The sequence below is a fragment of the Acinetobacter sp. YH12045 genome, assembly GCF_013419925.1.
Taxonomy (GTDB): domain Bacteria; phylum Pseudomonadota; class Gammaproteobacteria; order Pseudomonadales; family Moraxellaceae; genus Acinetobacter; species Acinetobacter amyesii.
Window position 1 is genome coordinate 173,014 of record NZ_VOZE01000002.1, and the last position, 57,671, is coordinate 230,684.

Genomic DNA, 57,671 nt, shown 5'->3' on the forward strand with positions numbered 1-57,671 from the left:
TTGCTTGCACCCAATTCATCGAATTTACAACCGTGGACATTCTATGTCGTTCAGAACCCTGCAAAGAAAAAACAATTGGTGAAAGCTTGCTTAGGGCAATTGGCAGCGAAAACCGCTGCGGAATTGATCGTCTGTGTCGCGCGTACCGACCGTGTAGATGAAATGGCAAAACGGAATATTTCGGAATTTCCATTTCCTGAAGCACCTGCAGCGGTGCAGAAGTATTACAAGTTTATTCCTTATAACTATAAAACAGGTTACTTAAACGCACTAGGTAACTTTAAGAAAGTAGCTTTCAAAGTTGCACGTACACTGGATAAACAATTGCCTGTAACAGCTTTTAATGAAGCAGATGCCAAACTTTGGGCGAGCAAAACCACAGCATTGGCTTGTGAAAACTTAGTTTTGGCTTTACGTGCCTATGGTTTTGACAGTTGTATGATGGAAGGTTTTGATGAACCTTTGGTGAAGAAGATTTTAGGATTAAATGCCCAGCAATACCCAGTGATGGTGATTGGTGCAGGTGAACGTGCTAAAGATGGTGTATTCTTCCCTCAGTATCGTTTTGATCGTGAGCTGTTTATTCAGAAAATATAATTTGCTTTCAAAAGAATAGTCACAACCACAATTAGCTACGTGACTTTAGTTTATAACGCGTAGGTATTACGTTACTTTGAGGGGATCAAAGTAACCAAAATCCCTTGTTAGACAGAAGATTCATCCTTGAATCTCTGTCTAACGGGTGACATCCATGTCACCCTTCGTGTATCTACTTTTTTCTATAACTTAAAAATTTAAAAGCATCATTAAAATTGAATATCCACCATTTGAATAAACTCAAATGCCGGCTCTTCATAAGGATGACTTGCTTTTAAAGCCCTCGCTACCGCACTTGCCTTTTCTTCAGGCACGATGGTTTCCACTCGCCATTCAGGGATAGACTCTAGCTGCTCCAACTCACCAATAAATGGATTTGCACCTTTTACAGGTTTAAATTGCCCCTTCCCTAAAACTTGCCAAGCACAGTGTTCATAGTTTCCTATACCACCTGCTCCTGCTTCAAATACGGCCAGTTTAGTCGACTCTAGGTGAGACTCAGGTACATAATAAATCAGTTTTAACATTGGTTATTCCAGACGCTATTGTGCAGTTACATTATTTAAAGCACTGTAAATCATTTTCAATGCAACATTATTCGATGCATTCGGATAGGTTGCATATAAACCTAGTTTCGGTAATTCCACATCTGTTTGAATGACTTTGACCGAATCATTTAAAAATTTGAGTAAATATTCGGGCACAAAACTCAGGCCCATGCCCATATTAATCAAATTTAAATGCTGCATGACATTTGTTACCCACAGCATATGATCATGTTGATGCTGATCAAAAGGAATCAAGGCATTTAAGGTATCGTAAAACACAGGAGAAGCATTTTGCTCACACATAATAATGGTGTGATTTTTTAATTCTTGAAGTTTTAAGATTCGATCTGATGGATGCAGATGCGCTGCACCGACTAGATAGATCTGCTCACTTAAAACCTGAATATTCGTAAAGTCATCATGACTTAAGTGATAACGAGTAAAGCTAATATCCAATTCAGTATTTTTTAGTTTTTGAATCTGCTCTGTACACGTCAAGCTATGTAAATGAATTTTTAAATCTGGGATATGTTGTTTTAATTGCGCCAAAATACTCGGCATAATTTTCAATTCTGCGACATTTAAAAAGCCAATATGTATTTGATTATTTTTGGCTTGCGCCACGTGGCGAGCTGCAGCTACAGCTTGTTTGGCATTTTCAAGCGCTTGCTCGGCATATTTCAGAAAAGCCTGCCCTTCATCGGTCAGCAAGACTTTTCGGGCAGAACGTTCAAATAATTGCACCCCAACCTCTTGCTCTAAGTCTTTAATTTGCTGACTGAGCGATGGTTGTGCTGTAAATAGTTTTTCCGCTGCCTTAGTGAAACTCTGTTCTTTCGCCACCGTCACAAAATAACGTAAATGTCGTAATTCCATTCGCTTCACTCCACACACTCACTACATCACCCGTGTCATGCAGTCAAAATACCAATAGATCTATAGTTTATATGAATATCCATTCTACTCGGAAAATCATTTGCCTAGACTGCGGACTATTCCAAGTTTGCGCTTCACATACACATGGAGTTTTGTATGACACAGCAATTCGATACCGATGTTCTGATTATTGGCACAGGGCCTGCGGGTTCTACTTTAGGTTTGGCCTTGGCAAATTACGGCATTCAGGTTCAGCTTTTTACCCAATTTAATTGGTTAGCTAATAGTCCGCGTGCCCATATTACCAACCAACGTGCGATGGAAGTGTTACGTGACTTAGGTATCGAAGAACAAGTTCTCGACATTGCCACACCTTGGGAACAAATGGGTGAAAGCCTCATCACCACAAGTCTTGTCGGTGAAGAAATTGCCCGCATGAGTGCTTGGGGCACGGGCGATGAACGTCATGGCGATTATATTAAAGGCAGTCCTTGTCCATTGGTCGATCTCATTCAGCCGAAAATGGAAGCTTTGTTGGTAAAAAATGCGGCTGAACGTGGTGCGATTTATAATTTTAATACTGAATATTTGTCCCATGTGCAAGATGAGCATGGTGTAACAGCAACCTTTTTAAATCGTATTACAAATACTGAATTCAGCTTACGTGCCAAATATTTGGTCGGTATGGATGGGGCAAAATCCAAAGTCCTTGAACAGCTTGATTTACCCCTTGAAGGGGTGATGTCTCGCGCAGGTACAGTCTATGTCACGTTTAAAGCTGATCTTTCCAAATATGTGCAACACCGCCCTGCCATTTTGCAATGGATTGTCAATCCTGAAGCCAGCTTTGGTGATCTGGGCATGGGCTTACTCCGTGCCATTACACCGTGGAATGAATGGATCATGGGTTGGGGCTTTGATATTTCCAAAGGCGAACCACAAGTCACCGAAGAACAAGTTCGTGCTCGACTCAATACCTTTGTCGGTGCTGAAGTAGAAAATGTCGAAATTCAAAAATTGTCTTATTGGTATGTGAACCAAACATGGGCAACTGAATACTCGAAAGGTCGTGTATTCTGCGGCGGTGATGCGGTACATCGTCATCCACCATCAAGTGGCTTAGGTTCAAATACCTGTATGCAAGATGCTTTTAACCTCGGTTGGAAATTGGCATATGCCATTAAAGGTTGGGCTACTCCTACTCTACTTGATTCTTATACATTAGAGCGTGCGCCTGTTGGCAAGCAAATTGTGGCGCGTGCCAATCAATCTCGCTTTGACTATAAGCATCTCAAAGAGGTATTTGGTTTTGACCAAGGCATCACAACTCAAGCTCAAATGATGCAACGTATTTTTGCAGAAGATGAACAAGCTGCAGAAATACGTCAAAAGCTATATCAAGCCTTAGAAATTAAAAACTTTGAGTTTAATGCCCAAGGTGTAGAGCTGAATCAGCGTTATACGTCCAATGCAGTGATGGTTGAATCTGAACCTGAGATCTTTGCCAAAGATCAACAGCTTTACTTGCAAGCAACCACACGTCCAGGTGCTAAAGTACCGCATACTTGGTTAATTGATGCCAAAGGCAACAAGCAATCAACCTTAGATATTACAGGGCATGGTCGTTTCACCCTACTGACAGGTCTTTCAGGCAAAGGTTGGAAATATGCTGCTGAATCGTTGAATCTACCTTATTTAGATGTGATTCAAATTGGTTCCCGTGAATACCGTGATGTGTATGGCACATGGAATGCGAAATCTGAAATCCATGAATCAGGCGCTGTCTTAGTTCGTCCAGATGGTTATGTCGCTTGGCGATACCAAGACAGTACTAATGCTGCTTTTGATTATGAAAATACGTTGAAGGCTGTCTTAAAGCAGATTCAGTTAATGATTTAAATAGAATCATTAACAGTCAATCATCAAATCAAATTTTAATATTTGATCACGGAACCTGCGACATGGATGTCGCCCGTTAGACTCTGTCGGACTAAATGTTAAGTTGGTATTGTCTCTAAATTTACCACGTACAGTGCTCAAAATTGCCTACCTCTGACACCTGCTTCAAATACGGCAAGTTTGGTAGATTCAAGATGCTATTCAGGTATGAAGTAGATAAGCTTGAGCATTGCATTTGATATATGAAAATTTACCTAATGCTAAGTTATATTAAACCCATTAAGAATATATAAAGATTAACAATGACTAAAACCTTTGAACAACAATGGAATGATCACTTTCCAAATAAAGTTCCAATTCCATACGTATTTAAATTTTATTTTTCAGAATATTGGTTCCATATACACAGTTTGCCAAAGTCTAAACAATATGCAGACACAACAGAAGAAGTGCTACTTTTATTAGATCATCAAAATCAGATCATTACAGATTGCTTAGGCTTAGATACCTCGGTTTACCTTGTGACTGGTAATTATATTACGCCACATTATTCTCAGCCAGAGCCAAATTATTTCCACCCTGAGTATGATAGAAGAAAAATCATTTCCTACAATTTAATAGAATCTCCTTCTATAAATCTACATCAGATAGATCCTGATTACTTTGATGATGGTGATAAAAATGATGACTGTTTTATACCTTTATACACTCAAGTAATATGGCGGCCTAAAAAACATGATGATTTATTATTAAAAATTGCAAATGAAGAAATTGAAGCCTTTCTCATTTCATTTGATAAAAAAATTATTGTTGCACCTTATGATGGTGGTATTGATTTTATTATTCAAGATGAAATTCTTAAACAGGACTTAAAAGTAAAGTATAAAGACTGGCTATCTCCCAGAGATGATGGTTTATAAAAAACCGCCTCACGGCGGTTTCTATATTTCAAATATTACATCTGCAACGCATAACCCAAAACTAAAAACACCAACTGCAAACACACCACTCCACCAAAAAGCTTCCAGCCCTTTTTACGCAGCGCAGACTTATCAACTGCCGCATATGCTACTGTTTTAATCATGTCATCACCTCATCATGAGTGTTGATACTGAACTCGTTTAGTTATCCATCTTTCTTTTATCTTGCTGTCTTTTATCTTGCTTAGTTATTGTGCATAAATTACACACTAGCATGTTTCCACAAATATAAAAGCAAAATCTAAACCAAGTTCAGTGGGAGAAATAAAAATTTAAAACCAACAAAAAACCACCCGCAGGTGGTTAAAAATTCGGATGAAATTATAGTTGTAAAATCATATATTAACAATATTTATTATATCAATTGGTAAATTAAAGCACTCAAGATTCATTCCGTAGTGATCTTTTTCATCTCCCCATTCATACCGCGCTTGAAATAAACCACTTTGTTTTTAACACTTGGATCATTACATCGTGAAATTTCTATTTTACATTCAATGCCCAAATCACTAATCTCATCAATAAGATCATAAATTGCTAACTGACGGATGCTAGATCCAATAAACCGAACCTCATCATGAGCTTCAACCTCATACAAAAGATCAAAACTTAAAAGATTTTCTTCCAATCTACGCCTTAAAACAGGAGCATCTTTTGAATGAGTTTTTAAATTTACAAAAGATTCTATTTCCATATCAAATTCCTTTAATAAACCAGCTTAATTTTATTCAATGCCATAAAAAAAGCCACCCGAAGGCGGCTCTTTTCGATGATTCATCTATCTAAGATTAACCAATAAATTTACGTGCATTACGGAACATACGTAACCAAGCACCGTCTTGATCCCAATCTTCTGGTTTCCAAGAATGCTGAATCGCACGGAAGTTACGTTCAGGGTGCGGCATCATAATCGTTGCACGGCCGTCTTTAGACGTTACACCTGAAATCGCTTCTGGCGAACCATTCGGGTTCATTGGGTAATGCTGCGTTGGGTTGCCTTGGCTATCTACATAACGCAAGATCACTTGATCGCCTGCATTCAATGCTGCAATGTTCTCTGCACTTGCAACTACACGGCCTTCACCATGCGCTACAGCGATAGGAAGAATCGAACCTTCCATGCCTTCTAACAATACAGAGTTTGATTTTTCAACACGTACGTTTACAGCACGCGCTTCAAACATCTCTGAAGTATTGCGGTGGAAACGAGGCCAAGCTTCTGCACCCGGAATTAATGGTGCAAGCTGAGACAGCATTTGACAGCCGTTACAGATACCTAGAGAGAATGTTTCATCACGGTTGAAGAATTTCTCAAATTGGTCACGAAGTTTTGGATTAAACAATACAGATTTAGCCCAACCACCGCCTGCGCCCAATACGTCACCGTAAGAGAAACCGCCACATGCTACTAGACCTTCAAAGTCATCAAGACTGATACGGCCAGCAAGCAAGTCACTCATGTGTACGTCTACAGTGTTGAAACCGACTTTATCGAATGCAGCAGCCATTTCTACATGACCGTTTACACCTTGTTCACGAAGAATCACCATGTTTGGACGGCGTTCATTGATGTACGGTGCTTCGATTGGCTCGTTCAAATCAAATGTTGGTTTTGCAATTAAACCCGCATGAGATTTGTCAGCAATTAGCGCATATTCTTGATCCGCAGTTTCTACGTTGTCACGTAAACGCTGGATTTGATGTGACACTTCGGTCCATGCTTGCTGTAATTCAGTACGGTCTAAGCTCAAACCATTCACAGTTAAAGTATCTGTATCGTTTACAGTACCTACTACTGCAATTGCATCTTTAAGGCTAGACGCTGCAACTTCAGCTTCTAATGCAGCCCAATCCGCTTTACTGATTTGAAGCACTGCACCAATTTCTTCTGCAAACAAGCTTGCAGTAGATTGATCTTCAAGTGCTACACCTAGGCGTGAAGCGAACATCATTTCTGCAACAGTTGCCAATAGACCGCCATCACCGATGTCATGGTAAGCCTTGATTAGACCACGGTTGTTCCAGTCTTGAACCAACGCAAAGAATGCTTTGAAGTCATCAAAACTGTCTACATCAGGTGTTACAGAACCAATTGCTTTATAAACCTGAGCAAGGATCGAACCGCCAAGGCGGAATTGACCTTTAGAAAGATCGATACGTACAAGTACAGACTCGATATTTTTAAGTTCAGGTGTTAATGTTTTACGAACATCTGTTACAGGTGCAAATGCTGTGATCACGCCTGTCATAGGAGATGTTACAGATTTATCAACACCGTCATCATTCCAAGTTGTACGCATAGACAATGAGTCTTTACCTACAGGAATTGCGATACCTAAAGCAGGACACATTTCCATACCGATGGCTTTAACGCCTTCGAATAGCGCTTGGTCTTCACCCGGTTGACCTGCTGCAGCCATCCAGTTTGCAGACAATTTAATGTCACTGATCTGGTCGATTTTTGCAGACATGATGTTTGAAATTGATTCTGCTACAGATAAACGTGCAGAAGCAGCAGGATTCAACAACGCAACTGGTGGACGCTCACCCATTGCCATCGCTTCACCTGTATAACCAACAAGGCTAGTCGTTGTTACTGCAGCATCCGCTACAGGCACTTGCCACTTACCGACGAACTGATCACGTGCAACCATACCTGTAATCGAACGGTCACCAATGGTGATGAGGAACGATTTAGATGCAACAGTTGGATTCTTAAGAACGCGGTAAATCGCATCTTTCAAATCTGTTACTGTTTCAGCAGTGAAGTCATCGCCTTTACGTTCAATGGTTTCGTATGAACGGCTCATGCGTGGTGTACCGCCAAGCATCACTTGCATTGGCATATCCACAGCTTTGTTTTCAAACAATGGATCTTCAACGGTTAAATGGCGCGCTTCAGTCGCTTCACCTAGTACGGCGAATGGACAGCGTTCACGTGCACATAGTGATTCAAAGAGTTCTAAAGATGATGGACGGATCGCCAAAACATAACGTTCTTGCGCTTCATTCGACCAGATCTCCATCGGAGACATGCCTTTTTCAAGCGATGGAATTTTACGCAGATCAAGTACCGCACCTAACTCGTGATCGTTCACAAGTTCAGGCATTGCATTTGAGATACCGCCCGCGCCTACGTCATGTACAGACACGATTGGGTTATGATCTTCCATGCGCCAGCAAGCATCAATCACTTCTTGGCAACGGCGTTCCATTTCTGGGTTTTCACGTTGTACAGAAGCGAAGTCTAGGTTTTCACCCAACTTACCGCTGTCTACAGAAGATGCTGCACCGCCGCCTAAACCAATCAGCATTGCAGGACCACCTAGTACGATCAGTAAATCGCCTGGTTGAATCGCATCTTTTTCTACATGGTCAGGACGGATGTTACCGTAACCACCGGCAATCATAATTGGCTTATGGAAGCCTTTTACATCACCATTGACATTTTGTTCAAATGTACGGAAGTAACCGTTTAACGCAGGACGACCAAATTCGTTGTTAAAGGCTGCACCGCCCAATGGGCCTTCAATCATAATTTGAAGTGGAGATGCCATACGAGATGGTTTGCCGTAGTTTTCTTCCCAAGGCTGTTCAAAGCCTGGAATATTCAAGTTAGATACGGTAAAACCTGTTAAACCAGCTTTTGGCTTACCACCACGACCTGTTGCGCCTTCGTCACGGATTTCACCGCCCGAACCTGTTGCTGCACCAGCAAATGGTGCAATCGCTGTCGGATGGTTATGGGTTTCCACTTTCATCAGGATGTGCGCGGCTTGGCTCTTATACTTATAAACATGGTGACCTGTTTCAGCATCTTGCTTTGGATAGAAGCGTTGTGTGTCAAAACCCACAATTACAGAAGCGTTATCTTTATATGCCGACAATACATCTGTAGGTGATTCTTTATAGGTGTTTTTAATCATTTGGAACAATGACAATGGTTGAACTTCACCATCAATTGTCCATTCTGAACCAAAGATTTTATGACGGCAGTGTTCAGAGTTTGCTTGAGCAAACATCATCAATTCGATGTCATGCGGGTTGCGACCCATTTTTGTGAATGCATCGGTTAAATAATCGATTTCTTCATCAGAAAGCGCAAAACCAAACTCAGAGTTAGCTTTCACCAACGCTTCTTTACCTTGACCCAAAATATCAATTGAGTTTAAAGGCTTAGGTTCAGTTTCAGAGAAAAGTGCCGCAGCATCTTCAATAGCATTGAAAACACTTTCGGTCATGCGGTCATGTAATGCTAGTTTTACTTCATCAGAAACAGCAGTTACGCCCTTCAAAGTAAACAAAACACCGCGTTCAAGGCGATGAACCGGTGTATTACAGTTGGCAAAAATGTCTGTTGCCTTAGACGACCATGGAGAGATGGTTCCAACACGTGGCGTCACTAAAATTTGGACTTCGTCACTTGCTGCTTGGTGCAATTCAAAAGATTGACCATCGTTGAGAAGCTGTAAAGCGGATTGCTGTTGTTGCTCGTTGAGCGCTTGGTCAAAAAGGTAAACCCATTGACTTTCAATTGATTGAACAGAACTAATTGACGTTAAACGTGATAATAGTTGAGTTTTCTTAAATGAAGAATGTGCAGGTGCACCGGCAACGATAAACATGCTGATTTTGGCTCCACGGGATGATCGAAAAGACCATGCCACAATGTGACTTGAGAGAGCGCATATTCTACTGTGTATTAGTTAAATCAGCTAGATGTGAAAGTGAAATTGTAGTGCTTATATCGGGAAGTTTAGGCAATAATGCTTTTATTTTTAAATAATAAAATTGAATTTAGTCGCACAGATTAACACAAAATTATCTGATTTTTTCATTTCATCCTAAGAATAATATTCAAACTAGAAAAATGTTTTATTTTTCAACAACAACTCACTTTTTAATCAAGCGTTCAAATCATATTTGAAAATTAATTTCAGGTCTAAATGTGTGAGATTTAAACCTGAAATTCATAAAGACTAAAATCAATTCACATTTGAAATTGAAACATTTTATTTATTCAAATCTGACAATAGATGTTGAATTACATTAAGGGCTAAGTTCAGTGAGTTTACATCTACACCATCAATCGTATCGCAAGCCTTGTGGTAGCACGGTGCAAATTCGAGTTCATCACCTTTCATTTGCTCATTAAATAAAATTAGTGAAGTAACGGGAACTTTCCCTAAAAATGGCAAAGTATCGCTTGCTGTTAAAGTCGTTACATCATCTTTAATCTGCATATTATTGGTTTTAAAATATTGACGCATACTTTGTTCTAATGCAGCATCCTGCGGGTGCTTAGGTAATTGACTCATGCTGTCTAAGATTGGCTGATAATCACTTTGTGCAAGTCCATTGGTTTTAAACTGTGCCGCCATTTCTCCAATTGATGAATGGTCACCATCGGCAATCATGATATTCGGATTCTTTGTTCCCACCATATCAACATTGATATAGGCTTGAATGCCTTGAAGCTGTTTCTCACTGAGTGATTTCACAAAAGCTTGTGAACCTGCAATACCAACCTCTTCCGAATCCCAAAAGGCAAGATATAGTGTGTGTTTAGGTTTTACCTTTTGCTTCGCATAGTCTTGTAATAATGCTAACAATACTGCAACGCCTGAAGCATTATCATTAATCCCCGGCCCCATTTTCACCGAATCATAGTGCGCGCCGACAATCACAGCGGTATCTTTGGATTGCCCTTCAATCTCAATCACAATATTTTGCCCAACGGTCTTTTCTCGATTTTCAAATGGCAACATTTGCGCGTGCAAGCCTGCTTTCTTGGCTTGTTCAAGAATATATTGTGCAGAAGCCAATCCACCTGCTGTACCTACTGCACGATTGCCACCATTTTGTTCCGCAATTTCTTCAAATGTTTGTAAATGATGCATCATGCTATTTTCAGATGCAGCAACATTTTGGTTTGGCTGCACTTTCGTTATATTTTTTTCTGTATTGAAACTTGTACAACCTGACAAAAAAAATGTCACGCCCAAACTTAGTGCAGTCAACGTAGGAAGAAATTGTTTTCTATACATTTAAATTATTCTCATTGAAAATTAAAAAATGGGATAAAAGGTAAAATTTGCCCATCTATACTAACAGCCCATTTTTAAATTTCTGTTTTGTTTTGCATTTCATTAAGGCAAATCACTCATACATCTTTTAAGACAAGTTGTGTCGCCCCAGACTAGTGCTTTTCTGCTAAGTTTGGCATTATTCAATTCAAGTAATAATTGAATAATGATAAATGACTCAAATGCGTTGGCTTGAACTTCTTTCTACAGTTCGTATTGGTAGCAATAAACACAGTTCTGAACAGGCACGTAGCCCCTTCCACAAAGACTACGACCGCATTATTTTTTCGCAAAGCTTTCGACAATTAAACCGCAAGACCCAAGTCCATCCCCTCACCCAACACGATGGTATTCATACTCGCCTGACTCACTCTTTAGAAGTGTCTTGTATTGGACGTTCATTGGGGATGCTGGCGGCTGAAAAAATTAAAGATGAACTCCCGATGTGGATTTCACCTGCCGATGTCGGTGCAATTATTCAAGCTGCGTGCTTGGCACACGATATTGGTAATCCACCTTTTGGCCATGCAGGCGAATATGCCATTCGCGAATGGTTTGATGATGCATCACATACAGACTTTTTAAAAGATTTAAGCCCAGAAGAAGAAGCCGATGTTCGTCAGTTTGAAGGTAATGCACAAGGCTTACGTTTACTGACTAAAATTGACTATCACCCGAATGATGGTGGTATGCGCCTAACTTACGCAACCTTAGGGGCTTACTTAAAGTACCCATGGCTATCCAAAACTATTGCATCACAAGGAAATACGCCTGCCAGTCAGCGTGCCAAGTTTGGCTGTTACCAAGCCGAAAAAGACATCTTGCAGCAAATTGCAGAACAGCTCGGCTTAATTCAACTCGGTGAATATCATTATTGCCGTCATCCTCTGACTTATTTATTAGAAGCAGCGGATGATATGTGCTATGCCCTGATTGATTTGGAAGATGGCATTATTCTCAATATGTTGAGTTATAACGAAGTTGAGCCAATTTTCCTTGACCTGATTGGTGATTATGGTATTCCTGCCGAACTTGCAATGACGGATACCACATGGCAGCAGAAAATTGCCGCTTTGCGTGGCCGTGTGATGAAGCGTTTGGTTGAAGAAGTAACGACAGCTTTTGCACGTCATCATAATGAAATTTTGTCTGGCCAACTTAAAGGCAGTTTATTGCAATATTGCAGTGAAGATATTGAAATCGGGATTAACCGTGCCAAAGAACTGGCTCGTGATAAAATCTTTGAACATCCGCATAAGGCAGGTTTGGAAATTATTGCACACCAAAGTTTGCAAAATATTTTGGATGCCTTTATTCCACTGACCACGCCCAATAAAACTTTGAGCTTTAAAGAGCAACGATTGATGTCTATTTTACATCGTTCAGGAGCACATTTTGGTATGTCGCATTATGACAATATTATGCAAGTACTCGATATCATCTCTAAGTTTTCAGACCATCAGGCTTATAACCTTGCACAAGAACTTCAAGGCAATAAAGTTGGTTTCTTTTAAAGCTGAAAAAATGTGAAGGCTAGTAATTCGCTGGCCTTCACGCTAATCTCACAACAAACTTGGACATGTGGGAAATGCCCACAGTGAACTTAAATATAGTCTGAACTTAAATAAAGTGAATAAATGACATGATCGGATGTTTAATTGGCGAAGTGCTAGCATTGGAAGCACCAACAGTATTACTCAATGTAAATGGTGTGGGCTATGAAATTGACACCCCACTTTCAACATTTTGCCAACTACAAAAAGGTCAAAAAGTTACGCTTTGGACACATCTTGCAGTTCGTGAAGATGCACAACTGCTGTATGGATTTAGCAATGCTCAAGAAAAACTGATTTTTCGCACACTATTAAAAGTCAACGGCGTAGGCCCTAAAATGGCACTGGGCATTTTATCAACATTAAGTGTTGAAATGCTGATTCACACGGTTGAACATGAAGATGTAAACACCTTAGTCAAAGTTCCGGGTGTGGGTAAAAAGACCGCTGAACGCCTCATGATTGAGCTTCGTGATCGCTTTAAAGCCATGGCTTCAGGGACTGCACCAACGAATTCAACTGTTGAACAAATTCAATTTACAGGCAACTCTGCCGTTGCCGAAGCTGAGGCGGCATTGCAATCATTAGGTTACAAGCCAATTGAAGCACAAAAGCTAATTAATGCCGTCAAAGCTGATTATACTGAAGCCAGCGACATTATCCGTGCAGCACTTAAGTCGATGAATAAATAATTTTTAGTTTCTAATGAGCACTGCATCCTTTGCCTTTTAGAGCTATAGATAGTATGTGAATCACGCAGGCGACAAGGATGTCGCCGTTAAACTGTGCTACAAGGACGTAGCATCAGTTTAACAAATGGGTTTTGTCACTTTTGCCCAGTCAAAAGTGAGAATCGCCTATACAATGGCATTTAAAGTTCAATCGCTTTTTGAGGCTGTGATTCTTCCACAACGATATAGAGATTAGTTAAATAATTATGCAAGACCGTCTTATCAGTGGTTCAGAAAAACCCGAAGACCACTTCGACCGTGCCATTCGCCCAACTTCCCTTGATGACTACATCGGGCAGCCTGTCGTCCGTGAACAAATGGAAATCTTTATTGGTGCTGCACGTGGCCGTGAAGAAGCGCTGGATCACACCTTAATTTTTGGCCCTCCGGGTTTAGGTAAAACCACACTAGCCAATATTATTGCCCGTGAAATGGGTGGCAACTTAAAATCGACATCAGGCCCAGTCCTTGAGCGTGCAGGCGATTTGGCTGCAATGCTGACCAACCTTGAAGAAGGTGATGTTTTATTTATTGATGAGATCCATCGTCTTTCACCTGTCATCGAGGAAATTCTCTATCCAGCGATGGAGGATTACCAACTGGATATCATGATTGGTGAAGGCCCTGCTGCCCGTTCGATCAAACTGGATTTACCACCTTTTACCCTTGTGGCAGCGACGACTCGTGCAGGCCTACTGACCTCTCCTTTACGTGACCGTTTCGGTATCGTACAACGTTTAGAGTTTTATTCTGTCAAAGACTTAACGCATATTGTGACTCGTTCAGCCAACTTAATGGATGTACCGATTACTGAAGATGGCGCACTGGAAGTTGCACGTCGTGCACGTGGTACGCCACGTATTGCCAACCGTTTATTACGCCGTGTTCGAGATTATGCCCAAGTCAAAGGTACAGGCGAAGTGACCCAAGAAATGGCGCAACGTGCTTTAGATATGTTGAATGTGGATAAAGATGGTTTAGACACTTTAGACCGTCGTTATCTTTCAATGTTATTAGAACGTTTTGACGGCGGCCCTGCAGGTGTTGAAGCTTTGGCTGCAGCTATGGCAGAAGACTCAGGGACGCTAGAAGATGTGATCGAGCCTTACCTCATTCAGCAAGGTTATGTCATGCGTACTGCACGTGGACGTATTGCCACCAATATGGCTTATTTACAGTTTGGGATGACACCACCAGAGCCGAAAGATAAATAGACGATTATTCACTGAACGACTTCAGGGAGTTAAATTCTCCCTGAATGTTTATTTAAATTTTTAAATAAATTCAATCCACTACAAACAGCAAACTAAAATGATAAATCTTGAGAATAGAATAATTAACAAAATTAATAGCGAATACATTCAAAACCTTCCATTAGACAGTGCCATTGAAAACATTCCCAGAGAACAACCCATCAGTTCATTTAGCCCTAAACAAATGAGTGATTTTGAAAGCTTATTCCACACCGAATACAATTATTTTATCACTGTCGAATGTGAAAACATTCTTAGCAAAGAAACCATAGAAGTAAGTGAAGATAATATCTTAACTATTAAACAATCGCCTTCTGCATATCGTATAAAAAACCTGAGCTTCAACTATACTTCTGCCCTCATTTTTATTGGGACGTACTATCACGACGACGTACAAGCTTTGGTCAAGGAAAACTTTAAGCCAGCAAAAATTAATACATTTTATTTCAGCCTCTCATTCTTTGCTTTAGTCATACTCGTTTATGTGTTTTTCTGGATAGATCTAGCTAATAAACTTTTACTTATGTTAGTTATTGGCCTTGGCTTTTGCTGCTTAACGTATATGTATGAATCTTTAAAGGCATTACTCCCAAAGCAACAGAAAAAGAAAATGGAAGAAACTCACTTTCATATTGCGGGATATTTAGCAGCTCATCTACAGGATTTTGTCGATGCAAAATTTAAATTAGATGAACAAACAAATTAAAAGTAGTCTCTTTTTTAACCAATAATGACAACTACGAAAGTTAAAGATTTACGTGAGTTGAAACCTTGTGCCATTGGACTGATGACTCACGGTGCTAAACTGCCCGTCATTGAAGCACTTGACGAATCATTGAATTATCGCCATTTTTAAATGCTCTAATTCTATGCTGAAGTGCAGAACAATATTTTTCAGATTTTATAAAGACGGAACACTCTCATGGCGAATAAATTCGAATTCAACATTCGTGTATATATTGAAGATACAGATGCAGGTGGCATTGTTTACCACGCAAATCATATTCGCTTTATGGAACGTACCCGCACAGAATGGCTGCGCGCTTCAGGTGTAGACCATTATTGGCATCAAAAAGATTACAACTTTGTCGTTCATAAAATTAATGTGAAATATTCACGTCCTATATTAATGGATGACCTGATTACTGTTACAGCAAGTGTAGTTTCGTGTAAGGCTACGTCATTTGTGTTGCAACAAAATATTTATCGTGGTGATATTATGCTGGCATCAGGTGAGGTAGAATTGGCATGTATCAGTGCAGAGATGAAACCCCGTCGCCTTCCTGATGAAATACGTGAACTGATTCTGAAAGAATTGGAACAAGATTAAAAAAATTATTTGGCACATGTAGTAACTATGGCAACTCAACTAGAATCAACACTCAAAGTTTCAGACCTCATCTTACAAGCAAGTCCTGTCGTACAACTGGTAATGCTCCTGCTGCTCTTAGCTTCGTTATTCAGTTGGTATCTGATTGCCAAGTTACACATGACTTATAAAAAAGCGCAGGCCGATGATGAACATTTCCAAAAAATCTTTTGGTCTGGCGCCGAACTCAACACTTTATACAACAATGCTCAGCTCAACTCGAAACGTGTTGGCCTTGAAGATGTCTTCTATCAAGGTTTAGGCGAGTTTTTCAAACTTAAAAAACGTAATGCCAGCGCAGAACAATCAATTGAAGGTACAGAACGTATTCTTCGCGTAGGTTTAAGCCGTGACCAAGGACATTTAGAAAATGGTTTAGGCGCGCTTGCGAGTATTGGATCGGTTGCACCCTATGTTGGTTTATTCGGTACCGTTTGGGGCATTATGAACGCCTTTATTGGTTTAGCAGATGTTGACCAAGTCACCCTTGCTACGGTTGCTCCAGGTATTGCAGAAGCATTGATTGCAACGGCCATTGGTCTATTTGCTGCAATTCCTGCGGTATTAGCCTTTAACCATTTTACAGCCAAAGGCGAAGCCGTTTATAACGATCGTGCGCTTTTTGCCGAAGAAATGGTTGCGTTATTACAACGTCAGTCTGTAGGTTCAACTCAGGACAATGACTAATGGCTATTCAACGTTCTGGACGCTTTGAGCGCATCAAAAAACCATTAAAAAGTGACATGAACGTCGTACCTTATATTGATGTCATGTTAGTTCTTTTGGTGATTTTCATGGTCACTGCACCTATGATCACCACAGGTGTCAAAGTCGATTTACCACAGGCAAATGGCACGCCTATGCAAGCGGAAGATCGCCCTGCGATTGTTACACTTGAGGCGGATGGAACGATCAAACTCGAAGATAAAAATCATCAGAATGATGTACTCACACTTGATGAACTAAAATCTGTTTTAACTGCTTCACAAAATGAAGCGAACGAACAGAAAAAGCAAATGAGTGTCCTGATTAACGGCAGTGAATCTCGTCCTTATGGTGAAGTCATGAAACTCATGTCTGCCCTTCAAGATGCAGGTTTAACACAAGTAGGTTTACTGACTGAGCCATTAAAATAATTTATGAAAGATTTCAACAAGCCGCCTTTTAAACAAAAAGCCGTTGCGATTGGTTTCACACTAGGTGTTCATATCGTCGCTGTGGTTGGCTTACTTTATCTTGGCATGAGTAAACCACCTGAGCCCCCTAAAAAAATAACCACTATTTTGGTAAAACCGGAAGATTTAAAACCTGTAACACATGAAGTCACTGAGTTTGATGAAACCGCGCATGAAAATGTAGCTGAACAAATCACGCAGACAGCAGAACCTAGCGTTGAACCAGCACCCGAAATTCCAACGGCTGCACCACCTAAACCAGCAGAACCACCTAAGGCAGATCCACAGGTTGCTGCTCAACAGGCACTCGCTGCGGCAAAAGCACAGCAGCTTGCTGAACAAAAAGCTGCGGACAATGCAAAGCGTGCTCAAGAACAAGCTAAAGCGGCTGAAGCTGCAAAACTAAAAGCACAACAAGAAGCCAAAGCGGATGCGGCTAAGGCAAAAGCAGATGCTACGGCGAAAGCCAATGCTGAAGCAGCAAAACGTAAAGCAGATGCTGATGCCAAAACCAAGGCTGAAAAAATCCGTGCCGATGCTTTAAGAAAAGCAGAAGCTGACAAAGCCAAAGCTGCAGCAACGGCAAAAGCCAATGCAGATGCAAAAGCCAAGGCCAATGCGGATGCTGCAAAACGTAAAGCAGATGCAGACGCGAAAGCTAAAGCCAATGCGGAAGCTGCAAAACGTAAAGCAGATGCTGATGCGAAAGCCAAGGCCAATGCAGAAGCTGCAAAACGTAAAGCAGATGCTGATGCAAAAGCTAAGGCCAATGCAGAAGCTGCAAAACGTAAAGCAGACGCCGATGCAAAAGCTAAAGCCAATGCGGAAGCTGCAAAACGTAAAGCAGATGCTGATGCCAAAGCTAAGGCCAATGCGGAAGCTGCAAAACGTAAAGCAGATGCTGATGCGAAAGCCAAGGCCAATGCAGAAGCTGCAAAACGTAAAGCAGATGCCGATGCAAAAGCCAAGGCAGATGCAAAGGCTAAAGCCGATGCCGAAGCACGCGAACGTGCAGCCGAAGAAGCCAAAGCTTCATCAGCTAAAAAAGCAGCTGAAGAAGCCGCACAGAAAAAGGCTAAAGCGAAGAAGATTGCATCTACTGCAAAGAAAGATTTTGAAAATAAAATCCGTCGTGCATGGGACACACCTTCTGACTCTGCGGGTAAATCGGCAACTGCTCGGGTGACATTATCAGAAAGTGGTTCAGTCCGATCAGTTATTGTGAACTCTAGTGACCCTGATATGAAAGCCAGTATTGAAGCCGCGGTTCGTGCTGCAGCACCGTACCCAATGCCAAGCGACCCTGATGCTAGACGTGAAGCACAAAGCTTTACCTCTACATTTAGATCTTCAAATTAAGTTTGATAAATCCCTGCATTGATTGCGGGGATTTTTTTATATTTCTTCTGAATATGGCAAACTTTGGAAAATTTATTGATTAGATGGGTTCATTCACTGATTTTTTGAATGAAACAAATTCTATTTGGTCGACACTTTTCATAAAATGACATATATATAAGTTTTACTAGCTCAGCCTAATTAAGAGCTACTTATTTCTTCTAAACATTTGATTCAAAAATTAAATTTCAACTATATAGAATTATCATTTCCAATTCAAAATGTGATGTTGTCTGCACCAATTTTAAGATAAACTTCAGTGAACTCGAATAAAATCTCTGCATTTTTCACAGTGTTATAACAGTTCAGTCATATTTTCATGCTTTTAATAATCCAAAATCATGCCATTATGTGACACAACCTAATACAGACAATAACTCACATTTTTAGAGTAGTTAGCGAATGATGGAAATGACGCGTAAACATCTTCTTTGCTTAGCAATTATGACCGCTTTGAGTCCAGTTTTAATCACTCAAACACATGCACAGCTTCATCTTGAAATCACCAAGGCGCCTGAAGAGGCACCTAAAATTGCGATCGTGCCTTTTAGTAATGACTCAAATATTTATCCTGTGGTTGAAAATGACTTGAACCGCTCAGGTAAATTTACCAGTGCCTCTAAAAACTTACCTGCAACTGCAACAATAAATTCACCTAATGCAGAAGCATGGAAAGCTTCGGGCGTACCCTATGTTGTGACAGGTACATCAAAAACAACTGCAGATGGCTCTTATGAAATTCATTACCAACTGTATGATGTTGAAAAAAAACAATACCTGTTAAATGAACTACTCACTGTACCTGCTTCACGTTACCGTCAAGCAGCGCATATGATCAGTGATGCGATCTATCAAGCTTTAACTGGCATTCCTGGTGACTTCAGCGGACGTATTGCCTATGTATTGCGTAATGCAGCAACTCCAGATCAACGCTATACCCTACAAATTGCCGACACAGATGGGGAGCAGCCACGCACCATTTTGACTTCACGTGATCCAATCCTTTCCCCTGCTTGGACACCTGATGCTAAAAAGCTAGCTTATGTTTCTTTTGAAACCAAACGCCCTGCAATTTACATTCAAGACTTAGCAACTGGTAGCCGTGAAAAAGTTGCAAGTTTCCGTGGTTTAAATGGTGCTCCAAGCTTCTCACCTGATGGTAAATCGATGTTGTTTACCGCTTCAATGCATGGCAATCCTGAAATCTATCAAATGGATTTACAGACTCGCCAATTAAAACGCATGACCAATGACACAGCGATTGATACAGAAGCTCGTTATGCCCCTGACGGTAAATCATTTATTTTTACCTCTGACCGTGGTGGCTCTCCACAAATTTATACCTACAACTTAAGTGCTGAAAGTGTAAAACGTTTAACTTTCCGTGGTGCATTTAATGCCCGTGGCACTTTAAGTGCTGATGGTAAAAAATTAGCTTTGGTGCATCGTCCTAGCGGTAGTAACTATAAAGTTGCGGTTCAAGACATTGGTTCTGGTGTAACCAATATTTTAACACCAACAAGTTTAGATGAATCCCCAAGCTTCTCTCCAAATGGTCAAATGGTGGTGTATGCAACACGTGAAGCAAACCGTGGTTTGCTCTCGATCATGTCTTTAGATGGTCGTTTCCGCATGAACTTACCAAGTGAACAAGGTGAAGTTCGTGAGCCAGCTTGGGCACCGAAATAAACACTGCATGATTTATTCAACAATAACTTTTTAATGAAACATCATAAATAACCGTCATGGAGATCAATATGAAAGCAATGAAACTGATTGCGCTACCTGTTTTAGCTACAGCATTAGTAATGACTGGTTGTGCCAGCCGTAAACCTGCAGCAGACGTACAAGCAGGACAAAACCCAAATAGCTCAACCACTGTAAACACTTCTGGTTTAAGTGAAGATGCAGCACTCAATGCACAAAACCTAGCGGGTGCATCATCTAAAGGTGTAACTGAAGCGAATAAAGCATTTTTAGCGAAGCGCGTAGTACACTTTGACTACGACAGTACAGAGCTTAGCAATGAAGACTTACAAACCCTTCAAGCTCATGCACAGTTTCTTGTTGCTAATGCAAACTCACGCGTGGCTTTAACAGGTCATACCGATGAACGTGGTACTCGTGAATACAACATGGCACTTGGTGAACGTCGTGCCAAAGCTGTTGAAAGCTTCCTGATTACAACAGGCGTAAGCCCTAACCAGCTTGAAGCAGTCAGCTATGGTAAAGAAATGCCAATCAATGCGGGTCATGATGAAAATGCATGGAAAGAAAACCGCCGCGTAGAAATTAACTACGAAGCTGTACCTCCGCTACTTAAATAAGACTTGAAAAAGTCTGAGCTAAAAAAAAGCACTCATTAATGAGTGCTTTTTTGATTTAACCCGTATCATTTAATTTATATCGTTTCATTTTCATCGTTCTGTTGCAGCGTTCTTTGCTTTAACTCAATTTAGCCCCTTAACTCAGGATAAATTCGATTAGCGGCTTTAGAACTTTAAGAAAATATCCAATTAAAAATGCAAATGAACGACTTTTAAAACGATATCCTTAGCTTTACCAACTAGAAAATTAGCTTAACAATCCAAATCATTACGCTTCTGCTTCTGGATGTTCAGCATTTTCTTTCTCTGTTTGCATCGACTCAATGAGATCATGTTTATTGAACTTTTTATACTCTGCTTTTGCTTCGTAACTGCTCCATGCAGCTTTAACGGTATCCGCAGAAATATCGTCTAAATTCAATCCCTCAGTTGCAGTCGGAGTCGCATCAAATTTTTGTGTGGTCATTGTTGTGCTCCCTGTCTTTCGATTTATACATTAGATTCAACATAGCATGTTATTCAGGACTTGCAAGGGTAAAATCACGACAAATAGTCTAGTTTAATTTTTCTTTTCCTTCGTTCTCATCTAAAATGTTGCACAATCACATTTTTATCATTTTTGATAAATTAATATTTGGAGTTTTCCGGTTATGTCAAATCTCACCCTTTCCCAATTTCTACAACAACAAAGTGGTAATCTTACTCCTGCATTAGCACAAGTTATTGAAACAATTGGTAATACATGCAAAGACATCGACCTTCTTTTACAAAAAGGTGCTTTGGCTGGTGTATTGGGTAGCGCGCAACACGAAAACGTTCAAGGTGAAGAACAAAAGAAACTTGATGTCATTTCAAATGATTACCTCATCGATGCATTGAAAGTTCATCCACATGTCGGTGGTTTGGCTTCTGAAGAATTAGATGAATTCACTCCAGCTCAAGAAAATGGCGATTATCTTGTCTTGTTTGACCCATTAGATGGTTCAAGCAACATCGATATCAATATGTGTGTGGGCACAATTTTCTCAATTCTTCCTGCAAAAAATGCGGTAACGCAAGCTGAAGATTTCATGCAAGCGGGAGTTAACCAAGCGGCTGCAGGTTATGTACTGTATGGCCCATCAACAATGATGGCTCTAACTGTCGGTGCTGGCGTAGTCTTCTTTACTTTTGATCCAGAAAGCAAAGAATTCTTATTAACTAAAGATGCGATTGCGGTTGCAGCAGACACTAAAGAATATGCAATTAATGCATCGAACCAACGTCACTGGGAAGAACCTGTAAAACGTTATATCGACGAACTTCTTGCAGGTAAAACTGGCCCGCGTGAAAAAGACTTCAATATGCGTTGGGTCGCATGTATGGTGGGTGATATTCATCGTATTCTTTGCCGTAGCGGTATCTTCATGTATCCATACAACTTCAAAGATCCGAAAAAAGCAGGCCGTCTACGTTTAATGTACGAAGCAAACCCAATGAGTATGTTGATGGAACAAGCTGGCGGTGCTTCTACAACAGGCCGTGTCCGCATTCTAGACATCCAACCAACAGAACTTCATCAACGTGTTCCTGTGATTATTGGTTCTAAAAACGAAGTTGACCTAGTTACGTCATACCATAATTAATTTCTTATAACGAAAGTCAGTATTTTTGCTGACTTTCGTGGATATCTCCCTCATGGCTCTGATTTATCTCGAATCAAAAGACAACCCTAAAATTAAACACCTCCGTGGCTTAATCGAACAAAATGCCTACCGTAAAAAACAAGGTCAAACTGTTTTGGAAGGCACACACTTGGTGTTGTCATGGTTAGACTCAAAACGTCCAATCAAATCAATTTTCACCACTGAACAAGCGATTAACCATGCCGATTTCGACCGCATTGCGGAACAATATCAAGGTGCGGTGTTCATTCTAAGTGAATCTTTATATAAAGATATCAGTACACTTGGAACATCTATTGCTTGCTTAGCAATTGTGGATTTACCAAGTTCAAGTGAAGCGCTTAACTTCAGTGAAGACACCTTAATTTTAGACAATATTCAAGACCCCGGTAATGTAGGCACCCTACTCCGTTCTGCTGCCGCGGCGGGTATTGAGCAAGTTGTTTGTACCAAAGGCTCTGCATCGCTCTGGTCACCGCGTGTATTACGCGCAGGTATGGGCGCACATTTTTCATTAAATACCTTTGAAAATATTGCCCTTGAAGATATTTTGACGAAATTCAAAATTCCAGTGTATGCAACAAGCTCACATCAGTCTGAAAACCTATATAGCAAAAATTTACGCAAACAATGTGTGTGGATTTTAGGCAATGAAGGTCAAGGTGTTTCTGAGTATGCATTACAACATGCCGAAGCCGTTGCGATTCCTCAACCGGGTGGTCAAGAATCACTAAACGTAGCCATTGCTGGCTCGATCTGTTTTTTTGAAATGGTACGTCAGCGTCAGTAAAATCGTTATTTTATTGTATTTAGCGCTTAAGCCTGAAAAAAATAGACTACACTAGAAAAAATAATAATTCTTTTTGTCAACCTAACTGTTATTTCCATCGTTATTTGTATATGAATATGGAAATAATGGTGGGTATCCGATGACAGGATTTTCCATCTCTATGGATTTAGCACCCAAAAAGTCCGAGACGCAAGACAGCAGTGTTTTAAAAAGCACGGCTGAGTCTCGCCTGAAAAACTTCATGCATGAAGTGACGGGGCGTGCTTTAGTAATGATGGAAAGTGCAACGCACGGTCAACATGGCATTGCCATGGACTTGGTGCAAGAAGCCTTTATTTCCTTACATAAAGCTTATGCTGAAAAGTCCACAGAGGAATGGTATCCCCTGTTTTACACCATTTTAAATAACAAGCTGCAAGACTGGCGTCGAAAAGAAGCACGTCGTTCGCAGCCGTTTTCCCTATTTAGAAAAGTCAGCCTAGATGACGACGATGTCGAAATACAGGATGTTGTAGATGAATCTACACCAAACCCTTTCGACTTTCTGGATCAGGCTGTCACTGCAGAGGAAATACAAGATGCTATCGCAGAACTTCCAGTCCGCCAGCAACAAGCATTTATGTTGCGAGCTTGGGAAGGCTTTGATACGCATACAACTGCAGAAATTATGAATTGTTCCGAAGGCAGTGTGAAAACACATTACCACCGTGCCATTCAAGGTTTACGTACCGCTTTGGCACATTTGAATCCACATATGGGAGGATCATCCGAATGAAACAAGATGATTTCTTAAAGCAAGTAACTTCCAAACTTGATGGACTCGCACAGCACCATAAAGACAAAGCAACTGTCATGAATAACGTGCTTGAAGATATTCATCGGCGCGAAACTTCACGTTATGGTTTCTGGAAAATGTCTGGCTTTGCACTTGCAGCAGCAATTGCAGGTTTTGTCATTTTACCGAATGCGACTGTACTGGATGACAAACCACAAAATCAGGTGATTTCAACCCCTAAGCTCTCCCCTCAAATGGTGGAAGATCTTGAAATGTTGATGGTTCTGGGTGAGGACAAAGTTCCACATGGCAGCTAAAAAATTAGCAATTGCATTCTGTGCTTTTAGTTTTCTGCAAACCAGTTTTGCTGGCTTTGATCGCTTTTGGATATTTTCAAAAGATGCAGATACTCAAGTCAATGAAACTTGGGATTCGCTATCTGAAGCAGAACAACAGGCTTTAATTAAAAAGTATCAGGCACTCAAAGAGATTCCTGCAGATCAACGTGTCAGCTTGCAACAGCGCATGGATTGGTTCACCCAACTTCCAGATAGTGAAAAGCAGCGTATGCGCGAAACATGGCAAAAAATGAGTACTTTAGAACGTAAAGAACTCGCGACACGTATGCAAAAAGCTAGTCCTGATGAAAGACCTGCTATTCGCGATGAGTATATCAATAAATATTTACAGCCTATCGCTGTCGTTCACTAATCAATAACAACATTATCTTGTGAAAATCAAATCAATTACATTAGTAAAGTCATAAAAAAAGCCTCTTATCGAGGCTTTTTTTATTGTCTTACTTGCTCAACCGACGCTGACGATACACACCCAAACCAATCAATGCCAACAGTCCAAATACTCCCATTGAGCCACCGCCGCTAGAAGAAGAGTTGGTATTTTTCGCTGTATTCTTAAGGGTCAGAATTGCATTGCTTGATGCAATGCCATCACTATCGACAACGCTATATTCAACAGGATAGTCAAACTGACTAAAGCCATTTTTTACTGAGAAGGTAATTTTTCCACCGTAGCAAGTTTCCTTTAAATAACTTGCTGGGCAACTGCCACTATACTCCGCTTCAAAGTTTAAACCTGCTGGGATTTTCGTAAAGCGAATGGGAATAATTTGGCCTTCTTCATTTTTATGCCATACCGATTTACCTGCTGGCATAGATGCAACTGGACCATCACCATCATCATTAGCATTTTCTAATAAATTATTGACGGTAACAGACAAATTATTTGACGGACTAATCGTATATTGCGCAGCTTTGGCCACTGGGGTCATATTTTTAAATGCCACACGGACCACACCAGAGGATTCCGCCTGACTCCCTGTCTTTTGTTTTAGCGTATATTTACAAAAACCGTATTCGGTAGGTGCTGTTGTTGCTCCACTAGTGCGATATATAACGATTTGTTTTATTCCCGCATCCCAATCACAGTGCAGGTCATGTGGTGGATTACCTACGATACTTGCTTCGCCTGTACTAGACACCGTAATTTCACTACCAATGCCGATTGGTGAAGTCGTCACGGTATAGTTGTCAGCATTTAAGGCAATTTGTCGTGTTTCAGCACTTCCGTTCACAGACTCTTCTTGAGGTAATGATGCTGGGAATGGATCAAAATAAACTGCACGATATTTGAGGTTATTTTTTAATGCACTTAATACCGCTTCGTACTTTGTTAAATCATCCTGATTGGCAACTTTATATTCTGCATAATTTGGATCTTCGATATCCTTTTTCAAACTATCAATTGTATTTTGATACTTATCTTGCAGAGCTGTTAAAGACTCATTGGTAATATCTGCCATATCTGCTGCGGTTAAATTCATTAACTCAACCGAACCAATATCACATGTGTTTCTTTGCGTAGGTGATAACTGTAAGGTACCATCGGTGATCCGCAAAATGCCCCGTTGATCCGCATCACTACAGCCGTCTAAGCCCAGATTGATCAAGTCAAAACCACTGCCGATTGCTTTCGGGTAATACAAAGGTAAATACAAATTATAAGCAGATTTTGTTTGTAGGGCGCTTAACAAAGTCCCCATAGCATAGCTACTTACATCATGGTTTTGCAGAAAGCTTTCCGTACTATTCAGCACACTTTCTGGTAAATCACACTGTGCGGCTGCCAGTTCAAATGCATTATTACTTGCCACAAATTTTTGACCATTATCAGGTACTGCATTATTCAGATAACGACAAGATTTTCCACCAGTATTGTAGGCCAATACATTGAAATACCAAGCCTTTGTACCATTGTTATCATAATAATAGGTACTAGCCGCATTGTTCTCGACTATTGTATTACTGGTTAAAACGAAGCTAGAAAAAGCACTTAAACGTTCCGTTCCCTGAGAAATGGCGCGGATAATACTACCCGTACTTGGATTTGCTTGGTTTTTTGCAATCGTATTTGCTGTCAGTTCAACCTTGGCATTTCCACAGAAGTCCATCACACTATTGCTCGTCGATGAACCATTTTGAATAATACTGCTTTGCTGGAACACAATTTCAGGCTGGGTATCCCCCAAGTTCCCGATACAATCCATAGCGACAACACTACCTTTAGGTGCGATGTTGCCCTGAACTAAACTGCTCACCAATAATGTTTTTTTCGACATATTATGCGCAACGGAGTAGATTGCACCGCCAGCAACTTTGGCTTGAGAGTTTTCAATTGCACCATTATTTAAAGTAAATGCTCCCCCTAAATACAAGGCACCACCACGGTCTTCTGCCATCCCGCCAGTAAGGCGTACATTATTGACGATAAAGTTGGCTTCTGAGCGTGAAGTATTAAAAATACGCGATTTGCCTTGGGCATTAATCGTCGTTCTAATATCCTCATAGGCAGGAAATTTCTGCGTCAGTAAATTTTTTGAATCATAGTTAAAGCGACTTTTCCCCTCAATCACGATCTGATTGAGCGGAACTAACTCACCTTTGGTCAGAAGATATTCACCTGCTTCAAGTTGAATATAATCGGTCTGCCCATTATTTGGATTACCGACATTACATCCACCAAAAGATTTGTTTTTACGCGCAGTTTCAATTGCTTCACGTAAAGAACATTGATTGAGATTTTCTCCATTTTCATCATCAAAGGTCGTAACTTTGATGATGTTACTTGTCGCTGCCATAGATGACATAGCCGCAAGGACCATGACCGCCAGCAATCCTTTTTTATAATTTTTCATGTGCTGTCCTTAATTCTATCCAGACTATTTTTTAAAGCGACGAAATCCAACTAAGCCAAGCAGCGCAAAAATACTCGCCCAGCCTAGAGCACCACCCGATGTTTTAACAGTTTTACTTTCCATTTCATTGTTTGGTTCTTGGAAAATACGCACTACTGCAGCTAAATAATTTTTTGCCGAAGTATTAAAACGGGTTGAAGACGTCACCACACGCAATTCAAAAATATCTGCGCCATGCCAATTTCCATTTGGCGTGTATTCAAAATCACCATTCAAATTCAGTGTAAATTTACCTTTAGATTCGGTGCTTTGTACAATTATTGGGCAACCATCTTGCCATGGCTCACCCGTTGGATTTGCCATACCCATCACTTTTGTACATTCTTCTTTTGGAATTAAATCACTGTCACCTAATGCATCTAAAATATTAAACTTGGCCACTTCACCTGTACGAATGTCTTTACCTAATCGAGGCATGCTCACAGGAACCACAATTTCGATTGCACCACGATCACACCAAACATCATCCAAATTACGATTTTTTCCACGCTGATCAGAAGACTCACAATACACATGATGCTCATTGCCATCTGCTGTGGTCTTGCCCTTATTTAATATCGGGCTTGAGAAAATCGTTTCGTAATCTAATAAAATACGAGGACGTAAATAACCAATAAATGCGTTATTTGCTGTGGTAAATGGACAGAAAAGTGCATTACGATCTTCTGTTAAGGTTTTACAGCTACCTTCATCTTCACCCGCAATTAAACTCGTCCCAGACCACACATCATTTAAATTTGCAACAGGCCCAACAGGACAACTTGCAGCCACTAAGTTGTTATAAAAAACAGATTTGTCTGTTCCTGAGTTCACAACTTTACAATCTTGAGCGGTACCACTGAGCGCATTACCAATCACCACACTATTGGCTAAATAAGCATGCTCAGAGGTACTATTTAATTCAATACCACCACTGTTCTTCAGTACTGTAATATTATTGAGTGCTAAACCATCACGTAAGTTGACAGCAAAACCTTTGTTTTTGAAAAAGGTACTATTGGCAATGATATTTTGAGGGTTACTGAACACCAACTTGCTGATGTCTGCGAGCCCATTTTGATTGTAAACAATCGCTCGACCAGAAGTGCTTTCATTATTTTTGAACAAAGACGTATAGATTTCATAAGCAGGTGCTTCTGAGTAAATTGCACCACCATCTACCGCTTTGTTGTTTTGAAAAATTGTGGTTCGCATATACAGACGGCTTGCTACAGCTGCGCCATCTTCTGAAAATCCAACATTGTAGATTGCACCACCAAGTCGTGCATAGCCATCTTCAAACTTTACATTTTCAAGTGTGAGTTTTTCATTATTAAAAATGATGCCGCCTTTATCAGCACATTGATCTTGCTTACATCCTTTAAATGAAATTTCTTTAAAATTGATCGCAAGTAGTTCTTTTTCGCCATCATTAATATTAAAAATTTGATCCTTACCCGTCATTTCAATGACGGCATTATTAAGACCGAGTACGACATCTTCATTGACGTTACTGTCATACGCCGTTTTCAGATTCAGTTCTGCTTTAATATCAATTTTTTTAGTGAGTTTATAAACTTCATTTTTTTTCAGAGAAATTGAGGCATAGGCGTCTTTACCCCCGCAACCATTATATCCGGCTTCTGGCATACCATTATTGATATATTCTATGGCTTCACGAAGTGAACATTCCTTGTCATCCTTTACAACATCTTCAGTGGTTGTAACGGTAATTTCTGCGCTAAATGCATGACCTGCCATGAGAAGCATGCCAATGCCTATGCTCTGTTTGAGCATATCCATCTCCTTAAATATTTTTTATCTTTTTATTCTTAAGTTGCACAATCCTTGCAACATTAAAATATTTTTATGTACTTTGTCACAGCTTGAGTAATTACTCAAGAATTTTTATTGCTTACCGATATTCATCAATTAGGGCAAAAATTTGTCTTAAATTGGCATGACTCAATTTGACTTTTTCACCTTTTAACATCTGAATCAGTTGTTCTAAAGAGCGAAGTAAAATAGACGCCTGATGCGGCCCATGTGCCAACAAATAATCTACAATTTGTTGATCCATATGGATGCCACGTCGCGCTAAAACAGAGTTCACGAGCGCTTGACGGTCTGCGTATAAGCTACCATTCGGCACTTTCACACTAACAGCCTGAGTTAATCTAGACTGTAGGTCTGGCAGTTCAAGTTTGAGTTCAATGGGCGCCAGCCGAGATGAAAAGACCAATTGACCACCTTCTTCGTTATTATAATTAATCAGGTGAAAAACAGCTTTTTGCCAATGTGGAACTCCGCTAATCGCTTCAATATCGTCTAAAGCCACCAAGTCATAGCGATCGAGCGAAGTAATCGCTTCAGTGGGAGCATCTAGCAATTCAAGCAATGAAACTTGAATTGCTGATTTGCCAATTTCTAAATAGGAGTCACATATTGCAGACAGTAAATGGCTTTTTCCTGTGCCAGCTCCACCATAGATATAGAAACGATTCATTAAACCAGCATGTAACTGACGAACACCATCGATTACATGCCCCCAACTCGGCCCAGAAAAATCACTAATTCGGGCATCGAGTTGTGGTTCTATATCTAGCTGCAATTGACGCATATCTATATTTTGGCCTTATCAATCTTTATGTTCTGATCTTTCAATGTTACTCGAAATTTCAGGATCTTGCAGCGAATTTGCAGACTGATTTTTGAGCTCAATATCAACAGCAACTTGATTGGTTTCTACGTTTAAAGTGCCACTTGCAGCATCATTTACGACAAGTACATCATTTCGGTATAAATTACTTTTCTCGTAATTTTCGCGTGCATGACGTAATAAGACCACAATAATCGCTGCAACGGGTAGTGCAATGAGCATTCCGAGGAGTCCTGCCAATTGCGCGCCTGCAAGGACTGCAAATACCACTGCCACAGGAGACAAACCAATTTTGTCGCCTAATAAGAAAGGCTGTAAAATATAACCTTCTATTGCCTGCCCTACCATGAATACCACCAGTACTAAGGCCAAATGCACCCAATCCAAACCGAATTGGAACAGGCAAGCCACAATTGCCGAAATAATACCTACCGCAAAACCCAAATACGGAATAATACTGGCTAGACCCGCAATCATCCCAATGATGATGCCAACCTCAATACCGACTAATTGGAGTCCAACCGCATAAACAACGCCCAATAAGAACATTACCAAGAATTGGCCTTTTACAAATGCACCTAAAACTTCATGACATTCGCCCACGATTGTGAGCGTGCTTTTTTCATATTTACGTGGAATAAGTCGACGCATGTTTTCTAACATTCGTTCCCAATCTAATAAGAAATAGAAAGCTATGATTGGAATTAAGACAATCGTGCCACCAATCTGTATGAAATTCAGACCCGATTGTGCCACTTTTAACAACATGGCTTGGATACTGTCTGCACTATAGTTGGTTTGAATATACTCCATGATCGCTGCTGACATTTGCTCTGTATCAATTTCCATCGGTACAAGATTAAATGTCTCTGATAACCACGGCAGGAATGTATAGTTGACCCAATGAATATTGCTTGGAATATTGTTTTTCGCATACATCAACTGTTCCCATACCAGTGGTACGAGGAACCACATTGCAAGGAATATAGCGACACCAATTCCAATAAAGACCAAACTGATAGATAACCAGCGCGGCAAGCCAATATTATGTAATTTATCGACTAAAGGGCTAAATAAATATGCAATTAGAAATGCGCCGACAAAAGGAACAACTACAGGCTTTAATAAGTATAAAACCCATATGATCAATGCTATCCCAGCAAGAATAAATATTCGGCGCAAGGTGCGATCACCCATATAAAGTCACCTTTTTTCAATGTAATCGTTATAGAAAGGAAAATATTTTAATAAAGATAACATTTTAGTGCGAAATAGCATAAGAGTTTTGCATATTCAGGTTATAATCCCCGCGCGAATGCGGAGACTTCATTATGAGCAACTCAACTTCTACCCCAAACACTGGTTTAAGCTACAAAGATGCAGGTGTCGACATTGAAGCGGGCGACGCGTTAGTCGATCGTATCAAATCTGTCGCGAAACGTACTGCACGTCCTGAAGTAATGGGCGGCCTAGGCGGCTTCGGCGCTCTTTGTAAAATTCCTAAAGGTTATGAAGAACCTGTTCTCGTATCTGGCACAGATGGTGTTGGTACAAAATTACGTTTAGCATTGAATTTGAACCGTCATGACACAATTGGTCAAGACTTGGTTGCAATGTGCGTAAACGATCTTCTTGTATGTGGTGCTGAACCACTGTTCTTCCTTGATTACTATGCAACTGGCCACCTCAACGTTGACGTTGCAGCAAATGTTGTGACTGGTATCGGTGCGGGTTGTGAACTTGCAGGCTGTGCATTGGTTGGCGGTGAAACTGCAGAAATGCCAGGTATGTATGAAGGCGAAGACTATGACCTTGCAGGTTTCTGCGTAGGTGTAGTTGAGCAAAGTAAAATTATTGATGGCTCTAAAGTTAAAGCGGGTGACGTTTTAGTTGGTGTTGCATCTTCTGGCGCACACTCAAACGGTTACTCACTTCTTCGTAAAATTTTAGATGTGAAAAACGTCGACCTTACTCAAATCGTTGATGGTCGTCCACTTGCAGATACAGCAATGGAACCAACACGTATTTATGTAAAACCAATTCTTCAGTTATTGAAAGAAGTGGATGTACACGCTATGGCGCACATCACAGGCGGCGGTTTACCGGGTAACTTACCTCGCGTACTGCCAAATGGTGCTCAAGCGGTAGTCAATGAAGCATCTTGGGAATGGCCAGAATTATTCAAACTACTTCAAAAAGAAGGTGGTGTTGAACAATTTGAAATGTACCGCACATTTAACTGTGGCGTAGGTATGGTTCTCGTGGTTGATGCAGCCGATGCTGACAAAACTGTTGAATTACTCAATAGCCTTGGCGAAAAAGCATTCACAATGGGTCACATTGCAGATAATGCTGAATCTGTTGAAGGCGCTGACGAAAAAATCCGCGTAGTTTTCGCATAAGCAACGTTCATGATTAAAATTGCTGTACTTGTTTCAGGCAGCGGATCTAACCTGCAAGCCCTGATCGATGCCAATCTATCAGGTCAAATCGTTGGGGTGATTTCCAATAGACCTGACGCTTTTGCACTGCAACGTGCAAGAAAAGCAAATATTGCAACTGCAGTCATTGAACATAAGCAATATCCAAGTCGTGAAGCTTTTGATGATGTGATGCATCAACAACTGCTCGACTGGGATGTTGATTTGGTCATTTTGGCAGGCTTTATGCGCATTTTAAGCGCAAAATTTGTCAAAGCATGGGAAGGAAAAATGATTAACATCCACCCTTCTCTGCTGCCAAATTATAAAGGAATGCATACTCATCAACGTGTTTTAAACACCGGTGATGTCTTCCATGGCTGTACAGTTCACTATGTGACTGCAGAGCTGGATGCTGGTCAAGCGCTTGCTCAAGGCGTACTTAAAGTCAATGTGCATGATCATGCTGAAAGTCTGGCAGATCGGGTTCACGTGCTTGAGCATGTGATTTACCCTCAAGTGGCAGAATGGATTTGTAATGGCACCATTCAACACACTGAAAACGGTGTTTTATATCGTGGCGAGCCTTTGCAACAACCTGTTCAATTCTGTAAGTTCTAAGCAACTGTATAACTTAACAATCAACGCATCTTAGGGTGCGTTTTGTTTTTTAAGGGCCAAATAAAACTCTATTTATTACTAAAATCTAAAATCTAAAATCTAAAATCTAAAATCTAAAATCTAAAATCTAAAATCTAAAATCTAAAATCTAAAATCTAAAATCCATTTTTGCAGAATGTTCAACTTTATGATCAATATGTAGTTTTTAGTTAAATTAAAGCTTTTAGCATCATTAAAATAATAAGCTTATATTGCAATTAGAAAACCTTATAAATCTAGAAATATTACATCCTTCAAACAAAAGTGGAGAAAATCACATGTTAAAATCCATCACACTGGCGACTTGTGCATGTATAACACTGGGTATGATTGGTTGTGCTACGACATCAAATCCAGCTACTGATCGTAATTTAGATAAATTACAAAACAAAAATTGGGTTGCGAGTGAAATTCAAGGCGTTAAGCTCGAAGCTGACCCTAACAATTCGAACGTACCCACTATCACTTTCGACGATACTCGTGTAAGTGGTTCTGATGGTTGTAATCGATTCATGGGTGGTTACGCTGTGCAAAACACAAAAATCCAATTTTCAAACCTTGCTACAACACAAAGAGCGTGTTTGACTGCGACAAATATTCCTCAACATTTTTCGCAGGCATTGAGCCAAGTCACTCATTATGATGCCTCTAAAGATCATTTGAAATTTTTAGATGCCAATAACAAAGTTGTTTTACAATTTGAAAATGCGAAATAAATCTCAAAAGTAGGATGTTTCATTCATAAAAAAAGCACTCTATAGAGTGCTTTTTTTATGTGTTGTGGTTTTTAAGGTTCAATAATGACGCTTAGACAATTTAAGTAAATCTTTGATCAATTCAACAGTTTCCACAGGATGTTCCAATGGGAACATATGACTCCCCGCAGCAACTTTAAATGGAATCCCAAATTTTTTCTCAACCTTTTGTGGAAAGTGCCGAGCTAAAAATGGTCCCTGCTCTGCAATTAACTGCTGTACAGGTACTTGCGGTTGAGCATGAGGTAACCACCACAGTGAAGGATTAGTTCGAAAAATATGAACCTCATCATCACGTGAAATCGTCAATTCCACCCCACCACGCAGTTTATCGTCCATCAAGGCATGATCAATATAAGATTGATAACAGTCTGGATCGAAATCTTTATAAAAACCTTTCGGCCTTAAAAGCTCTGCTGCTTGTTCACGGCTGTCCCAATGATCACGACGACGCTTCGACAATCCTGCTGGGGACATTTTATCGAGGACTTTAAGTTTGAGGAGTTTTGCGATGTGCAAAGCAAAAGACTCTTTCCCCATGATCATAGGCGGATCAATCATTAACACTTGTTCAAACAATTCTGGGCGTTGTAAAGCAGCCTGAAATGTTAAAACCGAACCTAATGAGTGACCTAATCCAATCACCTTACGACCATTGGCCTGACGTACAATACTGTCAATGACTTGCTGTGTTAAGCTCTTCCAATGGTTATCGATTGGGTAACGCTTATCTGGCCCAAGTAACGGCACATAGATCACATCATATTCATCACTCAGTAAATCAAACAATTTTTGATAAACCCGTGATGGCACGCCATTGGCGTGCGCAAAATGAATTAACGGTTTCATTGTAATTTCGTGCTGTTTTCAGATTGAACCTGTTGTGACAATGCGCTTGCCAAACCTTGACCAAATGAACTTCCCATACGACCTAGTACAGAATCAAACGGACTATTTTCAATGGTGTAGTTCACGGCTTTTTCAGTTTTTAATTCACGTTTCAGGCTATTTAAACTACCTGTACGGTCAGCAATACCTAGCTTCACAGCCTGATCACCCGTCCAAAATAAACCTGAGAAAATAGCTGGATCATTTGATTTTAATTTCTTACCGCGACCTTCCTTCACTGCATTAATGAAATGCGCATGAACATTATCGAGTACACCTTGAACATGTGCTTTTTGTGCTGCATCTACAGGTTGAGTCATGGATAAAATGGCTTTGTTCTCACCCGAAGTCATGGTGCGATCTTCTACACCGAATTTTTGCATCAAACCACTAACACCATAATTCGGCATAATCACGCCAATCGAACCCACTAAACTTGAAGGATTGACAATAATTTCATCTGCCGCAGACGCAATATAGTACGCACCTGAAGCGCCTGTATCACCAATAATGGCATACAGTTTTTTATCGGTATGGGCTTTTTTCAAGTACTGAATTTCTTGCCAAATTTCATCAGACTGAACAGGTGAACCACCCGGTGAATTAATATTGAGAACAACCGCTTTGCTTTGTTTATTTTCATAAGCTTTTTTCAGAGCTTTGATGGTATTTGCACTGTTTACACTTTGCTTGTCCGCTGCAATGGTCCCAATGATATCAACCACGGCAATATGTGAACCCGCTGTTGCTGCAGGATCAGATGACGACATGCTGCAACTTTTTGCCATCGCAATGATAATAAATAGCAAATAAGCAAAGGTTAAAAATTTAAAAAATATACCCCATCTACGTGCTCTACGTTGTTCTTCAACGGAAGAAAGCACGGCTTTTTCTAATATTTTCCATTCATTTCCAGTTGGCTGCTGAATATTGTTTGAAGAACTTTGCTGTTTTTCTTCAGGTTTTGGTGGCCATTCGGACATAAAAAAACCCATTTGATCGTTAATTTGTAGTCATTATATACACGCTAATCGCTATAACTGTCTAATCAATTCATTTTCCCCTATAATTATTTTAAATTTTCTTTCATTTCTTTCAGACTTAAATAAGATGACCGACCAAAATTCACAGGACACCACATATCACCTGTTAAAATTTATCAGCCGTCAACCTATTCAAATTTCAAGATTAATTGCAAAAGGTTTGGCTGGGTTAGTCAATGTTTTAAAAATCTCTAAAACCTACTCTACGATTCAACGCAATCTTAAAATTGCATTGCCTGAATTATCAGAGTCAGCTCGCATTCAACTCACTAAACAAGCGATTCGAAACGAACTTTGTTCTTATTTTGAATTTTTTAACATTTGGGGTGCAAGTACAGAAAAAAATATTCAACGAATTCATCACGTACATGGCGCTGAATATTTACATGAAGCGCTCGCCCTACAAAAAGGCGTTGTACTCGTAGTACCACATTTTGGTACTTGGGAAATCATGAATGCATGGGTTGCGCAGTACACTCAAATGACCATCATGTACAAGCCGGTAAAAAGCGAATCTGCCAACAATTTTGTCCGTGCTGCTCGAAGCCGTGAGCAAGCAATATTGGTTCCTACGGATGAATCAGGTGTACGTCAGATTTTCAAAGCCTTAAAACAAGGTGGGACGACTGTGATCTTGCCAGACCATACCCCCAATGCCGGCGGCGAAATGATTCCATACTTTGGTATTCCACTAAAAACCAGCAACTTAAGTGCAAAATTAATTCAAAAAACCAAAGCACGTGCGCTCTTACTGTATGCCATTCGTAACGATAATCATGGTTTTGATATGCATATCGAACCTATGGATGAGAATATCTATCAAGGCAATGCAGATGATGGCTCTATAGTTATCTTTAAAGCAGTGGAAGATTTAATTCATCGTTATCCAGAGCATTATCACTGGAGCTATAAACGCTTTAAAGCCAACCCAAAATTGAGAAATCTATACAATATTAGTGATGAAGAAGCCGTTCAACGCATTCGTGATATTCGTGAGGAATATCAAAGACAGCAAACAATAAAAAATGTGGCAGAATGACATTTTCAAGCAATACACTTGAAGCAGTTTTCTATTCAGATTCTTTAGATAGCCTGCGATATAGATCGAGCCATTTATACTTTGTCCGCTCTTCAATTAGTTCAATTTGCTGTTTATTTTGCTTGAAATGGATACTTCCACTTTGTGCAGTTTGCAAGAGTGGAATGTCTAATTGTTTGAGGCGTGTTTGGGTCATGTTTGCAGGATGTCCATAACGATTAAAGCGCCCTGCAGAAGCAATCGCCAACTTGGGCTTAAAATGGTTTAAAAACGCATAGGATGAACTGTGCCGACTACCATGGTGTCCGAGCACCAAGACATCGACTTTTAGGTCTGGATAATCACTTAATATTTGATATTCAGTCTCCCAACCCGCATCCCCCATCAATAGAAAATGTCGTGGCCCATTGACGTCTTTGACCGTGACATATAGAACACAAGAACGTTCATTGGCATTCCATTTGGCATCTGTCAGATCTTCAGGCTTTGGCGAGAGTATTTCAAAATAGACTTGCTGATCCCAATTCCACTGCTGACCACGCTGACATAAGCGCTGTGGAGCTTGGTTTATGGTTTGTACCCGCTCATTACTTGAAAGCTGCCCAATATCAAGCTGTTGCTCCAATGAGAAAAAGCCACCACTATGGTCTTGATCTAAATGAGTCAATAACACCCGATCTAGTCGATGGACACCATTCACACTCAAAAATGGCCGGATGATATTTTGCCCGACACTAAATTGACTTTCATCATAGTTTCCACCGAAGTCTACCATCATGTGATGATCTACAGAACGGATATAGATCGCCTGCCCTTGCCCCACATCTAAAATTGAAAGTTGAAAGTTTGCTGAATTTCTCCATGGGATAAACAGAGCAAAAAAGGCAATGACCGCCCAATATTTTGGCAAGATACCTTCAGGTAAAAATAAGATTACTATAACGAGTATCAACAGTATGATTTGAGTTGACGTCAATGCGACATCTTGCATTTTTGGTGCAAAGAGTCGATCTAAGCCATAGAGAAATACATGTAACACTTCTAAACACAGATCATTGAATAAAAAAACCAAATGCGCTAAAGGTGTAGAAATATAAGAAAGTGCCCCTCCGATGATATCTAAAGGAACCACCACAGCCCCTAACCATGGGATGGCAAATAAATTACTTAGTGGGCTAATCCAAGTCACTTGCTTGAAAAAAATCACCATCAATGGAAATAAAGCGACAAAGATTTTCCATTGTGATTCCACCATCAACCACATTGAATGCTTTAACTTTTGCCAAAAACTGGCTTCCGCTTGAGCCAGTAAATGCTTCCTTAAGGTTTGATAAATCCGCAGTAAAATAAAGCATGCGCCATAAGACAACCAAAATGCCGCGGATAAAATACTAAAGGGATCCACAAGCAATAAAATTGCGGCACTAAAAACCAGCAGTTGAAAAGGCTGAATGGTTTGCCGTAACAAAAGTATGCTACTGGAGACAAGGCAGATCGTCAGCGTTCTTAGCGCCGGTATTTCAAAACCAGTAAATGCACAATATAAAAGGACACAAAAGATAAAGGGCAGGACCAATACATATTGTTTGGGCCATTTGAGATAGATTTTGGGACAATATTTGCGAATACCAAACTGCATCGCCCAACAGAGCATGCTGGCAAAAACAAGTACATGTGGACCAGATATCGCCAATAAATGACTCATCCCAAAGCGTTGAAATAATTCACTGGTGCCTTCAGTGATTAAACTTTTATCACCTGTAAGCAGCGCTAACAGCAAGCCATGATTCCGCAGCGGCTGTTGGTATATAAACGCTCTTAAATATAAACGCTGCTGTTCGACTTTTATTTTGAACTGATGCAACACACCTTGATGTCGTTGATACTGCTGCCCATAGCCCATCGCAATCACATGTTGAGGTGGTATTAATTCCACCGACTTCACCTTTAAACTGGCATGTATATTTTGCTGTATGCTCCACCGTTCTTGATCAAATGCACCTTCTGTCACATAACTCTGCGTAGGCCGTAACTCACCATACATTCGATAATATTGTCCAGGGACCAACTGGATCGTCTGCTCATTATTTTGCAAAATTGAATTGGGTAAATACGCCATAAAATATTGAATCTGCTGATTCAGATTGAGCACTTCAATTTTTTGCTGAATTGCTTGGTCTTTGAGTTGGCTGATCTGTGGAATATACGCTATAAACTCGCCTTGTCTGCTCTGATGTTCAACCAATGCCAAACGCTGATCGAGTTGAGTATTGGCGAAACTAAAGCCGAGAATTGCACCTATGCAAAGATTTGCACTGAGCTGTAAGATTTTCGAAAAGATACTTTTTAGTTTTGGTGAAATGTAGAGCTGTAGCACTAGCCAAATCAGGACAATAAAAAGCAACTGAGCTGTCGAGAGTTGTGGATTCCAAAACATGAACCCCATAAAAGAAATACCTAAAATCCAGCCAATACAAAAACTTTGTAACATAAGTCGTCATTATTTTTATTATGTGCTGGCAATAATAAAGCCCACCGCGGTGAGCTTCAATCAAACAATCTTAATCCACTAATTTTTTACAAAATCAATTTAGCGCTTAGTCATCTACCCATAAACCATCTTGCATATGCAAAATCGCATCAGCAGATTGAGCTAAATATTCATCATGGGTCACAATTAGCATTGCCATGTTAAATTCTTTACGTAATTCAGACAGCAACTCAAAAATCTTCACCGCGGTTTTGCGGTCTAAGTTCCCTGTTGGCTCATCAGCCATCATCAACTTAGGTCTTGCTACCAATGCACGAGCCAAAGCCACACGTTGACGTTCACCGCCTGAAAGCTCACCAGGTTTGTGCGTCATGCGGTGGGAAAGTCCAACGCGTTCCAAAAGATATTCAGCTTGCTGCTTCACTTCTTTGAAGTTACTCGACTTACGTAACATCAATGGCATTGCCACATTTTCAAAGGCGGTAAATTCAGGCAACAAGTGATGGAATTGATACACAAAACCTAAATGCTCATTACGGATATAACCACGCTCTGCTTCACCTAAAGTGTCAAAGCGTTGACCATTAATCATCACTTGACCCGATGTTGGACGATCTAAGCCACCCAATACATGCAACAACGTACTTTTACCAGAACCACTTGACCCCACAATCGAAACAAACTCACCTGCTTTGACTTGTAATGAAAGTCCACGAATCACATCGACTGTAGACTTCCCATCGGTAAAAGATTTGGTAATGTTTTGGGCATCTAAAACTAAATTACTCATAGCGTAGAGCCTCTGCAGGTTGAACTTTAGCTGCACGTAATGCCGGATAAATAGTCGCGATAAAGCTAAGACCCAATGATAAAGATACAATCACCACAACATCTTGCCATCTTAAATAAGACGGTAAATAGTTGATGAAGTAAGCATCAAACATATTTAAGCCCAATGTTGTATTCAACCAACCGACTAAATTACTAATACTCGATGCAGCGATAATCCCTAAAATCGCCCCTGACACCGTACCAATCACCCCAATCACTGTACCTTGCACCATGAAGATCCGTGTGATTGTAGCCGGTGAAGCGCCTAGTGTACGCAAAATGGCAATATCGGATTTTTTATCAGTGACCACCATCACCAATGAAGACACGATATTAAATGCTGCAACCAATACAATAAGGAACAGCAATAAACTTACCATTGCCTTTTCCATTTGAATCGCACTGAACAGATTACCGTGCGTATAAGTCCAATCTGAAGCATAAAAGTTTGCAGGTAAATCACGCACAATTTCTTGAGATACTTGTGGCGCTGCAAAAATATCATCCAACTTCATACGGATGCCTTGTGCACCATCTGGCAGTCTTAATAAAGTCGACGCATCGTTCAGGGCCACATAGCCCATCATCGAATCAACTTCCGCACCAATACTGAAAATACCCACAATTTTAAATCGTTTAAAACGCGGAACAACGCCAGCCGGAGAAGGTGTTGCTTCAGGAAGCACTAAGGTCACACTGTCATTCAAGCCTAAACCTAAGGCATCTGTCATTTGCTTGCCAAGGACAATACCAAACTCACCTTTTTTCAGGTTATCGATACTGCCTTCCACCATATGGTCTTGGATAATTGATACTTTTTTTTCATACTGCGGTTCAATCCCACTGACCATAATGCCAGACACTTGACCTTGTGCCGTCAACATTCCCTGTAATTGGGTGAATGGTGCGACACCTTGAACATGCTCATGCTGCTCAATTTTTTTTGCAAGTTCAGGCCAATTTGTTAAAATTTGTGTTGAAGAAACAGTGGCTTGAGGTATCATTCCTAAGACACGAGTTTTCAGCTCACGATCGAAACCATTCATCACAGATAAAACTGTAATAAGGACTGCCACACCAAGCGTGAGGCCGATCATGGATACCAGAGCAATAAAAGAAATAAAGTGGTTACTGCGCCGAGCGCGAGTGTATCTCAACCCTATATACAGCGAGATTGGTTTAAACATAACCATCTAGTCCGAGGTAATATATATTATGGAAAACTTACAGCATCAAAGCGTTCAAACTGAACGCCGTGTAATGTCGCGTATCGATGCTGCTTTGCGCATCAACTATCAGATTATCTCTGATGATGTTGCACTGAATGATCCTTACGATCCTAATTTTGTATTGCCGCGCTATTTTCTACTACTTGCTGAATTAGATCAATTTGATCATGCACTCAACTACGAATTAGAACAATTAGCTGAGAAAGATCAACAAATTGCTCGAATCTTATCCTTATTTAACCAAAAGTTAAACCTTATTACGGGTTCTTTATACGACGCAATTGTACAAAGCATGTTACCAGTGCCTGAGCATGTGAATTTTTCAGAGACTGGTTTGAGCTTTTTTAGCGAACGCGCGATTAAAGAAGGTACTTATATCCATGTGACCTTAAGCCACCCTGAAAATTTCTTCCATATTGCGGCAACTGCGCAAGTGGTTTATAGCCGTGAAGAAGAAAGCAACTTATACCGTACGGGTGCCTATTTTATCACACTGCTCCCTCAAGACCGCGTCAAACTTGCAGAGTGTATCGCACTGACCCAAAACAAAGAGTGATTTTTAATCAATGTTTTAATTTGTGGGCGAGCTCTCTGTTCGCCCGAAAATCTTTATAAAAATAAACAAACAAGCCTGATAATAGAATCACAGCACCAAGTAAAACCATCAATGATAATTTTTCATCATTCAGTAAAGCACCAAAGAGCATAGCAAGCATGGGTGTGAGTACCGTTGTTAAAGACAAAGTTGTCGCTTTGATGTTTTGTACCAGTTTGAAATAACAAAACATGGCAATCAATGAAGCCATAATCACTGCATAAAATAAGCCAATGAGTGCTTTGGTCGAAGGCATCTGTGTCGGTGCATATTGCCAAATAAACGGTAGCATTGCAGCAGAAAATAGTGCTGAGATAAGAATCGAACCCGTGGCTTGAGACATGGGCTGCAATGGCGCATTGACTTTTTTCACCCAAAAAATCGACATACAGTAGACGAATACGCTCATTAACATTAAGACGATGCCAACAGGCTGTACGTGCTGATCACTGCCGCCCAAGCAAATAATGGCTAAACCACAGACGGCAATCAACATCCCAATCCATTGCAAGCGATGCAGATAGGTATGAAAGAAGAAACGACCGATCAGACCCGTCATAATTGGTGCCAAACCAAACATCAGGGCAATAATGCCTGAGCTGAGATAGGCCGTTGCCATATAGGTAAAAATCTGAGAACCAATAAAACTAAATGCCCCCGCCAAATAACTGTGCAGGGAGGTTTTATCCATCGGAAGTTTATGTTTAAAAATAAACAATAATGCGACAGCCAAGGGTAATGCGATAAAAAAGCGTAATGTCAGTGCCCAAAACGCATTGATATCACTTACACTCCAAACGATGGCAAGTGGCGTGGTTGACCAAATGAACACCAACAACGCATAAGTCGTCGCTAGATTTGTTTTAGATGGCATGGTTTTTACTTCTGCGCCGTTTTACGTTTTTGCTTTTGAATGGTTTGATCTAAGCTGCTGGAAAATTCACGCTTATCTCGTTCAGAAATCGGGGCTGGACCACCGGTTTGCACACCTGCGCCCCGTAAAGTATCCATAAAGTCGCGTAAGTGTAGACGTGCTTTGACATTTGCTGTGGTATAAATCTCACCCCGAGGATGTATCGCTATACCGCCCCGCTCAATCACTTCAGCAGCAAGTGGAATATCCTGTGTCATCACGATGTCGTGCTCTTTCATGCGCTGAATAATTTCTTTATCCGCTGCATCTGCCCCGCTCATGACTTGAATTGAGTTAATCCGCACCGAAGGCGTTATCCCAACATTTTGATTGGCGACAAAAGTGACTTCTAACTGGTAACGATCAGAAGCCCGAATAATCACATCACGTAAAATGCGTGGTAACGCATCTGCATCCACCCATAATTTAAATGGCAGCACTGATTTTCCATTCACTTTTAAACACGACTCATAGTAACAAATCTACATGACATTTTGGGGATCTGCATCCGCTGAATGGATCTACATTTCTCTAATCATGAGAATCGAAAAGCTGCAAAATGAGCCAAAGTTGAGCCTATTTTCCAATGCTTTAACATTTAAATCCTACTGAAAACATTTTTTATGCATGATTTCATGATAAATATGACGTCGGTGACTTGAAAATTTCAAATAACCCTCGATTTATTAATTATGAAACCAACCCAATATCAATTGTGCATATGAAAAAACAAAATAGCCCTGAAATTATCACTATTGAAGATCAAACTTTTGGTAGTCATGTTGAACATTGGAATTTGCTTACAGGCAACCCGACAACGGATGTACCAGTTTGGCTGGGTCAGGCATTGGATGCACCCATTATGCCGATGGGCTTATGTGCACAAGAATCTGATATGGATCAAAGTACATGGCTGATTCAAGGTCCATCTCAAGCGTCTATTCAACTTTGCCAAGTGATTGCTGTAGAAAATAATAAACCTAAAGCCGTTAAAACTGCATTTCCAAGTTTTGATAGCCCATATAAAACCAAAGCCACCATTGAACGTATTATTACCTGTAAATCCAATACACAAGCTGTGCTTTGCCTCGACTTAGGCGCAAATACCAGTGTGTATGCTTTTGATAGTTTATATAGCGTCAATCACGACCAATATGAAAAAGATGCAAGCTACAGTGTGCAACTCAATGCTTGGGCCTATGAACTCGAAGCTGTCGCAGAACATGAACAGCTTGTCGTTGACGATCCTGCATCGATTAAACATCATCGCGCTTTAAACGATATATTGGCAGCAAATAATGGTGTTGCCCCTGCAGACTTACACGAACAAATTAAAGCGTGGCAACCAAAGTCTGAAGATGACAAAGCGCCAGTGACCGTCGATTTTTCTAAAATGGTTGCATACCTATATGGTGAAAACCTCGGACAAGAAGACGAAGCATGGTTCCAAGGGCATATAGTTGGCAAAACCGCCATGCAATTTAAAGAGCAAGACTATACGCTGTATGATGTGACCTTAATCCAAGAAGAAAACCAAGAAGCGGTGATTGTTCGTGTTGCAACACGAAATCCGGCGCATAAAGATTTCAATGTTGGGCAATATATTCGTGGCAACCTGTGGATACAAGCCAATATTTACGCGAAATCTGCCTAATTTAAATTCAAAAGCCTTATTTTCAAATAAAAAAACCGCTTTAGTGCGGTTTTTTTTATTTCTCGCTAATCATGTGTATTCGCTGAATATTTAAATGATTGAATATTTTTTATCCACAATCCAGTCAATATATTCTATTTTTAAATTCAAATTAAAATAACTTATCCACAATATTAAATTCAAAATAATGCTGCTAAATAAATCCATCTGCAAAGGATAAAATATAAAAATCTAATATAAATAAATAAGATAGGAAATTTATGAAACTAAATTTATCAATTCAGTTGCTTATTTTTAAATAAACTAAATAGTTTAGTAAGTTTACGGCAGATAGTACTTTATTTAATCAAATAATTATGTTAAAAATGCGTTTAAGAAATAGTAATTAACGATAAATAGATCGGAAAGAATATCTATGAAAGTCGTGCAAGAAGAAAACTTATCGCAAGTTGACCATCACATGGAATCTCGATATCAAATCGAGCCAATGTCCTGCTTATTTTTTATGTTAGGTATGCTGATTTGTGCATACGTGTTACATACTTTTATTTTTTAATCTATTCAATAAAAAAACCGGCATTTGCCGGTTTTTTTTATGCCTTTAGGATTATGCGTTGCGTTTCGCAAAGTCATCCATAAAGTTAACCAATGCTTGAACGCCTTCTAACGGAACAGCATTATAAATACTTGCACGCATACCACCCACTGAACGGTGACCGGCTAAATTAAGCAAGTGGTTTTCTTCAGCTTCTTTCAAGAATTGTTCTTCCAAATCTGGATTCGCCAAAGTAAATGGTACGTTCATGATTGAACGGAATTCTTTTGCAATTGGATTTGCATAGAAATCGCTTGAATCAATATAACCATAAAGCAATTCAGCTTTTGCCATATTCGCTTTATAAATTGCGTCTACACCGCCCTGCTCAAGTAACCATTCAAAAACGAGGCCAGATAAGTACCATGCATAAGTTGATGGTGTATTCACCATTGAACCATTTTTCGCTTGAGCTGAATATTTCAAGATACTTGGAATATCTGCTTTCGCTTGATCCAATAAATCATCACGAATAATCACTAAAGTTAAACCAGCCGGACCAATATTTTTCTGAGCGCCTGCATAGATTAAACCGAACTTAGAGACGTCTAATGGTGCAGATAAAATGCTTGATGAAAAATCGGCAACCAATGGCTTGTCTGTTTCAGGAATGTTGGCAAACTGAAGACCGCCAATGGTTTCATTATCTGCATAATGCACATAAGCTGCATCATCAGATAAGTTCCAAGTGCTTTGATCAGTAATCGCAAGTTTACCGTCAATGATCGTACCCGCTTCAACGACATTAATGTCGCCATAACGCTGTGCTTCTTTCAACGCTTTTTCAGACCAAATACCAGTGTGGATATAGTCTGCTTTGCTGTTTTTACCCAATAGGTTTAATGGGATCGCAGAGAATTGCAGTGATGCGCCACCTTGAAGGAATAACACTTTATAGTTGTCTGGAATATTCATCAGCTTACGAAGATCAGCTTCTGCTTTCTCTGCCACAGCGACATAGTCTTTACTACGGTGGCTCATTTCCATGATCGAAAGGCCTTTGCCTTGCCAGTCAAGCATTTCAGCTTGAGCTTTTTCTAAAACGGCAGTGGGTAATGCAGCAGGACCAGCACAGAAGTTGTACGCGCGCATGAGTTTTCCTTTCAAAGTGAAACACAATAAAATGATGGCATTTAACCATATCTGACGCGTGCTTGCAGTAGTTAAAGCTGAAAATATTCCAATGCTGTCTGACATTTAAAGTCAAAATTTCAATAAAGATCAAAATTAATTCTTCTTAATTCAAATTATTAGATTTACTGATATTTTTTATCCCTTGAATTGATGCTAATTTAAGGTCTTGATGTGCGAAAATGACGTGCGCTGCGAAGATAAAATTTATTTACATATGTATATGAAACAATACAACAACTTAGTGAATTTACCCAACTTCATCACAATGACTATAATGAACCCATCCTAGCTGTGAGTGTATTTTTATGCCTTTACCTCGAACAGATTATTCTATAAAAATTAAACATACATTTCGTTCAGGTTTACTGCTTGGCCTTGGTTGTTTCAGTGGCTTTTTTAGCCCCACGGTACTTGCGCAAAGTATCAGTTATAGCCAAGCAGAACAAAGTCTACTCACTAGTTCGTATAGTACTCAGGCCAACCAAGCGCTACAACAATCTGCCGAACTTCAAGCTCAGGCCATTAAAGGCCTTGGTTTACCTCGTGTGGATTTAAACGTCCGTGCCTATGCCTTTCATAATGAACTCGATATTCCTCTCGGCGCCTTAAAAAACAACTTAGAACAAACGCTGAGTAATGGCATTAATAATAAAATTGATGAAAGCTTACCGAGTGATTTGGCAGACCCATTAAAAGACAGTCTGCAACAGCCAATCCGTGATGGTGTCGGATTAATTCCAGATTCTTCCCAAGTGGTCTTAGATGATCAAGTGATCCGCCCTACCGTTTCCGTAATGATGCCGCTGTATACCGGTGGGTTAACGTCTAGCGCCAAGGAAATTGCCAATATCCAAGCCAAACGCAGCGCGATAAGCAGTGAACAACAACAAGATGTGCAACGTTTTGAATTAATCCAAGCCTACTTCAATGCTCAATTACAAAAAAAATTAGTCGAAAGCAGCCGCTTCAATTTAAATGCGATGCAACAACACTATGCCAATGCGCTCAAAATGGAACAACAGGGTTTTATTAGCAAAGGCCAGCGTATGCAATTTGAAGTGGCGAAGAATAATGCACTCAGAACTTTTCAAAATACTGAAGCGAATCTTCGCTCTAGCTTATTTAAGTTAAACAACTTAATGCAAAGCAGCCAAATTACTGATCTTTCAACGCCATTATTTATTAATCAGCAACACAATCAAAATATAACCGCCTTGCTGAAAAGTTATCAGGATCAGTCTAGTTTGGTACGTAAAATGCAATTGGACAGTCAATTGGCCGGTGCCAATGTGAAAGCCCAAAGCGCAGCAAAAAAACCCAACGTCTTTGCCTTTGGTGAATATAGTCTTGGCGATAAACAAAACTGGATCGTTGGTGTTGCCGCTCGCTACAACTTATTTTCAGGTATTGATAAAAACAAATCCGTACAAGCTGCTGAACTTCAACGCTATGCATCTGAGTTAATGACTGAGCGTACCAAACAAGAAATTGAAAGCCTGATTTATAGCTCATTTAATGAAGTCACCAGCGCTCAACAAAGTCACCTGTTGTTGCAGCAAAACCTAAAAGCTGCTCAAGAAAATTTAAGAATTCAACAGCTTTCATTTAAAGAAGATATGGGAACAGCCACACAAGTGATTGATGCACAAAATGCACTGAGCGGGCTACAAAGTGAAATGGCACTCAATGCTTATAAATACGTGATGTCACTTGCAACATTGCTACAAAGTCACGGGAGCATTGACCAGTTCCAAAGCTATATCAATCAATCACACACCGATTACATCCGTTAAACTTAGACTGGGGAAATGCACATGAATCAGGATTCAACTGATCAACCAAAAGACACCTCAACTGAGGATAAATCATCTGTTACATCAACAAATGATACGGTTGTACCAAAGCCTGTTATGGAAAACAGTAGTACGCAAGACGAAATCGCGATGGATAAAAAGCCGACAGAATCTGTTAATTCAACGTCTCTAGAGCAAGACCACTCTTTCCCCCCAACAAAAGACCAACATAAGAAATCTATACTGATAAAAATTGCCGTTGGCATTATATTGATACTACTTTTGGCATTGATCGCATTTGGTCTATGGAAAAGTTATCAGCCTAAACAGGTTGAATTACAAGGTCGAGTAGAGGCAGAAACAATCCACATTAGTACCAAAGTACCCAGCCGTATCGAAGAAATATATGTGCATGACGGTGAAAAAGTACAAGCAGGTCAAGCACTGGTTCGTTTAACCAGCCCCGAAGTCGATACAAAGAAACAACAGGCTTTAGCTGCTCTCCAATCTGCGCAAGCACTGCAATCCACAGCTGAACGTGGCTCTCAACAAGAAAATATTGATAGTTTATATGCCAATTGGCAAAGTCTAAAAGCACAGCAACAATTGGCGCAAACCACCTACCAACGTGGTCAAAACCTCTATAAAGAAGGTGTCATTTCACGACAACGCCGTGATGAAATGCAAGCTGCCGCAGTGTCTGCTGCACAAATGACAGAAGCGTCTTATCAACAATATGCGCGTGCAAAACGTGGCAGTACACCGCAACAACAAAGTTCGGCAGATGCCCAAGTCAAGATTGCGCAAGCCGCATTGGCTGAAGCCAATGCACTTGAGGCTGAAACCAAGTTATTTGCACCGTCCAATGGCACCATTTCAAAAACCTATGGCAAAGTTTCAGAATTAGTTGCGATGGGTGTGCCCGTTGTAAGCCTGATTCAAGATGATAGCTTATGGATTAGCTTAAATGTCCGTGAAGACCAGTATGCTCAAGTGTATCAACTCAAGACCATGCAAGGATTTATACCGGCACTGAACAAATCTGCCGAGTTTAAAATTGATCACATAGAAGCCGAAGGTGAATTTGCAACGATTAAAACCACGCGGCAAACGGGCGGCTATGACATTCGTAGTTTTAAAGTCCAACTGAAACCCGCTCAGCCGATTGCTGACTTAAAAGTGGGTATGAGCGTGTTGTTTAAAATTGAAGAGCGTAAATAATGTTTAGGGGCATTCTGCGTGAGTTTCGCTATTTAATGCAGCACAAATGGGACTTGTGTATGGTCACACTTGCCCCCGCCCTTGTGATTTTGCTCTTTAGCAATATGTTTGCTCAAGGCAAACCAGATCATTTACCTATCGCGATCATAGACCAAGATCAAAGCAGTTTAAGCCGTAACATTACTCATTTTGCGCAGCTCAACCATACCTTAAAAGTAGCCACTATTACACCCAGTATGGACGATGCTGAAAAGCTTTTAAATCAAACCCACATTTGGGGCTATATTCATATTCCTGCTGGCGCAGAGCAACGACTGGTTCAAGCAAAAGATGCAGAAATCAGCATTGCCTATAACCAAAGCTATTTTAGTGTCGGCAATAGTATTTCATCAGCCATGTTACTGAGTACACTGCAAGCCATGGCCGATTTTAGTGGTCATCAGTATTTAGAAAATAGCATCCCCTACCTCGATGCACCGACGCCCAATGTTAAAATTTCACCCTTATACAATCCGAGTTTAAATTATGAGTTCTATTTAGAGCCTTATATGATTCCTGCGATTCTGCATTTATTACTCTGTTGCTGTGTCGCATTTTCAGTCGGTCAAGAAATCAAATATGGCACTGTAAATCAATGGGTGAATCCAAGTTCTGTCTTTCAAGCTTTAATCGCTAAAAATCTCAGTTATGTTTTCATTTTTACCGCCTGGACTTGGGCGTGGATGTTCTGGCTAATTGTGTTTAGAGGGTGGTTTGTTCAGGGGTCATTACTGCTCATTTTGCTCGGGCAATTGTTTTTTTATACTGCCTATGCCTTTATCAGCTCTACTGTAGTTTTGGCGACACGTGATCTCACCAAGTCCTTTGGTTTTATTGCGGTATATGGTGGCTCATCTCTAAGTTTTGCAGGGGTGACATTGCCGCTGAATAATGCGCCAATGTTTACAAAGTTCTGGGCCAATATTATCCCCTATACGCCTTATGCCAAACTACAAACAGAACAATGGGTCATTGGTAGCCCAATCTCCATTTCAATCACACCGCTTGTCACTCTGATCATTTACTGTCTGTTCTATTTTGTTCTTGCCAGCTTCTTTTTACGTAAAGTACTAAAGGAGCAACTCATATGAATGTAATTGCATCATTTCTATCAAATTTGCTCAGACACTATATTCAAACCTTTAAAGATATTGTGAAGCACAGTTCGATTTTTACCACTTTAGTGCTTTCTGTTTTTCTTTACAGTTTTTTTTATCCCATTGCCTATCAAGCGGAACACGCAGAATCGCTACCCATCATTGTGGTGGATGAGGAACAAAGCATACTCACCAATACGATTATTGGTGCTGTAGCCAATAGTCCCAATGTAGAAATTCAAGCTGTGACAGGTAATTTTGCTGAGGCTGAAAATATGCTCAGAAGTCAGCAAGCTGACGGGATTTTACTGTTGCCGAGTAATCTTTCAAATAGCATTCGCCGTGGTGAAACCGGTGGAATTGGTTTATATCTCAGTGCTGCAAACTTTCTAAAGACACAAAAAATTGGCTTAGGTTTAGCCAGTTCGATGGAAAATGCCCTCGTCGAATATGCAGAAAAATTCCAGAACATATCCGATTTTAGCCCCGCTTTGTCGATTCATAAGATTCCATTATTTAATCCACTTTCAGGCTATGGCAGCTATATTTTCCCAGCGGTTGCACCCTTAATTATTCATCAGACGATTTTATTGGGTCTGTGCATGCTTATTGCGACCTATCGACAAAACACCACATGGCGTCCAAGTTATACACAATTGGCTGGCATTTTCTTGTGTATTTTGACCATTGGAACTTTGGGGTGCTTCTATTTATTTGGTTTTACCTTTTGGCTGAATGACTATCCACGGGGTGGAAATTTGTGGGGCATGTTCATTGCTGTACCCATCTTCCTCAGTTGTATTATTGCGATGACGCTCTATCTAGCCACCTTTCTTGACCTGCCAGAACGTGCAGGACATGTCATCGTTTTTAGTTCTATTCCGCTATTTCTACTTTCGGGAACGGCATGGCCACATGCAGCTATGCCTGAATGGATGCAAATACTCGCTCAAGCATTACCTTCGACCCAAGGCATTCAAATGTTCCTTCAACTCAATCAGATGGGTGTGCCAACAGCAATCGTCATTCCTAAACTGCTTTACCTTTCAGCTATTGGACTGATTTTTTTATGTCTTGCTGTCTGGCGTTTAAATTTTGCCAAAAGATAAAACTGTTTGTGCTGTAAGACATGTCTGGTCTCAAGCGAAATGCGTTCAAACCTATTCATCATAGACTCGAACACTTTGTATCTAATCATGTCTCAAATTTAAATTCTTGCTGTCATCTATTAGCTGTATGCATTTGGCGTGACAGTCGATGCTTCATCCACTTGAATATCAAAATCATCTGCATCTGAGGTGATCTCAGTAACCAAATCATCTGATTCTTTTTCTGCAGCGTTTTCAAGCCAGAATCCTTTCACTTTATCGTTCCCATCATGACCTGCAAAGACCACACTCATATACAGTTCTCTTTGCGGATAATCATATTTATACACAATTGTTGTGGTCTTACCTTCTCCCAGCCGAGTATTTGCCATTCGCTGAATTACTTCCGCTTCAGCACTAGGTTGACCTGCAGGAATCAGCTTTTTCATACGTGAAAACAGCTCTGGATCTGCTAGCATCGCATCACGAACATTTTCTTCAACCAATACCAAAAAGCTGTCTTGATGGGGTTGGTGTAGTGCTGCGAATAATTTTTCTGACTTGATACGCTGTGAGCTTGTCTCACTTGGTAGGCTTGATTCGAATTTTGCAATCAAGAAATCGCCGATTTTTTCACAAGCCGTTATAGGTAAGATTAAAGCAATGATGACGACTAATTTTTTCAACACCGTACAAGCCCTCTGGTTATTATTAAAATATATAAAGTTAAAATTTAGTTCGGATAATCTGTGTGATTTATAGAATTTTCACTGATTTATCTGCCTCACAAGTATAAAGCAAACTTCTATATAAAAATGAAAAATACAGGCTCACAATTAGTTTTTCGATCTTTCTAGGCAAATCAGAGATTTTGTGAAGTGTTCATTAATAACTCAATTTTATTCGTTCTATAAATTAAACTTAATAATCAAATCGCTTATACAACTAAAAATGATAATTTATCGATCAAACAGTTTGGTTTTGATCAAAATCGTTGGCTGTATTCTCATATAAACTGCAAAATATTATCGTATTTATCTCCCAAATTATTCAGAACTTTTTGTCATGGCGGATTCAGTCTGTCTGCAACATTTGTTCGTGGATGACTGTGGGCTTTTTTCTCCCAAATCTGACATAAGAGCTGATGTATGAAAAAGATTAAGGTGAGCCTTGCCTGGCAAATCGTGATTGCTCTCATTCTAGGTATACTTGTTGGTGCTTTCCTACACTATTCTCCTGAATATCGTGATGCTTTAGTTAATAACTTTTTGACGCCTTTAGGTTCAATTTTTATTAACCTCATTAAGATGATCGTTATTCCGCTTGTTGTGTCGATGCTTATTTTAGGTATTGCCAATACAAGTCACGGTAGTAACTTAGGTAAACTAGGTTTCAAAACAATTATTTATTTTGAAATCATTACCACAGTTGCAATTTTAGTCGGTTTAGTTGCAGCCAACGTATTCCAACCTGGTGCCGGCATTGATATGTCTGCATTGACGCAAGTCGATATTTCAAAGTATCAAGAAACAACACATGAAGTCAGTGAGCATTCTCATGGTTTGATTCAAACAATACTTTCACTTATTCCATCTAACTTTTTTGCAGCTTTGACGAGTGGTCAAATGCTCCCGATCATCTTTTTCTCTGTGATGTTTGGTGTAGGTTTAGGTGCGCTTGATCAAGAAGTAAAACAACCTTTAATTAAAGTGTTGACCGCTGTTTCTGAAACGATGTTTAAAGTTACGCACATGATCATGATGTTTGCACCTATTGGTGTATTCGGCTTGATTGCAGCGACTGTTGCAAATTTCGGCTTCAGCTCTCTTGTGCCACTGCTTAAGCTCGCAGTTTTAGTTTATGGTGCAATCTTCTTCTTTATTTTTATAGTATTAGGTGCCGTTGCCAAGTTCTGTGGCTTCAGTGTTTGGGCCATTATCAAGATCTTAAAAGATGAATTGATTCTCGCCTATTCAACTGCAAGTTCTGAAACTGTCCTCCCCCGTATTATGGAAAAAATGGAAGCTTACGGTGCTCCGAAACCGATTACCAGTTTCGTGATTCCAATTGGCTATTCATTTAACCTAGATGGTTCGACCCTATATCAAAGTATTGCAGCTATCTTTATTGCTCAGCTTTACGGGATTGATCTGACAATCACCCAACAAGTGATTCTGGTCCTGACCTTGATGATTACCTCTAAAGGGATTGCAGGTGTACCTGGCGTTTCTTTCGTGGTCTTGCTGGCGACTCTCGGCAGTGTCGGTATTCCACTTGAAGGTCTGGCATTCATTGCGGGTATTGACCGTATTTTAGATATGGCACGTACTGTACTGAATGTAATTGGTAACGCACTTGCGGTACTGGTGATCAGTAAATGGGAAGGCCAATTTGATACTGAAAAGCAAAAAAATTATGCTGCCAATCTAAAAGATGCCGCTTAATTTTATGTCATAAAAAAGGACGCTTCGGCGTCCTTTTTTTACAGCTTTGTTTTATTTTTTCACCTAATTTTATTTATTTTTTTCGCCAAAAACTGAAATATTAAAATCTCGAATTTTGTTACTTCCTGCCGGCTTATCAAAACTTACATCATACTGTACAAGGTTTTTATTGGTATAACCGTACTCATAAGTGACCGTATATAAAGACGGCTTTTCAGTCGATTTTTCAATATGCTTTGCCACTATATTTTTGCGTGAGTAATCTTGTTTCGGAATACCTCGAGCAAATTTACGCAGCTCTTTTTCATTCTGTTCAAACTTGGCTTTGAGTTCTGGTTCAAAGTAGGTGTATAGCTTTTCAAAATTGCCTTCACGTAGTTGATCATAGGCAGCTTGGGCAACTTCAGTCTGTTCAGCACTTGGGTCTGGGATTGCATTTAAGGCTTTTTGACCAATTTGGTCACAGCCGCCAAGCCCAATAAGTGAAGCCATTGCAAAATATTTTAATTTCATATTGTACTCATCAATCTAAAATTATCTGTCTATAAAAAAGGACGCCGTAGCGCCCTCTTTTCTCAATCTTCAATTAGTCTTCTTCAGGCTCATTGCGATCTGATTCATTGTCATTTTGATCAATAATCGTTGAGTCATCTACAAGTTGCTCAGTTTCGATTGCTTCCACTTCTTCAAAAGTTTCGTCTTCTTCAACTGCTTCGATCGCCACAACACCGACTAAGATTTCGCTTTCACCTAAACGGATCAAACGAACACCTTGAGCATTACGACCTGTTTGTGCCACTTCAGACGCACGTGTACGAACCAACGTACCGCCATCTGAAATTAACATTAGCTCTTTAGACGCATCAATCGCTACCGCACCAACAAGTTCACCGTTACGTTCAGATGTTTTAATTGCAATAACACCTTTACCGCCACGTTTCTTAGTTGGGAAGTCATCTACTGGTGTACGTTTACCATAACCATTAGCTGAAGCACAAAGTACTTCACCAGTTTCCGGAACAACCACCAATGACACTATACGGCTAATGAGAGCTGAATCAGAGGTATCTTCATCATCAGACTCTACATCCGCATCCTCAGCTTCTTCAGCTTGAGCTGCTGCACCAATGGTCACGCGCATACCACGAACACCTTTGGCAGAACGACCCATTGAACGCACGTCAGTTTCTGCAAAACGAATGGCTTTACCTTCGTTTGAGAACAACATGATTTGTTGTTCGCCGTCGGTAATGGCAACACCGATTAAGGTGTCATCACCATTGAGTTCAATCGCGCGTAGACCGTTTGAACGAACATTCGAGAATTGTTCTAACTCAACACGTTTAATCGTACCGTATTCTGTTGCCATAAATACGTAGAAGTTTTTACGAACGGCTTCTGCTTGCTGTGCAAAGTCATTGATGATTTCATCATCAAGATCAGTGGTAGAAAGCTCTAAGCCCAACTGTTTCAATTGAACACGTAATGCATCAGACAAGTCATCTGCACCGTCTTCAGTCTCAGCAAGTGCAGCTTCTAAACCAGCAAAATGACTATTAATCACTTCATTGGTTTGTAGCTGTGCACTATTGGCTTTTACAAATGCTTTAAAGTCAGCCAAACGTTCTTTAAATTTCTTCGGCGCATCGACCACTGGTAAAATAGCGGTGATGGTCTCGTTTTCATCTAATGGCAATAAGTTCACCATCGGACGACCTTTCGCACCACGAGATGCTTGAGGTACTTCATACACTTTCAAACGATAAACTTTACCCACATTGGTAAAGCAAAGCACTGTTGCGTGGTTTGAAGTCACGATCAAATGCTGGATGTAATCGTCTTCTTTCATTGAAGTTGCAGACTTACCACGTCCACCACGACGCTGTGCAGCGTAGTCTGACAATGGTTGAGTTTTTGCATAGCCTGATTTAGAAACAGTTAGTACCATTTGCTCTTCAGGGATTAAATCTTCACGAGAGAAGTCGATACGTGATTCCACGATATCGGTACGACGTGCATCGCCATATTGTTGAAGGATTAAAGCCAATTCTTCTTTAATTACATTCATCAATAAGTTGAAATCGTTCAAAATTGCAGTGTATTCAGCAATTTGACCTAGAATTTCTGTATATTCAGCTTGTAACTTGTCTTGTTCTAGACCAGTTAAGCGATGTAAACGAAGTTCTAAGATCGCACCTACTTGGGTTGGAGACAGACGATAAATATCACCTGTTAAACCAAATGGACGTGCTGGATCTTCGCCTTCAATTTCATCTGGTCGGACAGATACCGCACCCGCTTTTTCAAGCAATGCAACAACACCACCGCCTGCCCACTCGCCCGCTTGTAAACGTTCGCGTGCTTCGCTTGGGTTTGCAGATGTTTTGATGGTTTCAATGATCGCATCGATGTTTGCAAGTGCAACCGTCAAACCTTCTAAGATATGTCCACGTTCACGTGCTTTACGCAATTCGAACATGGTACGGCGTGTAACCACTTCCTGACGGTGACGGATAAACGCTGCAATAATATCTTTCAAGTTCATTAACTTAGGCTGACCATTATCGAGGCAGACCATGTTAATGCTGAATGAATTTTCTAATTGGGTATTTTGGAATAGGTTATTTACAATCACTTCGGCGTTTTCACCACGCTTCAAGTCAATTGCAATACGCATCCCTTCTTTATCTGATTCATCACGAAGTTCAGAAATACCTTCAAGTTTTTTCTCTTTGACCAACTCAGCAATACGTTCAATGGTTTTTGCTTTGTTAACTTGATAAGGAATTTCAGTGAAGACAATCGTGCTACGGCCCGATTTTTGGTCTTCTTCAATGTGATATTTACCACGGATATGCAAACGGCCTTTACCAGTACGGTACGCATCGACAATGCCAGATTTACCATAAATGATACCGCCTGTAGGGAAGTCTGGACCAGAAATATGTTCCATTAACCCTTCAATGCTGATGTGCGGATCGTTGGCATAAGCAAGACATGCATTAATGACTTCTGTCATGTTATGCGGAGCCATGTTCGTTGCCATACCTACAGCAATACCAGCTACACCGTTAATCAACAAGTTAGGCACACGTGTTGGCATGACTTGTGGAATACGTTCAGAACCGTCGTAGTTGTCTTCCCACTCTACGGTATCTTTTTCAAGATCCGCTAAAAGTTCGTGGGTTAATTTACGCATACGAACTTCGGTATAACGCATTGCTGCTGCACTGTCACCATCGACAGAACCGAAGTTACCCTGACCATCAACCAATTGATAGCGTAAACTGAAATCTTGAGCCATACGAACAATGGTTTCGTATACAGCTAAGTCACCATGTGGGTGATATTTACCGATGACGTCACCGACTACACGGGCAGACTTTTTGTAAGCTTTGTTGTAGTCATTGCCCAATTCGTGCATTGCAAAAAGCACACGACGGTGAACAGGTTTGAGACCATCTCGGACATCTGGCAACGCACGTGACACAATCACGCTCATTGCATAATCGAGATATGAGCTCTTCAGTTCATCCTCAATGGCAATCGGTCTAATTTCCGATACGCTCATGCATACTCCTTGTTATACAAGCAGAATTCTGCCCGCATTTATATATCGTAAATCTGTAAAAATTAGTTCAAAAAATACTGAACCAATATCAAAAATCAAGTCGGACAGTATAGCATAAAAACCCTGATTTTTGTGCCAATCATCTTGCACTAGAACCATGATTTTTTGTATTTATTTTAAGCATTTTGATTTTATTTGCTGTGAAAAAAACCTCTACGAATAGAGGTTGTTTAATGTT

52 protein-coding genes (1 of these 52 running past the window's edge) are annotated in these 57,671 nt (G+C 40.2%); 30 read left to right on the forward strand and 22 right to left on the reverse strand.

The annotated features are described in order from the left end of the window. Positions 1–597: the 3' portion of a nitroreductase family protein gene (locus FTU02_RS04535; protein WP_180120733.1), read on the forward strand. Its footprint begins 177 nt before the window's first position; 597 of the gene's 774 nt are visible here — the last part of the coding sequence; its start codon lies off the left edge, out of view; its stop codon occupies positions 595–597. 209 nt (positions 598–806) lie between these two features. On the opposite strand, the gene FTU02_RS04540 is transcribed toward FTU02_RS04535, so the two are convergent. Next, complete coding sequence (locus FTU02_RS04540) at positions 807–1,124, reverse strand: NGG1p interacting factor NIF3 (RefSeq protein WP_180063429.1); 318 nt, start codon at positions 1,122–1,124, stop codon at positions 807–809. A gap of 15 nt (positions 1,125–1,139) precedes the next feature. Beyond that, positions 1,140–2,021 carry a LysR family transcriptional regulator gene (locus FTU02_RS04545; RefSeq protein ID WP_180054948.1) on the reverse strand — a complete coding sequence of 294 codons (882 nt, stop codon included), beginning with the start codon at positions 2,019–2,021 and terminating at the stop codon, positions 1,140–1,142. Between the two features lie 156 nt (positions 2,022–2,177). Between FTU02_RS04545 and FTU02_RS04550 the strand changes: the two genes are divergently transcribed. Continuing rightward, complete coding sequence (locus FTU02_RS04550; RefSeq protein ID WP_180156060.1) at positions 2,178–3,920, forward strand: FAD-dependent monooxygenase; 1,743 nt, start codon at positions 2,178–2,180, stop codon at positions 3,918–3,920. A 302-nt stretch (positions 3,921–4,222) separates the two neighbouring features. After that, complete coding sequence (locus FTU02_RS04555) at positions 4,223–4,840, forward strand: hypothetical protein (protein ID WP_180156063.1); 618 nt, start codon at positions 4,223–4,225, stop codon at positions 4,838–4,840. A 35-nt stretch (positions 4,841–4,875) separates the two neighbouring features. Here the strand turns inward: FTU02_RS04555 and FTU02_RS16310 are convergent, their stop codons facing one another. The 4 genes from FTU02_RS16310 to FTU02_RS04570 all read right to left on the reverse strand — a co-directional run bounded on the left by FTU02_RS16310 (position 4,876) and on the right by FTU02_RS04570 (position 10,947). Then, complete coding sequence (locus FTU02_RS16310; protein ID WP_257232757.1) at positions 4,876–5,004, reverse strand: KGW motif small protein; 129 nt, start codon at positions 5,002–5,004, stop codon at positions 4,876–4,878. 284 nt (positions 5,005–5,288) lie between these two features. Continuing rightward, positions 5,289–5,594, reverse strand: a complete 306-nt coding sequence (locus tag FTU02_RS04560) for a hypothetical protein (protein WP_180156065.1) — start codon at positions 5,592–5,594, stop codon at positions 5,289–5,291. 94 nt (positions 5,595–5,688) lie between these two features. Next, entirely contained in the window at positions 5,689–9,525 is a 3,837-nt protein-coding gene (purL, locus tag FTU02_RS04565; protein WP_180156067.1) for a phosphoribosylformylglycinamidine synthase, read from the reverse strand. A gap of 387 nt (positions 9,526–9,912) precedes the next feature. After that, positions 9,913–10,947 carry a M20/M25/M40 family metallo-hydrolase gene (locus FTU02_RS04570; RefSeq protein WP_373684204.1) on the reverse strand — a complete coding sequence of 345 codons (1,035 nt, stop codon included), beginning with the start codon at positions 10,945–10,947 and terminating at the stop codon, positions 9,913–9,915. 212 nt (positions 10,948–11,159) lie between these two features. Here FTU02_RS04570 and FTU02_RS04575 point away from each other — a divergent pair, with 212 nt between their 5' ends. The 11 genes from FTU02_RS04575 to pal all read left to right on the forward strand — a co-directional run bounded on the left by FTU02_RS04575 (position 11,160) and on the right by pal (position 20,792). Continuing rightward, the gene (locus FTU02_RS04575) at positions 11,160–12,500 is read left to right on the forward strand and encodes a deoxyguanosinetriphosphate triphosphohydrolase (RefSeq protein ID WP_067765238.1); all 1,341 of its coding nucleotides are present in this window, start codon (positions 11,160–11,162) and stop codon (positions 12,498–12,500) included. Positions 12,501–12,628: 128 nt separating this feature from the next. Beyond that, complete coding sequence (ruvA, locus tag FTU02_RS04580; RefSeq protein ID WP_180156071.1) at positions 12,629–13,231, forward strand: Holliday junction branch migration protein RuvA; 603 nt, start codon at positions 12,629–12,631, stop codon at positions 13,229–13,231. A gap of 245 nt (positions 13,232–13,476) precedes the next feature. Continuing rightward, positions 13,477–14,484 (forward strand): Holliday junction branch migration DNA helicase RuvB, encoded by a 1,008-nt coding sequence (ruvB, locus tag FTU02_RS04585; RefSeq protein WP_180093671.1) that lies wholly within the window; start codon positions 13,477–13,479, stop codon positions 14,482–14,484. A gap of 97 nt (positions 14,485–14,581) precedes the next feature. Beyond that, positions 14,582–15,229: a hypothetical protein gene (locus FTU02_RS04590; RefSeq protein WP_168378059.1), complete on the forward strand. Its 648-nt coding sequence runs from the start codon at positions 14,582–14,584 to the stop codon at positions 15,227–15,229. A gap of 24 nt (positions 15,230–15,253) precedes the next feature. After that, the gene (locus tag FTU02_RS16315; protein WP_257223222.1) at positions 15,254–15,379 is read left to right on the forward strand and encodes a hypothetical protein; all 126 of its coding nucleotides are present in this window, start codon (positions 15,254–15,256) and stop codon (positions 15,377–15,379) included. Positions 15,380–15,445: 66 nt separating this feature from the next. Beyond that, positions 15,446–15,853, forward strand: a complete 408-nt coding sequence (gene ybgC / locus FTU02_RS04595) for a tol-pal system-associated acyl-CoA thioesterase (protein ID WP_078190367.1) — start codon at positions 15,446–15,448, stop codon at positions 15,851–15,853. A 27-nt stretch (positions 15,854–15,880) separates the two neighbouring features. Further along, a complete protein-coding gene (gene tolQ, locus FTU02_RS04600; RefSeq protein ID WP_180156073.1) occupies positions 15,881–16,579 on the forward strand; it encodes a protein TolQ in 699 nt (232 codons plus the stop codon). After that, positions 16,579–17,028 (forward strand): protein TolR, encoded by a 450-nt coding sequence (tolR, locus tag FTU02_RS04605; protein ID WP_078190369.1) that lies wholly within the window; start codon positions 16,579–16,581, stop codon positions 17,026–17,028. The genes tolQ and tolR overlap by 1 nt, the downstream gene beginning before the upstream one ends. A gap of 3 nt (positions 17,029–17,031) precedes the next feature. Then, on the forward strand, positions 17,032–18,426 hold the full coding sequence (gene tolA / locus FTU02_RS04610) for a cell envelope integrity protein TolA (protein WP_180156075.1): 1,395 nt from the start codon (positions 17,032–17,034) through the stop codon (positions 18,424–18,426). Positions 18,427–18,870: 444 nt separating this feature from the next. Continuing rightward, positions 18,871–20,154, forward strand: a complete 1,284-nt coding sequence (gene tolB / locus FTU02_RS04615; RefSeq protein WP_180132943.1) for a Tol-Pal system beta propeller repeat protein TolB — start codon at positions 18,871–18,873, stop codon at positions 20,152–20,154. A gap of 68 nt (positions 20,155–20,222) precedes the next feature. Further along, positions 20,223–20,792, forward strand: a complete 570-nt coding sequence (pal, locus tag FTU02_RS04620) for a peptidoglycan-associated lipoprotein Pal (RefSeq protein WP_180034379.1) — start codon at positions 20,223–20,225, stop codon at positions 20,790–20,792. 268 nt (positions 20,793–21,060) lie between these two features. On the opposite strand, the gene FTU02_RS04625 is transcribed toward pal, so the two are convergent. Continuing rightward, positions 21,061–21,258, reverse strand: a complete 198-nt coding sequence (locus FTU02_RS04625) for an NF038105 family protein (RefSeq protein WP_078190373.1) — start codon at positions 21,256–21,258, stop codon at positions 21,061–21,063. Positions 21,259–21,442: 184 nt separating this feature from the next. On the opposite strand from FTU02_RS04625, the gene FTU02_RS04630 reads away from it, so the two are divergent. The 5 genes from FTU02_RS04630 (at position 21,443) to FTU02_RS04650 (ending at position 24,732) form a co-directional block, all read left to right on the forward strand. Next, positions 21,443–22,417 carry a class 1 fructose-bisphosphatase gene (locus FTU02_RS04630; protein WP_180156077.1) on the forward strand — a complete coding sequence of 325 codons (975 nt, stop codon included), beginning with the start codon at positions 21,443–21,445 and terminating at the stop codon, positions 22,415–22,417. Between the two features lie 52 nt (positions 22,418–22,469). Continuing rightward, entirely contained in the window at positions 22,470–23,246 is a 777-nt protein-coding gene (locus FTU02_RS04635; protein WP_078192042.1) for an RNA methyltransferase, read from the forward strand. Between the two features lie 160 nt (positions 23,247–23,406). After that, a complete protein-coding gene (locus FTU02_RS04640; protein WP_180156148.1) occupies positions 23,407–24,021 on the forward strand; it encodes an RNA polymerase sigma factor in 615 nt (204 codons plus the stop codon). After that, positions 24,018–24,338, forward strand: coding sequence for a hypothetical protein (locus FTU02_RS04645; protein WP_180107988.1), 321 nt, complete (start codon positions 24,018–24,020; stop codon positions 24,336–24,338). The genes FTU02_RS04640 and FTU02_RS04645 overlap by 4 nt, the downstream gene beginning before the upstream one ends. After that, positions 24,328–24,732 (forward strand): DUF3106 domain-containing protein, encoded by a 405-nt coding sequence (locus FTU02_RS04650; protein ID WP_078190378.1) that lies wholly within the window; start codon positions 24,328–24,330, stop codon positions 24,730–24,732. The genes FTU02_RS04645 and FTU02_RS04650 overlap by 11 nt, the downstream gene beginning before the upstream one ends. An 88-nt stretch (positions 24,733–24,820) precedes the next feature. Here FTU02_RS04650 and FTU02_RS04655 read toward each other — a convergent pair whose 3' ends face one another. The 4 genes from FTU02_RS04655 to cxpE all read right to left on the reverse strand — a co-directional run bounded on the left by FTU02_RS04655 (position 24,821) and on the right by cxpE (position 31,130). Then, positions 24,821–27,235 carry a CSLREA domain-containing protein gene (locus tag FTU02_RS04655; RefSeq protein ID WP_180156079.1) on the reverse strand — a complete coding sequence of 805 codons (2,415 nt, stop codon included), beginning with the start codon at positions 27,233–27,235 and terminating at the stop codon, positions 24,821–24,823. A 24-nt stretch (positions 27,236–27,259) separates the two neighbouring features. Further along, on the reverse strand, positions 27,260–29,071 hold the full coding sequence (gene rbtA / locus FTU02_RS04660; protein ID WP_180156081.1) for a rhombotarget A: 1,812 nt from the start codon (positions 29,069–29,071) through the stop codon (positions 27,260–27,262). A 118-nt stretch (positions 29,072–29,189) separates the two neighbouring features. After that, on the reverse strand, positions 29,190–29,894 hold the full coding sequence (gene hda, locus FTU02_RS04665) for a DnaA regulatory inactivator Hda (RefSeq protein WP_078190380.1): 705 nt from the start codon (positions 29,892–29,894) through the stop codon (positions 29,190–29,192). Positions 29,895–29,912: 18 nt separating this feature from the next. Further along, positions 29,913–31,130: a chloramphenicol efflux transporter CxpE gene (cxpE, locus tag FTU02_RS04670; RefSeq protein ID WP_180156083.1), complete on the reverse strand. Its 1,218-nt coding sequence runs from the start codon at positions 31,128–31,130 to the stop codon at positions 29,913–29,915. A 134-nt stretch (positions 31,131–31,264) separates the two neighbouring features. Between cxpE and purM the strand changes: the two genes are divergently transcribed. From purM to FTU02_RS04685, 3 genes are all read left to right on the forward strand, one after another. Beyond that, the gene (purM, locus tag FTU02_RS04675; protein ID WP_078190382.1) at positions 31,265–32,335 is read left to right on the forward strand and encodes a phosphoribosylformylglycinamidine cyclo-ligase; all 1,071 of its coding nucleotides are present in this window, start codon (positions 31,265–31,267) and stop codon (positions 32,333–32,335) included. 9 nt (positions 32,336–32,344) lie between these two features. Then, positions 32,345–32,974: a phosphoribosylglycinamide formyltransferase gene (purN, locus tag FTU02_RS04680; protein ID WP_180102931.1), complete on the forward strand. Its 630-nt coding sequence runs from the start codon at positions 32,345–32,347 to the stop codon at positions 32,972–32,974. Between the two features lie 317 nt (positions 32,975–33,291). Then, positions 33,292–33,729, forward strand: a complete 438-nt coding sequence (locus FTU02_RS04685; protein ID WP_078192049.1) for an META domain-containing protein — start codon at positions 33,292–33,294, stop codon at positions 33,727–33,729. A 78-nt stretch (positions 33,730–33,807) separates the two neighbouring features. Here the strand turns inward: FTU02_RS04685 and FTU02_RS04690 are convergent, their stop codons facing one another. Further along, positions 33,808–34,617, reverse strand: coding sequence for an alpha/beta hydrolase (locus tag FTU02_RS04690; RefSeq protein ID WP_180156085.1), 810 nt, complete (start codon positions 34,615–34,617; stop codon positions 33,808–33,810). After that, the gene (gene sppA, locus FTU02_RS04695; RefSeq protein ID WP_078190385.1) at positions 34,614–35,639 is read right to left on the reverse strand and encodes a signal peptide peptidase SppA; all 1,026 of its coding nucleotides are present in this window, start codon (positions 35,637–35,639) and stop codon (positions 34,614–34,616) included. The genes FTU02_RS04690 and sppA overlap by 4 nt, the downstream gene beginning before the upstream one ends. A 127-nt stretch (positions 35,640–35,766) precedes the next feature. On the opposite strand from sppA, the gene FTU02_RS04700 reads away from it, so the two are divergent. Beyond that, positions 35,767–36,738 carry a lysophospholipid acyltransferase family protein gene (locus FTU02_RS04700; protein ID WP_180156087.1) on the forward strand — a complete coding sequence of 324 codons (972 nt, stop codon included), beginning with the start codon at positions 35,767–35,769 and terminating at the stop codon, positions 36,736–36,738. A gap of 31 nt (positions 36,739–36,769) precedes the next feature. Here the strand turns inward: FTU02_RS04700 and FTU02_RS04705 are convergent, their stop codons facing one another. From FTU02_RS04705 to FTU02_RS04715, 3 genes are all read right to left on the reverse strand, one after another. After that, entirely contained in the window at positions 36,770–39,229 is a 2,460-nt protein-coding gene (locus tag FTU02_RS04705; RefSeq protein WP_180156089.1) for a DNA internalization-related competence protein ComEC/Rec2, read from the reverse strand. Positions 39,230–39,335: 106 nt separating this feature from the next. Then, positions 39,336–40,019, reverse strand: a complete 684-nt coding sequence (gene lolD, locus FTU02_RS04710; RefSeq protein ID WP_180034388.1) for a lipoprotein-releasing ABC transporter ATP-binding protein LolD — start codon at positions 40,017–40,019, stop codon at positions 39,336–39,338. Then, positions 40,012–41,247 (reverse strand): lipoprotein-releasing ABC transporter permease subunit, encoded by a 1,236-nt coding sequence (locus tag FTU02_RS04715; protein ID WP_078190389.1) that lies wholly within the window; start codon positions 41,245–41,247, stop codon positions 40,012–40,014. Before FTU02_RS04715 ends, lolD begins: the two co-directional genes overlap by 8 nt. Before the next feature lie 28 nt (positions 41,248–41,275). Between FTU02_RS04715 and FTU02_RS04720 the strand changes: the two genes are divergently transcribed. Further along, entirely contained in the window at positions 41,276–41,845 is a 570-nt protein-coding gene (locus tag FTU02_RS04720; protein ID WP_078192054.1) for a PilZ domain-containing protein, read from the forward strand. 7 nt (positions 41,846–41,852) lie between these two features. Here FTU02_RS04720 and FTU02_RS04725 read toward each other — a convergent pair whose 3' ends face one another. Then, the gene (locus FTU02_RS04725; RefSeq protein ID WP_168378072.1) at positions 41,853–42,758 is read right to left on the reverse strand and encodes a DMT family transporter; all 906 of its coding nucleotides are present in this window, start codon (positions 42,756–42,758) and stop codon (positions 41,853–41,855) included. 5 nt (positions 42,759–42,763) lie between these two features. Beyond that, positions 42,764–43,252: a YaiI/YqxD family protein gene (locus FTU02_RS04730; RefSeq protein WP_372491130.1), complete on the reverse strand. Its 489-nt coding sequence runs from the start codon at positions 43,250–43,252 to the stop codon at positions 42,764–42,766. A 266-nt stretch (positions 43,253–43,518) separates the two neighbouring features. Here FTU02_RS04730 and FTU02_RS04735 point away from each other — a divergent pair, with 266 nt between their 5' ends. Next, on the forward strand, positions 43,519–44,451 hold the full coding sequence (locus tag FTU02_RS04735; RefSeq protein WP_180156091.1) for a hypothetical protein: 933 nt from the start codon (positions 43,519–43,521) through the stop codon (positions 44,449–44,451). 607 nt (positions 44,452–45,058) lie between these two features. Here FTU02_RS04735 and serC read toward each other — a convergent pair. After that, complete coding sequence (serC, locus tag FTU02_RS04740) at positions 45,059–46,138, reverse strand: 3-phosphoserine/phosphohydroxythreonine transaminase (RefSeq protein WP_180156093.1); 1,080 nt, start codon at positions 46,136–46,138, stop codon at positions 45,059–45,061. A gap of 347 nt (positions 46,139–46,485) precedes the next feature. Here serC and FTU02_RS04745 point away from each other — a divergent pair, with 347 nt between their 5' ends. The 4 genes from FTU02_RS04745 to FTU02_RS04760 are packed head-to-tail and all read left to right on the forward strand — an operon-like array spanning position 46,486 to position 51,439. Then, positions 46,486–47,973 (forward strand): TolC family protein, encoded by a 1,488-nt coding sequence (locus FTU02_RS04745; RefSeq protein ID WP_180156095.1) that lies wholly within the window; start codon positions 46,486–46,488, stop codon positions 47,971–47,973. A 21-nt stretch (positions 47,974–47,994) separates the two neighbouring features. Continuing rightward, the gene (locus FTU02_RS04750; RefSeq protein WP_373684205.1) at positions 47,995–49,194 is read left to right on the forward strand and encodes an HlyD family secretion protein; all 1,200 of its coding nucleotides are present in this window, start codon (positions 47,995–47,997) and stop codon (positions 49,192–49,194) included. Further along, positions 49,194–50,324 carry an ABC transporter permease gene (locus tag FTU02_RS04755; RefSeq protein ID WP_180156100.1) on the forward strand — a complete coding sequence of 377 codons (1,131 nt, stop codon included), beginning with the start codon at positions 49,194–49,196 and terminating at the stop codon, positions 50,322–50,324. The genes FTU02_RS04750 and FTU02_RS04755 overlap by 1 nt, the downstream gene beginning before the upstream one ends. Next, positions 50,321–51,439: an ABC transporter permease gene (locus FTU02_RS04760; RefSeq protein WP_180156101.1), complete on the forward strand. Its 1,119-nt coding sequence runs from the start codon at positions 50,321–50,323 to the stop codon at positions 51,437–51,439. Before FTU02_RS04755 ends, FTU02_RS04760 begins: the two co-directional genes overlap by 4 nt. Before the next feature lie 119 nt (positions 51,440–51,558). Here the strand turns inward: FTU02_RS04760 and FTU02_RS04765 are convergent, their stop codons facing one another. Further along, entirely contained in the window at positions 51,559–52,107 is a 549-nt protein-coding gene (locus FTU02_RS04765; protein WP_180129293.1) for a hypothetical protein, read from the reverse strand. 459 nt (positions 52,108–52,566) lie between these two features. Here FTU02_RS04765 and gltP point away from each other — a divergent pair, with 459 nt between their 5' ends. Next, positions 52,567–53,862, forward strand: coding sequence for a glutamate/aspartate:proton symporter GltP (gene gltP / locus FTU02_RS04770; RefSeq protein WP_078190399.1), 1,296 nt, complete (start codon positions 52,567–52,569; stop codon positions 53,860–53,862). Positions 53,863–53,931: 69 nt separating this feature from the next. Here the strand turns inward: gltP and FTU02_RS04775 are convergent, their stop codons facing one another. Both FTU02_RS04775 and gyrA read right to left on the reverse strand, forming a co-directional pair. Next, the gene (locus tag FTU02_RS04775) at positions 53,932–54,375 is read right to left on the reverse strand and encodes a DUF3887 domain-containing protein (RefSeq protein WP_078192064.1); all 444 of its coding nucleotides are present in this window, start codon (positions 54,373–54,375) and stop codon (positions 53,932–53,934) included. A 73-nt stretch (positions 54,376–54,448) separates the two neighbouring features. Further along, positions 54,449–57,433: a DNA gyrase subunit A gene (gene gyrA, locus FTU02_RS04780; protein WP_180156102.1), complete on the reverse strand. Its 2,985-nt coding sequence runs from the start codon at positions 57,431–57,433 to the stop codon at positions 54,449–54,451. Positions 57,434–57,671 lie beyond the last annotated feature (238 nt).

Excerpts from the sequence above, each read along its gene's own strand:
- tolA (WP_180156075.1), top strand. The coding sequence starts at position 17,032 with ATGAAAGATTTCAACAAGCCGCCTTTTAAACAAAAAGCCGTTGCGATT.
- FTU02_RS04560 (WP_180156065.1), bottom strand. The coding sequence starts at position 5,594 with ATGGAAATAGAATCTTTTGTAAATTTAAAAACTCATTCAAAAGATGCT.
- tolR (WP_078190369.1), top strand. The coding sequence starts at position 16,579 with ATGGCTATTCAACGTTCTGGACGCTTTGAGCGCATCAAAAAACCATTA.
- hda (WP_078190380.1), bottom strand. The coding sequence starts at position 29,894 with ATGCGTCAATTGCAGCTAGATATAGAACCACAACTCGATGCCCGAATT.
- tolQ (WP_180156073.1), top strand. The coding sequence starts at position 15,881 with ATGGCAACTCAACTAGAATCAACACTCAAAGTTTCAGACCTCATCTTA.
- FTU02_RS04700 (WP_180156087.1), top strand. The coding sequence starts at position 35,767 with ATGACCGACCAAAATTCACAGGACACCACATATCACCTGTTAAAATTT.
- FTU02_RS04685 (WP_078192049.1), top strand. The coding sequence starts at position 33,292 with ATGTTAAAATCCATCACACTGGCGACTTGTGCATGTATAACACTGGGT.
- gltP (WP_078190399.1), top strand. The coding sequence starts at position 52,567 with ATGAAAAAGATTAAGGTGAGCCTTGCCTGGCAAATCGTGATTGCTCTC.
- serC (WP_180156093.1), bottom strand. The coding sequence starts at position 46,138 with ATGCGCGCGTACAACTTCTGTGCTGGTCCTGCTGCATTACCCACTGCC.
- FTU02_RS04735 (WP_180156091.1), top strand. The coding sequence starts at position 43,519 with ATGAAAAAACAAAATAGCCCTGAAATTATCACTATTGAAGATCAAACT.
- FTU02_RS04775 (WP_078192064.1), bottom strand. The coding sequence starts at position 54,375 with ATGAAATTAAAATATTTTGCAATGGCTTCACTTATTGGGCTTGGCGGC.
- FTU02_RS04630 (WP_180156077.1), top strand. The coding sequence starts at position 21,443 with ATGTCAAATCTCACCCTTTCCCAATTTCTACAACAACAAAGTGGTAAT.
- FTU02_RS04690 (WP_180156085.1), bottom strand. The coding sequence starts at position 34,617 with ATGAAACCGTTAATTCATTTTGCGCACGCCAATGGCGTGCCATCACGG.
- FTU02_RS04745 (WP_180156095.1), top strand. The coding sequence starts at position 46,486 with ATGCCTTTACCTCGAACAGATTATTCTATAAAAATTAAACATACATTT.
- lolD (WP_180034388.1), bottom strand. The coding sequence starts at position 40,019 with ATGAGTAATTTAGTTTTAGATGCCCAAAACATTACCAAATCTTTTACC.
- FTU02_RS04640 (WP_180156148.1), top strand. The coding sequence starts at position 23,407 with ATGGATTTAGCACCCAAAAAGTCCGAGACGCAAGACAGCAGTGTTTTA.
- FTU02_RS04655 (WP_180156079.1), bottom strand. The coding sequence starts at position 27,235 with ATGAAAAATTATAAAAAAGGATTGCTGGCGGTCATGGTCCTTGCGGCT.
- purL (WP_180156067.1), bottom strand. The coding sequence starts at position 9,525 with ATGTTTATCGTTGCCGGTGCACCTGCACATTCTTCATTTAAGAAAACT.
- ruvA (WP_180156071.1), top strand. The coding sequence starts at position 12,629 with ATGATCGGATGTTTAATTGGCGAAGTGCTAGCATTGGAAGCACCAACA.
- FTU02_RS04625 (WP_078190373.1), bottom strand. The coding sequence starts at position 21,258 with ATGACCACACAAAAATTTGATGCGACTCCGACTGCAACTGAGGGATTG.
- FTU02_RS04545 (WP_180054948.1), bottom strand. The coding sequence starts at position 2,021 with ATGGAATTACGACATTTACGTTATTTTGTGACGGTGGCGAAAGAACAG.
- FTU02_RS16310 (WP_257232757.1), bottom strand. The coding sequence starts at position 5,004 with ATGATTAAAACAGTAGCATATGCGGCAGTTGATAAGTCTGCGCTGCGT.
- FTU02_RS04555 (WP_180156063.1), top strand. The coding sequence starts at position 4,223 with ATGACTAAAACCTTTGAACAACAATGGAATGATCACTTTCCAAATAAA.
- FTU02_RS04590 (WP_168378059.1), top strand. The coding sequence starts at position 14,582 with ATGATAAATCTTGAGAATAGAATAATTAACAAAATTAATAGCGAATAC.
- FTU02_RS04715 (WP_078190389.1), bottom strand. The coding sequence starts at position 41,247 with ATGTTTAAACCAATCTCGCTGTATATAGGGTTGAGATACACTCGCGCT.
- ruvB (WP_180093671.1), top strand. The coding sequence starts at position 13,477 with ATGCAAGACCGTCTTATCAGTGGTTCAGAAAAACCCGAAGACCACTTC.
- gyrA (WP_180156102.1), bottom strand. The coding sequence starts at position 57,433 with ATGAGCGTATCGGAAATTAGACCGATTGCCATTGAGGATGAACTGAAG.
- FTU02_RS04650 (WP_078190378.1), top strand. The coding sequence starts at position 24,328 with ATGGCAGCTAAAAAATTAGCAATTGCATTCTGTGCTTTTAGTTTTCTG.
- ybgC (WP_078190367.1), top strand. The coding sequence starts at position 15,446 with ATGGCGAATAAATTCGAATTCAACATTCGTGTATATATTGAAGATACA.
- FTU02_RS04635 (WP_078192042.1), top strand. The coding sequence starts at position 22,470 with ATGGCTCTGATTTATCTCGAATCAAAAGACAACCCTAAAATTAAACAC.
- FTU02_RS04570 (WP_373684204.1), bottom strand. The coding sequence starts at position 10,947 with ATGTATAGAAAACAATTTCTTCCTACGTTGACTGCACTAAGTTTGGGC.
- FTU02_RS04725 (WP_168378072.1), bottom strand. The coding sequence starts at position 42,758 with ATGCCATCTAAAACAAATCTAGCGACGACTTATGCGTTGTTGGTGTTC.
- FTU02_RS04760 (WP_180156101.1), top strand. The coding sequence starts at position 50,321 with ATGAATGTAATTGCATCATTTCTATCAAATTTGCTCAGACACTATATT.
- rbtA (WP_180156081.1), bottom strand. The coding sequence starts at position 29,071 with ATGCTCAAACAGAGCATAGGCATTGGCATGCTTCTCATGGCAGGTCAT.
- tolB (WP_180132943.1), top strand. The coding sequence starts at position 18,871 with ATGGAAATGACGCGTAAACATCTTCTTTGCTTAGCAATTATGACCGCT.
- FTU02_RS04750 (WP_373684205.1), top strand. The coding sequence starts at position 47,995 with ATGAATCAGGATTCAACTGATCAACCAAAAGACACCTCAACTGAGGAT.
- FTU02_RS04575 (WP_067765238.1), top strand. The coding sequence starts at position 11,160 with ATGACTCAAATGCGTTGGCTTGAACTTCTTTCTACAGTTCGTATTGGT.
- FTU02_RS04645 (WP_180107988.1), top strand. The coding sequence starts at position 24,018 with ATGAAACAAGATGATTTCTTAAAGCAAGTAACTTCCAAACTTGATGGA.
- purM (WP_078190382.1), top strand. The coding sequence starts at position 31,265 with ATGAGCAACTCAACTTCTACCCCAAACACTGGTTTAAGCTACAAAGAT.
- sppA (WP_078190385.1), bottom strand. The coding sequence starts at position 35,639 with ATGTCCGAATGGCCACCAAAACCTGAAGAAAAACAGCAAAGTTCTTCA.
- FTU02_RS04705 (WP_180156089.1), bottom strand. The coding sequence starts at position 39,229 with ATGTTACAAAGTTTTTGTATTGGCTGGATTTTAGGTATTTCTTTTATG.
- purN (WP_180102931.1), top strand. The coding sequence starts at position 32,345 with ATGATTAAAATTGCTGTACTTGTTTCAGGCAGCGGATCTAACCTGCAA.
- cxpE (WP_180156083.1), bottom strand. The coding sequence starts at position 31,130 with ATGGGTGATCGCACCTTGCGCCGAATATTTATTCTTGCTGGGATAGCA.
- FTU02_RS04720 (WP_078192054.1), top strand. The coding sequence starts at position 41,276 with ATGGAAAACTTACAGCATCAAAGCGTTCAAACTGAACGCCGTGTAATG.
- FTU02_RS04550 (WP_180156060.1), top strand. The coding sequence starts at position 2,178 with ATGACACAGCAATTCGATACCGATGTTCTGATTATTGGCACAGGGCCT.
- FTU02_RS04755 (WP_180156100.1), top strand. The coding sequence starts at position 49,194 with ATGTTTAGGGGCATTCTGCGTGAGTTTCGCTATTTAATGCAGCACAAA.
- FTU02_RS16315 (WP_257223222.1), top strand. The coding sequence starts at position 15,254 with ATGACAACTACGAAAGTTAAAGATTTACGTGAGTTGAAACCTTGTGCC.
- FTU02_RS04540 (WP_180063429.1), bottom strand. The coding sequence starts at position 1,124 with ATGTTAAAACTGATTTATTATGTACCTGAGTCTCACCTAGAGTCGACT.
- pal (WP_180034379.1), top strand. The coding sequence starts at position 20,223 with ATGAAAGCAATGAAACTGATTGCGCTACCTGTTTTAGCTACAGCATTA.